This window comes from Vibrio sp. 10N.286.52.F8 (genome assembly GCF_041468745.1).
GTDB lineage: Bacteria > Pseudomonadota > Gammaproteobacteria > Enterobacterales > Vibrionaceae > Vibrio > Vibrio crassostreae_C.
Genome location: NZ_JBFRJF010000029.1, coordinates 1 through 43378, shown reverse-complemented (window position 1 = coordinate 43378; position 43378 = coordinate 1). Strand labels below are relative to the sequence as shown.

Below are 43378 nucleotides of genomic sequence, written 5' to 3'. Positions count from 1 at the left end.
TTTCCGCTAGAACATAAAACTAAACGGCCCGATGACTATTGCTATTGCCAACTGTGCCTTTACTGGATTTGTGGTAGAGCTTAAGTGCCAATAATGAACCCCACAGCAAAACTTGTCCCCATAGCAATGTCCATTGAGACGCCACTTCTTGCCAAGATGCACCCATCTGATTAAGTGCTAAGAAACCTTGGATAGCCGGTGTGCTTGGGAATAGCTGTGATAACAGAACTAACCATTCAGGCATCATTTCAACTGGCCAGATAAAACCTGAAGAGAAGATCAGTGGCATTGAACTGATTAACACTACAACCGTGACTAGCTCTCTTCGTGGTACTAACTCACCAATAAAAATCCCGATCAAACAGCTGGCCAGTAAGAAGGGCAGAAGTAAGGTTAAGATCTGTGTTGTTGAGGCGAGCTGGTTTATCCCATACATCGAAAAGCTAGCGCCGAAATAGTACATCGACAACAAGTAATAAATGCCGACTAAGGTACAACAGCGAGCAAGCATCAGTTTCGCTGGAGAGGTCTTACTCCAGTAGCCAAATGTCGATTGAGCGTTTTGGGTTGCACCCACTAAACCAGAAGCCATGGCTAAGGTTTGTTGCAGGATTAACACAAAGACGGCTGGAACTACGTAATCGATGTATCCCATGCGACTATTAAACGTTGGTTTCAGGTTCAAGCTGAATGCACTGTAGCCCTTGGCTGCCGATTCTAAAGGCACACCTTCGACTAACAAATGGCTGACCTTAACTTGCGCAGCTAACGTACCACCGGCCTTGGCAAGCCCTTCAACAATGGTTCCGTAGACCAAAAAGTAAGAAGCATCACCAGCGTAAGAAAGTGTCGGGCTCTTACCGAGCAACAAGTCTTTATAGAAATCTTCTGGAATGACAAGGAATCCGCCAATCTCTTGGTTAAGCACGGCTTGTTTCGCATCGGCGATGGTGGAGTCTCGACGGACCAATTCGATCTGAGAGGTGGCATCCACCATACGCTCTAATTGATAGCTGCTTTGACTCTTATCCAAGTTCACAACCGAAGCTTTCAGTTGTTGAGGAACTTGGTTCGCGTAAGGCAATGGATACAAGAAGGAATAGAAGACCACACCACCAAATACCGTAAGAAGCACGACAGGGTTGCGCAATACCGCTAAGAGCTCTTGCTTGAGCAGTTGAGTAAAGCTCATCGTTTTACTCCTTGTTGTGCTGATGCTTCTGGCTGTGTTGACGGCGTTGTTTTTGCAGATATAGCTGCTTTTGTAGATGGATCTGCTTGTGCAGTTAGAGTTGATTGCGCCAAGTGTTTCTTAATTAGCAACATTACCACGAAAGCAGGAACTGCGTACCACAACATAGAAGAGAGGCTGATCAAAGACTGTGCTGCGCTCACACCATAACTAGACTGCGCCGTTTGTACTTCGATGTAATGACTCACGGGCAATAAGCTTCTCCAAATTTGAGCAGCCGTGTTCATGTCTGTCACTGGAAAGGTAATGCCCATGAACGCGAAACTCGGTGCAGTAAAGGCACCTGCGAAACTCATCGCCCTTGCAGGATCAAGTGTTAAGAAGAAAAACAAACAACCCATGATGATACAACTGATCACTGTCAGTATTTGGGCAATGGTCAATGCTACAAAGCTGCCATTAAATGGCCAGTCTAAGAGAGCATAGAACCAAAAGCTAAACGCGATACCAAACATTAAAAATAAGACAGCATAAGGTATTAATGTTGAGGTTAGCGACTTCATAGGGGCGTTGGATAACCAAGCTTGAAGGCCACGTGCTCTAACGTTCGCCGTTAAAACTAATATCGTGCCGACCACAACCATGATCTGCCACAGTGCAGGAATAACTGCAGACACCAAGAACTGAGCATAACTGCTGTTCTTGTTAAACAGTGGCGTGATCTGGCTTTGCACTGTTACTGCTTGGCCTAATGCTGATTGGACTGTGGTATCACCGAGTGACAGTTGTTTAACCACTTCAAGTTGAGCGTTAAACGTACCTTGAGCTTGTAGCAGAGCCGAGTTCACTAATTTGCCGATCAAGATAAATTGGCTGTTGTAGAACACGGATACCTGCGGGTTTAAACCTAGGTAAATATCTCGGTCAAAGTGTTTAGGTATTACAACATAGCCGTAGATATCACGTTCGATCATCGCTTTTGCCGCTTCACTCGCTGAGCTGTATTTCTGAGTGACTTGCAGTGTTGGTGAAGCATCAACAAGGCGTGTGAACTGTTGCGAGATTTGACTGTGCTCAAGGTCGACAACTGCGACCGGTAAGTCACGAGCGATCCCTTGTGAAAAAATCAGCCAGATACTGGCAGCAAGCAGCAAAGGAATCCAAGTTAGGCAAGACAACAACCATTTGTCTTTGCGGACAATCGCCCACTGCCGAAGCAAGGTATTCTTCGCTCTATGATGCTCAGTTGATTGCGAGCCTCTAGATTGCGATCCAGTATATTGAGAGTTAGCAGACATAAGTCACCTAAAGCTCAACCACTAGGCTCATGCCCATACGCAGTGTTTCGCTCGTATCGACAGGGTGCGCTTCTACTTCAAAAGTACGTAAATCGAAGCCTTGTGCTGCGTCTGTTGAGCGCCAAGTTGCGAAATCACCCATTACGGCGATGTGAGTTACTTGGAAAGTTAATGATTTATCCAGAGCCGGTAGGTACGCCTCAAACTGGCTGCCTTTCTCGAAATGCTTAAGCATGTCTTCACGAACATTGAGCACAGCCCAAGCATCCTTGGTGTCGATAACAGTCACAACAGGGAAGCCTTGTGGTGCAAGTTCTCCACTGCTCAATAGAACCTGAGAGACTTCGCCATTAAACCAGCTGTGGATCTGTGTGTCTTTTGCGTAAGCTTCAACTTCCGCTACCGCACCCGCTGCCATTAACGCTTTTTGAGCGGCGGCCACTTTGGTTTCGTCACGCGCACCTTCTTGCGCTAATTGATACATTTGGAATGCAGCGCTTTCGGTGTACTTCGCCGCTTGCCACTGTGTTTTGGCTTCATCACGCTTCTGCTCGGCAACCACACCATCGTTGTAAAGGTTGTTTACACGTTGGTAGGTTTTGTCCATCAGATCGGCAGCTGCTTTGGCTTTCAACCATTGGTCTTTAGCCGCTTGGATCTGTTGAGTACGCGCGCCATTCTCTGCTTCTTGTGCTAATGCACCAGCGGCTTTCTGACCAGCTTTTGCTTGCTCTAGCTTCGCATCAATCTCAGGGCTTAGTAGAGAGAAGATCAATTCGCCTTTTTCAACCGAATCGCCTTTGCGCACGAATATTTCATCAATTCTGCCAGGTACTTTCGATGAGATGCTGTATTGCTGCACATCGATTTGACCTTGAAGCTTAACCGGCTGAGGTTGATAAGCTTGATAGAAACTGTATCCGACCCAGCCAATAACGCCGATACCAACTAAAGATAGAAGAAGGGGCTTAATAGGTTTCATGAATTATCCTTTTGACTGGCTAACGGTGTCTGTTTTTGAGTCGAAATCAGACGGAACAGAGGAGGTTAAGTAACTGGAGTAAGCATTCATTTCGCTGGTTAGCGCTAACAGCTTGTTGAGAGAGATTAGGTATTTGAAGCGAGCAGCAGATTGCTGGGTTTTAATGCTCGCAAGATAAAGCTCGGCATCAACCACTTCTAATGAGTTAGATAACCCTTGTGTGAAGGCTTTTTTACGAAGTAATAGGTTTTCCTGAGCTAAAGACAAGCTCGAGTTTAGGCCTTGAACCTCTTCAATGGCTTGGTTTGCTTCAAGGTAAGTCTTTTGTACCAACACGGTTAAGTCTTGCTTAGCTTGTGACTTAAGGAATTGAACCTGTGATACGGCACTGTGAGCCGCAGCGACTTTGTCGGAACGGCCAGAGGTATCAAGCAGTGGCACATTCACACCAATGCCAACCAACCAATCGGGTTTCATTTCACTGGCTAGAGAGTCATCTTCATACAGGCTGTAATCACCATAAAGGTAAACCTCTGGGTAGTATTTACCTTTCTCGGCTTTAATTAAGCTGCTTGCTTGTTTCTCTTTTGCATCAAGAATCTTAAGGCCGGGGTAGGTCATGAGTGTCTGGTCAATGAACACGTCCATATGAGGCAGGTTCTTATTGATAAACAGTTGTTCAGAGGGTTCTACACTTTCATTTTGACCAAGGATTTGGGTCAACGCCAATTGCGCAATTTTAAGATCGTTCTGAGCTTTCGTGCGCTCTACAATCGCTTTATCTAAAGAAGCATCGGCTTGTAGGCGTTCTACTCGGGCGATTTGTCCTTGCTGTTCAAGCTTGATGGCGAAATCACGATGCTGAGTTAAGCCTGCTTCAACGGCTTGACGCGTTCTCACCACGTCTTCCGCTAAGATCACCGAGAAGTAATACTTACTTAAGTCTTCGTAGCGAGCTTGTTTCTCCATCAACAGTTGGCTTTGCGCTTCTTCGCTTTTACCTTCAGCGGCATTTTGCGCAGCGGTTATTCGACCACCAGTGAAGATAGGCCACACAGCACGAATGGAAGAGCTAAAGATGTCTTGTTCGGTAATGGTAGAGGTGATGCCACCTAACTGAGCTAAGAAGGGAGCAAATGCTGGATTTACGCCGCTTAAGCTGTCACCGAACTGTTCACCATTAATCGTCACATCACTATCAAGGTGCGTGTAGTTAGCCCCTAAGGTAATAGAAGGTAGATTAAGGCTACTTGTTGAGTTCTGAAGGTGTTGATAACGTTCAACGTTGGCTTGTTGAGCCGCAAGTGAGTTGTTGTTTTCTTGCAATATTTGCCACGCTTCAGAAAAAGTGAGCGGAGCTGCATAGCCTGGCGAAGCCATAGTGCCGAGAAGCATACTGGCGATCGCAAGGTATCGGAATTTTGGTTTGGTCATCTGCATTAAATACCAATTAGAGTATTAACTCTAATGTTAACAGGGCGATAGTCATTTGTCTTGAATAGATTGTCTCATATGAATAGAAATTTTCATAACTCGTTAATCAAGTGTAAATAAGATTGAGTGACGTGAATATCAAAGATAAATGAAACTTAAAAAGCACGCATAAGCGTGCTCTTTAAGTTCAGTATAGAAGTGTTTTTACAAAATGAAGTGGCTTATTTAAAGCTAGGACAATGGTGATCGGCGCGCCATACCAATTGTCTTGAACCTTGCATTGTTTGTAATAAATCTCTCCCTGACATTTGCGGGAATGCTAACAATACCTTGAGATCGAGTGGGGAGGTGCCATCTTTCTCATAGGCTCTTACGTGAGTAAAAGTCGATTGTAAGTGTTTGAACAGCATAGTCTTAGTAAGACAAATTCCAAAGTTATCGCGTTTCATTGCCTTGTTTCCTTTTCAACAATGTTTATACGTTATGTTTGTTATCCTGTTTCTATTGGACGTTGCCACTGATCGATACTTCCTGCTCATCAATGTTTTATTATTGGGCGCTGATTTGATCAGGCGCCTCTTGATTGTCATGCTGGCCAGTAGTGTAAATAAGGATGTGTGAATGAGGTTAGATAGATAACCTGTTTGTTCAGCAACCGTAGCGGCGAGCGTGCAATTTTTAGTTATAGATACGTCCAGCGAGCGAAGGGTTGTTGCTATTTTGTTAATCGAAGTTTCGATTCAAAGCGCGGTCTGAAAATCATGACCTATGGCTTAGCAACAATAAACTTCTTCATATGCAACCATTATAATTGTATTTATTTTAAACAACCTAAAAAACACCTAAAAGCTTAGTGATCTAGCTCAATATTTATTCGTTTATTTTGGTTTTTAAGCTAATCAGTCCTAAAAATGAACGATTAATCGAGATGAACAACGTAAAGGATTATCAATTAACAATCTGCTCAATTATTTAGTTGAGTAGCAGTCACAAATTCACGTCCCTAGAAAGGTCATGCGATTAACTTGGTGTTAACATTGATCGTCTAACACTAGGGACGGTGGAATATGAAATGGAGCAGTATCAGTTTCCGTAAAAGGTTACTGATTATCATGACGGTCACTGGCCTCGTTGAACTTTTGATTCTTGCAGCGGCTGGTTTTTACTACATCAAACAATCTCAAGAACAAGAGATGGGTTTGAAAGCGTTAGGTGTTGCTGAATTTCTATCTGAATCGCCACTTGTCACCAGCATTATTCAAGAAAATGGAACGTTGGACCCTAATGGCGTTCCCTACGTTTTGTCTGAAGAAACCCAAGTTAAGTTTCGTAACCTTACTCAGCTCATTGGCGCGGCGTTTATCGTTGTCGGAGATGATAAAGGTATCCGTCTGATTCACCCTTATGATGACAGGCTCGGTAAACCAATGCGTGGTGGCGATAACCAAAAAGCATTGGTTTTGGGCGAGTCTTATGTGTCGACGGCCAAAGGGTCGCTTGGTTTCTCAGTTCGTGGTAAATCCGCGGTAAAAGACACCCAAGGTACCGTTATTGGTGTGGTGTCAGTTGGTTACTTATTGGATTCTTTGCAAGATCGAATCGAACCTTACTTAGCCTTTTTGATTGTGATGGCGTTGCTGGTGGTTGCGGTCAACGCTTTGATTTCGAGTTATGTGTCTCGTCGTTTTCAGCGCGCTATTTTAGGCTTTGAACCTGAAGAGATAGGCCGGTTGTATGTTGAGCTAGATGTAACCATGAGTACCGTGAAAGAGGGCATTCTGAGCATCGACAAGCACGGCATTTTGCGTTCTATTAATAAAAGTGCCTGCGATATTTTATCGATAGACAGGGATAAAGCACTCAATCAACAGCGCCTTTCTGACGTATTGCCAGGCAGTGATTTAGAACAACTGCTATCAACCGGCGACACCGACCACGATGTTGAGTTGTATTTAAACAATAAGCGAATCATTGCTAACCGAAGCCCGATTATAGTGGCAGGTGAGGTGGTCGGGGCGGTATCGAGTTTCCGATTACGAGATGAAATCAACGATTTAACAGACCAGCTCTCACAAACCAAAGAATATGCTGATCTACTGCGTTCACAAACCCACGAGCATCAAAACAAGCTTAACACTATTAGTGGCTTGATTCAGATGGGCGAGTTGGATTCTGTTCAACAATTGATTGGTCAAGAAACCGCTCATTACCAGAGCTTAATTGAGTTCTTAAGAGAGACGGTGAAAGACCCTCTTATTGCAGGCATGCTTTTAGGCAAAACAGAGCGAGCTCGAGAGATTGGGTTAGAGCTTAAAGTGGAAGAGGGATCAAGGCTTGAAGCTCTGCCTAGCTGGTTAAACGCGGATGACGTTGTCACAATTCTTGGCAACCTGATTGATAACGCCTTTGACGCCACCATGACGGCGATTAAGCAAGAGGGTCAAATTGCGCCAGCGCGTCGGGTTATTGAAGTTTCAATCAGTGATTTTGGTAATGAAATTATCGTAGAAGTAGAAGACAAAGGGTGCGGTTTGCCGAAAGAGTTGGCGACCAAAGCACTCACCGAAAAAGGCGTATCGAGCAAAGCGAAGCAAAATCGTGGTGTGGGTTTGTATCTGATAAAGCAGCTGGCAGACCGATATCAAGGGCAGCTTGAAATGGTCGACAACCAAGATTTTGGCACGCGAATGACGGTTTATTTGCCAAAAGAAGAACAATAATAATTAAGCACGAAGCGATCTTGTGAAGATCATCGTGACGGAAAAAACATGGTTAAAGGAAGAACATAAATGAACGCAATCACGAGAGTCATGGTCATTGAAGATGATATTGCGATTGCAGAGCTACACCATCGTTATTTAGAGCAGATGGGTGGCTTTGACGTGGTCGGCATTGCCACTACACAGTCTGAAGCGCTGATGCAACTGGACATCTTAAAACCGAATTTGGTGTTATTGGATGTGTATCTGCCGGACGGGTGTGGGCTCGATATTCTTAATCACGTAAGAGGGAGCAATCAAGGCTGCGACGTTATCTTGATTACTGCTGCTCGGGATGTCGATACGCTGCAGCAAGCAATGCGTGGTGGGGTGGTCGATTATCTATTGAAACCAGTAATGTTCCCTCGTTTGGAAGCGGCACTGAAAAAGTATCAATCTCAACAGCAAGAGTTTGAAAGTGTGTCGGATTTGAATCAAGGTTTGGTTGATAAGATGCTGCAAGCCAATGCCAAAGCGGACTCTGGAAAAGTATCCACCTTACCCAAAGGCATTGATGGCGTAACGTTGGATAAGATCAGAGCCATTTTTCAGCAAGCTGATGCCGTTAATATTACCGCCGATGAAGCCGGAGAACGAATTGGTGCTAGCCGAACTACCGCCAGACGCTATTTAGAATTTTTGATTACCACTGGTGAGTTAGTCGCAGACTTAAATTACGGTACCGTAGGTCGCCCGGAGCGCTGCTACAACAAAGCGCAAAGATAAACACGACACCATCAAAATAAATATAAAGCCAGTTGAATAAGCTGGTTTTACCTTTTTCTCCCTTTCCTATTGCTCACTCCACCGACCAGATACCGTTCTTTCTTGACTACACTGTTTGAGAATGCCGATTTGCTTCTCCCTCGGGTCAAATGAACGGAACTATCGATTAGAATTTGTTCGAAATGAGTCAATATTTAATCGATTGCTTTCACAGTGGTTGATGTAAATCAAATAGTCATAGACAATACTGTCCCGAATAGAGGTGATAGCTTTCACCCTCGTTTACCAAACGCATTCTCAAATTTAATAGGCGCTTACTATTGATGTAATAGTTAAGACCTATTATCTATTTTCGTATGTCGCTGATACCTTTGGCGAATACTAAAAACCTTGTTTTTATAGGAAAGATGATGGTAATACCTGAAAACAGCAGCATCGTTATTTTTGGTGCGTCGGGAGATCTAACTTACCGCAAGTTAATTCCTGCTCTATACCACCTGTATGCTAGCAATCAACTACCAGAATCCTTTGCGATTCTTGGAGTGAGCCGTACTGAGTACAGCGATGAGTCTTACCGTGAGAAGCTGAAGAAGTCTCTTCAGGAAATGGAAAAAACTGAACCAGAGACGCTGAATGCATTTATTGAACATCTGCATTACCAAGCGATCAATACTTCAGATGTAGACGACTATGCTCGTTTAGCACAACGTCTAGACAAGCTTGAGCAAGACTACCAATTCGAAAACCATAACACATTGTTCTACTTGGCAACCCCGCCAAGCCTATACGGTGTGATTCCAGCAAACCTTGCTGCGCATGACCTTAACGATGAATCGAACGGCTGGCGTCGTCTGATCATCGAAAAACCATTTGGTTACGACTTAGCATCAGCTCAAGCGTTGGATGAAGAGATCCATCATCACTTCCAAGAACACCAGATCTACCGTATCGACCATTACCTTGGTAAAGAGACGGTTCAAAACCTTCTAGTGCTTCGTTTCTCAAACGCGATGTTTGAACCACTGTGGAACCGTAACTTCATTGAATACGTTGAAATCACAGGTGCTGAGTTCCTTGGCGTTGAAGAGCGTGGCGGATACTACGACGGTTCTGGCGCAGTTCGCGACATGTTCCAAAACCACCTGCTGCAAGTGCTAGCGATGGTAGGTATGGAGCCGCCTGCACAAATTAACGCTGATTCTATTCGTGATGAAGTGGTTAAAGTGCTTCAGTGTCTGAAACCATTAGAAGAAGATGATCTGCGTAAAGACTTAGTATTAGGTCAGTACACAGCATCAGATGTTCGTGGTCAGCACCTACTAGGTTACCGTGAAGAGCATGGTGTAGCGGATGATTCTCGTACCGAGACTTACATCGGCTTGAAAGCTCACATCAATAACTGGCGTTGGAATGGTGTTCCTTTCTACGTACGTACAGGTAAACGCTTACCAACACGTGTGACTGAAATCGTGATTCACTTTAAGAACACGCCACACCCAGTATTTGGTCAAGATGCACCAGAGAACAAGCTGATTATCCGCATCCAACCGGATGAAGGTATTCAGATGAGCTTTGGTTTGAAAGAGCCAGGCGCAGGCTTCAAAGCAAAAGAAGTGAAAATGAACTTCTCTTACTCTGACTTGCCTGAAACTCAGATGCTGACGGCTTATGAGCGTCTTCTTCTTGATGCACTGAACGGTGATGCGACTCTGTTTGCACGTACCGATGCGGTAGAAGCATGTTGGAAGTACGTTCAACCAATCTTAGACTTCAAGCAAGATCCTCAAGCACTGTTTGGCTATGCTTGTGGTACTTGGGGCCCACAGGAAGCAGATGAACTTCTGCAACGTGATGGCCGCGCATGGCGTTTCCCATGCAAAAACTTAACAGACACGGATTACTGCGAACTATGATCAATCACAAGATCTTTGCAACGCCTGAACTGGTTGTTGAAAACCTAGCAAATGAAATGAAAGCATACAGCGAGCAGGGCAAACCTGTTCACATTTCACTGTCTGGTGGCAGCACGCCAAAAATGCTTTTCAAACTTTTAGCACAGGCGCCATACGCGGAAGGTATTCAATGGAATAACCTTCACTTCTGGTGGGGCGACGAACGTTGCGTTGTACCAGACGACGCTGAAAGCAATTTCGGTGAAGCAAACGCGATCTTATTTTCAAAACTAAAAGAGTTTACTCAAGTAAACCTTCCTGCTGAAAACATCCACCGCATCCGTGGTGAAGATGAACCAAAAGCAGAAGCAGAGCGTTTCGCAAAAGAGATGGCAGACGTAATCCCAACAGAAAACGGCACGCCTGTATTCGATTGGATTCTGCTTGGTGTTGGCGCAGACGGCCACACAGCTTCACTATTCCCAGGTGCAACCAACTACCAAGATGAGAACCTATCTGTATTAGCTTCTCACCCTGAGTCTGGTCAAATCCGTGTTTCTAAAACAGCGAAAGTTTTAGAAGCAGCAAAACGAATCAGCTACCTAGTACTGGGTGCAGGTAAAGTTGAGATCGTTAAAGAAATTCATACAACTCCTGCTTCAGAACTGCCTTACCCGGCAGCGAAAATCCAGTCTAAAACTGGCGAAACAGAGTGGTTCCTAGATTCAAATGCAGCAAGTGCTATCGCATAAGTGCGAATAGCCGCAAGGAGATAAAATAATGAAAGGTGATATCGGTGTAATTGGCCTAGCAGTAATGGGTCAGAACCTTATCCTAAACATGAACGACCACGGCTTCAAAGTTGTGGCTCATAACCGTACTGCTGCTAAAGTAGACGAGTTCCTAGAAGGCCCAGCTAAAGGTACTAACATTGTTGGTGCTTACTCTCTAGAAGAGCTAGTTGAGAAGCTAGAAGCGCCACGTAAAGTGATGCTTATGGTTCGTGCTGGTGACGTTGTAGACACGTTCATCGAAAATCTAATCCCACTGCTAGACGAAGGCGACATCATCATTGATGGTGGTAACACTAACTACCCAGACACTAACCGTCGAGTAGCGCATTGTCGTGAGAAAGGCATCCACTTCATCGGTACTGGTGTATCTGGTGGTGAAGAAGGTGCTCGTTTCGGTCCTTCAATCATGCCAGGTGGTGCGGCTGAAGCTTGGGAAGCGGTTAAGCCAATCTTCCAAGGTATCTCGGCAAAAACTGACGCTGGTGAGCCTTGCTGTGACTGGGTTGGTAACGACGGTGCTGGTCACTTCGTTAAGATGGTACACAACGGCATCGAATACGGTGACATGCAGCTTATCACTGAAGCATACCAGTTCATGAAAGATGGCCTAGGTATGTCTGCTGACGAGATGCAAGCAGTATTCGCTGACTGGAACAAGACTGAGCTAGACAGCTACCTAGTTGAAATCACTGCTGACATCCTTGGCTACAAAGATGAAGACGGTGAAGCGCTAGTTGAGAAGATCCTAGACACTGCAGGCCAAAAAGGTACGGGTAAGTGGACTGGTATCAACGCACTAGACCTAGGTATCCCACTAACACTGATCTCTGAGTCTGTATTCTCTCGTTGCCTGTCTGCTCTTAAAGACCAACGTGTTGAAGCTGAAGCTTTGTTTGAGAAGACAATCACTCCAGTTGAAGGCGACAAGCAAGAGTGGGTTGATGCACTACGTCAAGCTCTACTGGCTTCTAAGATCATCTCTTACGCTCAAGGTTTCATGCTAATGCGTGAAGCGTCGAACGAAAACGGCTGGGACCTAAACTACGGTAACGTAGCGCTAATGTGGCGTGGTGGTTGTATCATCCGTTCTGCATTCCTAGGCAACATACGTGATGCGTACGAAGCAAACCCAGACATCGCGTTCCTAGGTTCTGACGAGTACTTCAAAAACATCCTACAAGGCAGCCTAGTGGCATGGCGTAAAGTAGCAGCGAAATCTCTAGAGTCTGGTATCCCAATGCCATGTACGATTTCTGCGCTATCTTTCCTAGACGGTTACACAACTGCACGTCTACCAGCGAACCTGCTTCAAGCTCAACGTGACTACTTCGGTGCTCACACTTACGAGCGTACTGACCGTCCACGTGGTGAATTCTTCCACACAAACTGGACTGGTACAGGCGGCGATACTGCTTCTACAACTTACGACGTATAATCGTTAGTTAGAATCAGTTAAGAACCTTGTTGTTCTTATTAGCTGTAAACTAGAAAACAAAAGGATGCCAACTGGCATCCTTTTTTGTTGGTTCACGTTCTCTTACTTGGGCCTGAATAACAAAGGTGCCATAGTTTAAGCTGTCATTAAATGCGGCTGAGCATCGTCATTGTATTGCTCCCGAATTGCCATAAAGCCGTCTAGGTTTTGTTTAGGCGCTTCAACCCACTCTGGGTCAAACATTGAACCAGTGTTTGCTTCTATATAGGCCATCACCTCATTCAGTGACCAAGCGTGTTTATAGGCTCTTTTACTCATTAACGCATCGAATACGTCTGCCAGTTAATAGCGTATGCGCTATTGCTTAACTAAAGTGCTGTTAATGATGATCTGGACGTTAAATAACCATTTTAAAATTAAATGAAAAGATAAATAGGATAACGCACATGCTTTATGCCATCATAAAGACATAAACAAGGGCAATGGAAATAATGCCCAAATGATTGAGCTAGAAGCGGTCAGTGATGACGGTGTTCTAGAGTAAATTCAAGGCCTTTAGTTGCCTTGAAAAAGGTAATGTTATGACTGAAGAAGAAAGAATCGAACTGCAACAAAATAACCCGCTACACGGCTTAAAGCTTGAAACCATGATCACTGAATTAGTGGATCATTATGGTTGGGAAATTTTAGATGCGGCAATGCGTATGAACTGCTTTAACACTAAGCCTACAGTGGCAAGCGCAGTTAAATACCTGAAGAAAACCGAATGGGCTCGTGAGAAGGTTGAAAACTTCTACCTTTACCGTTTCAAGCGCATGCCTAAAGCATCGGACATCGAATACCAGATGCCTCCGCGTTCACGTACATTCCGCCATGGGCTAGAGCCTCGTGAGCCGATGGAACTAACGGTTGAGTCTATCCATGCCTCTCAAGCTAAAGCTGCGTCTGCATTTAAAGAGCGCCGTGGCGGTAACGGTCGTAATTTCCGTCGTTAACAAGAAGACGTCGCTAGAAAGAACCGTCGCTAAATAAGGCGTCGGCGATTAGCACGGCTAATTAGATAAGCGAAAAACACAAAAGGAGCCTATGAGCTCCTTTTTTAATTCGTTCGATTTAAACCGTAAATGGCTAAGCTTCGCGGTTCTTTCTTTGATTCTTCCAAAGATCGGTGACATAAACGATTGCACTGATAAGTAAGAATAGCGCTGACACAGAAAACAGAGCGGGCATTTTTAGGATCCACGCGAATGTGGCAGCAAGAAAAGCGACAAAGCAAATGAGTCGACTTGATGACATGACATGACCGAGTTTAATGTTCATAACGCCTCCTAATGAAGTCTCACTTTCGACAGGAGAATTATCCTATCTTTGGCAAAATAAAGGCTAAAAAACAGTCTAAATTGTTATCAAATTTACTAATTGAAGGACTCGTCTCACACATTTTGGCTTGGCTATTTTATAAGTAATAAAATAGCCAAATCGGTATGAGCAGGGTGGAGTCTTTTGGCTTTATCTTTTCAGTTGCAAGTCTTATTAAACCGAACGTCTAATTAGCATAGAAAAAGTAAGCGGTGATCAAAAAGCTCGCGATGATCACTGTGGTTCGAACATAGTGTTGAGGGATGCGGCGAGAGATTTTTGCTGAATAATAACCACCAACCAATGTACCCAATAATACAGCCATGCCAGACGGCCAATCAATCGAACCATTGACGATAAAAAATACGATCGCTGCGAGGGAAGCACACGCGGACACGAGCAGTTTGATGCCATTCATCACGTTGATGTTGGTGTAACCAGCCAGCGCCAAGTAGCTCAATGTCACAATGCCTAAGCCTGCATTAAAATAACCACCATAAACACACACGATCAAAAGCAATACAGCGGAAAAGAACGCCCCTGCGCTGGTGGCGTGCTTATGTTTAGCGGTTACTTTCTTTAGCCATTTGTTGAGAGTGCCACCAAAGGTAAAAAGCAGAGCGGCGAACAGTAATAACCAAGGTACGGATTGGGTAAATAGCGCTTCTGGCGTGTGTAGTAGTAAAAATGCACCAATGCCGCCGCCAATTACGCATAGCCCAACAACGAGCTTGAGTTGTTTGGTACCAGATTGAATTTCGTGGCGCAGTGCGTAAGCACCACTGATGTAACCAGCGCATGAAGCAAAGGTGTTGGTCGCGTTGGCTGCTATTGGTGGAACGCCAGCAAATAACAAAGCAGGGAAAGTGATGAAGCTGCCGCCACCCGCAATGGAGTTAAGCACACCGCCAACCACCCCTGATAAGAATAGAATCAACCAATCCATAGTTTTAGAATCCAATACGTTAACTAACTGGTTACCTTACTTGAATTTGTTATGAATATCAGCGCCATGTGTGTTGTAAAGATAGGTTTGTGAGTTTGCTACCATCTTTAACCGCTGGTTTTAATTGAGGCTTTAAATGAAAAAAGGAGCCAATGGCTCCTTTCGTTGAGGTTTAGTTGATTCGATAAAGCTTTACACTTCTACTGGCTTCGCTCTAAAACTCTTAAATAGTTTCACTAGAATCGGGCTAGACAGCACCAATACCGCCAGAATAGTGAAGGTCATCGTAATAGGGCGTTCCCATAAGAAGTTCAACTCACCATCGCTGATCATCAATGCTCGTCTTAAGTTCTCTTCCATCAAGCCGCCCAATATGAAGCCTAACAGTAATGGTGCCAATGGGAAGTTGGCTAGCCTTAATGCTATCGCAGCCATCGCTACCAGTAGCATCACAAATACGTCCATCGTGTTGAATGACACCAAGTACACGCCTGTGATTGAGAAGAAAATGATCATTGGCAGTAGTACCGTTCTTGGTACCGCTAGCAGTTTAGAGATATATGGGATCAACGGTAGGTTTAAGATAACCAGCACGATGTTGCCAAAGTACATCGAGATAATCACCGACCAAAATACGTCTGGGTGTTCAACGAACAAGCGAGGACCAGGCTGAATACCGTAGGCAATCAATGCACCAAGCATAATCGCAGTTGTACCAGAGCCCGGAATACCCAGCGTTAGTAGCGGAACGAATGAACCACTTGAAGCGGCGTTGTTTGCTGATTCAGGAGCAACAAGACCACGGATACTGCCTTTACCGAACTCTTTCTGCTTGTCTTTTGGCGCGAGGCTACGCTCCATACCGTAGCTTAGGAATGCCGCAATAGTGGCACCTGCGCCCGGTAGAACACCGGTAAAGAAACCGAGAATAGAAGATCGAATTGAAACTGGTGCCACTTCTTTGAACTCTTCTTTGGTGACCTTCATGCTACCAATATCCGACATCTTTTGGCTTTCTTCCGCGCTGGTGTCTTGCTCTGGTTTTAGAATACCCATCAAGGTTTCACCCAGTGCGAATGTTGCCATCGCTAATAATAGGAAGCTAAAGCCATCCATCAGATCCGTAAGGCCAAAAGTGAACCGTTCAACGCCAACACCTTTGTCGATACCTACAGTTGATAGCATCAAACCAAGAATAGTCATCATCCACGCTTTGATTACCTGACCTGGGCCTGCAAACGCCGCTACAGCGGACAAACCTAATAGCATCAACGCAAAGTAGTCTGAAGACTGGAAGCTCAGTGACACGCTTGCTAGAGCCGGTGCGGCAATCAAAAGCATGATTGCTGAAAGCGTACCGCCTGTGAAAGAAGAGTAAGCCGCGAGAGCAAGTGCTTTACCTGCTTGGCCTTTTTGAGCCATCGGGTAGCCGTCAAACGCGGTTACTACCGTTGAAGAACAACCCGGAGCATTGATTAAGATGGATGACGTCGAGCCACCAAATACAGCGCCGTAGTACACACCAGCCATCAAGATTAGGCCAGAAGAAGGATCTAGGCCGTATGTAATCGGGATCATCAACGCGATTGCTGAAATTGGACCGAGTCCCGGTAGCATTCCAATAAAGGTACCAACAAAACAGCCAACAATTACCATCATGATGTTCATTGGCATCACGGCGGTAGAAAGTCCTTGTAAAATTCCGTCTAACATAATGTTATCCCTACCAAAGAGTGAAGATTAAACCAGGCTCTAGGTAGATATCTAAGCCTTGAGTTAATAAAAGAAAGAACGCGATAACGAAAGGAAACGACGCGCCAAATAAGACAGCTTTGCGGCGCTCACCCAGTAGGTAAAAGCCTGCAAGTAAGAAGAAGCTGGTTGCTAAAACAAAGCCAAGATAAGTCAGTCCAACACCGTACAGAGCCATTAACACCAAGAAGCCAATAAGCAGTTTCCAGTTCAGCGGCGTAGTGTCGCATGTAACTTTTTTATCCGGCTGTCCGGTTATTAGCAGGATCAACGAAAGGCCAATGCCGATAAACGTTAGCAGGATAGGTAAGGTTCTTGCTGTGAAGGGTTCGTACTCGTCACCGGGGAACAAAGGAATCAGCGTGGTTTGGTAGCCATAGCATAAACATGCAAGCATAAAGAGCATGGCTCCGATGCGATCCTTCGAAAGCAAAGATTCCTTACTCAGAAATTTGGTTGGTAAGTCCGACATATCCAACTCCATTTGGGGTGGTATAAAAAGTAAAAAAGCCGTACATGAGCGAGTCAATGAAATGTCTGGGATCACTAACCAAAGGTAAGCGAATTACGGTACTGGTTTATCAGCCACTTGCGTTTACAACGAATCGGCAAGCGTTAGTAATACGTCTACGAATAAACAAAGGAGTTTGAAGTTAACTCATGCACGGCGAAACAAGGAAAGAGTAAGAGGGCACATAGGCCCTCTATGGTTGTTGGTTATTTCAAGAAACCAAGCTCTCGCATTAGGTCGCCCATCTGTTTTTCTTGATCTTCTAGGAAGGCGTAAAAATCTTTGTCAGCTTTGTAGTTGTCGATCCAACCGTTACGGTCACGAACCACTTGCCACTCATCGGTTTTGTACATTTTGCCAAGCGCTACATTCCACTCGTCGATTTTTGCTTGGCTTGTACCCGGTGCCGCAAAGAAACCACGCCAGTTAGCAAATACTGTCTCGTTGCCGTATTCAGTCAGTGTTGGGATGTTAGGCGCAGCGTCAAGACGCTTTGGAGCCGTCACAGCAAGCACTTTTACTTGGCCAGACTTAGACATCTCTAGTACTTCACCAAGGCCCGTTGAAAGCAGCTGTGTTTCGCCAGAAAGCAGTGCCGCCATCGCTTTACCGCCAGCATCGTAGGCAATGTAACGTACTTTCTTCGCATCAAAACCTTCGCCTTTGAACGCTGCCGCTACTACAAGGTGGTCCATGCTGCCACGAGCGGAACCGCCAGCAATCTTCACTTTACGTGGGTTGGTTTCGAATTCTTTAACGACGTCTTCCCAAGTGTTGTACTTAGAATCTGCAGACGCGACAATTGCACCGTAATCGGCAATGGTTGCTGCTACAGGAGTTAGGTCACGGAAAGATTGTGGGAAGATCCCCGTTAGTGAACGAACAACGATAGGCGTTGAGTTCACCATTAGCGTGTCTTCTTGGCGTTGAGCCGTTTCGATTAGGTGAGCAATCGCTTTACCGCCACCGCCACCAGATAGGTTTTGGAAAGAGACATTTTCTACGATGTCTGATTTCACCAATACATCACCCGTACCACGAGCTGTCATATCCCAACCGCCACCAGCGCCGCCAGGGATTAGGAAGTGGATTTTTTCTACGTCAGCAGCAAAAGTGTTGAAAGAAAAGGTTGCTGCGATTATAGAAGCCGCAAGAGTAGGTTTCAGTGCCTTGAACATGGTTCACGTTCCTTATGTAGGGGATCTCTTCAATGGAGAGAAACTTATGTTTTATTTCCAGCTACTAAACAGATGAGTAGGATATTGCTTAGTAGATGACGTTAAAGTTAACGGTGTGTTAACGAAATGTCTGTAATGCGGTGATATTGAGAATAAAGAACATTGGATTAATATTGTTCATAAAGTTCGCGGGGAGGTGGCTGTAGGATTCTTCTAGCAATAATAACTAGGTTTTTCTTGAGTTTATGTGAACAATTCTTTTGACTGTTGGTCGCTTTATACTGCTGTGTATCATTAAAGAGGGTACTTATTGCGACACAAAGAGTGATATGGAGAGGCGCTCTTTAATATATAGAATAATATGTTGCTAGGTGTGCAGTGCTACTGTAATAATATGATTATAGCTGGCACGTTACATTTCTGAGCTAGTGGTTATTCAAGGATCGAATAATGACAGACAAAAAAATTTCGTTACGATTTACTGTTGGAGGAATGTTTTTACTCGCGACATTTCTTACCGCTGTTGTTGCGGTTTCACTGCAATATTACTTCAGTAAAAAAATGGCGACTGAGAATACCCTATCAAAGTTGACGATGGTGTCCCAAGAGCTGAGTAACTATATCGGCGCGGTTGATTCTGACGCAGCCAATACGGCGCGTTTACTTTCTTCAGTGAAACGTTCTATAAGTAACAAAATATCGAAAGAAGAGTCGCGTAGTATTCTTTCAGAAGCAATTAAAGATAACCCTCTCTTTTATAGTATTTACATTGGCTCATCTAATGAAAACTTCTTCCAAATTATTAATCTAGAATCTGCCCCTGTCGTTAGAGAAAAAATCGGTGCACAACAAAAAGACCGTTGGGTTGTGGTTGAGATTCATAATATAGGGGAGGAGCGCGTCCGTACGACGAAATATTTTGACCAAGAGTTTACGCTAAGAAACTCAACTACGGAGCAGAGTAACTACCTTCCAACAACCAGGCCTTGGTATGTTTCTGCCAATGTTCAGTCGGTCGAAAAAACTCAGCCATATCTTTTCCAGCATTTACAAATTACCGGGCAAACTTATTCTTTAGCGTTTGATTCGAAAATCGAATCTGAAGTTCAACATGTGATTGGTATTGATATTGTGTTGTCTTCTTTAGCTAGCAAACTATCAGGTACGGCGCTTGGCTTAGCAGAAGACAGTAAGGTTGAGTCTTTCTTATATTCGAAATCGGGTAATATTATTGCGTCTAACCTCAAGGTTAACAATCAGGAATCAGAGTTTGATGTATCAACATTGATGCTATCGTCTGAGCAGCAAGCCTTGATTAACGATACCCCTCCGCTGTTAGTGTCTAATCAAAATGATTGGGGGCCGATGGACTTTTCAGTGGCGGGAAAACCAAACGGCTATGCGATAGACCTTCTTAAAATGATTGGTGAGATGACAGGGATCAGGTTTGAATTTGTTAATGGTTTCTCTTGGGGCGAGCTTGTCAGTAAGTTTCAAGAAGGAAGTATTGATGGCCTGCAATCGGTTCAACATTATAAAAATAATGGCATAGATGGCCTATACACGACTCCAATTTATGAATTGCCATTTTCTATCGTGACAAGGGTCGGCGCGAAGGTTGTCACTAATTATGCCGAGCTTGAGGGTAAAAAAGTTGCCATTTTATCTGGGTGGTCAATTATTCCTAAGTTGAGAGAGGATTTTCCGAACATTGATTTAGTTGAATTTGAAAACCTAGAGTCTGCATTTAATTCAATTGAAAGCGAAGAGAACTTTGCTTTCTTAGAAGCAGAACCCGTACTCTCGTTTGCATTAGATAGGTTTTTCCAGCCAGGCCTTGTTGTCAATGGGACTCTAGAAGATCTAAAACAGAACTACTCAAACCAATTCCATTTGGTGCTGCAGAGCAAGCATAAACAATTGCTCCCAATCATTGATCAAGCTATCAGTAAGTTAAGTGGTGAACAACTTGATGCCTTAGCGAAAAAGTGGCTGCATGATACCGGCTTTAATACGAATACGACGGTTCCTTATACTGAACTTTATGATTTGACTAAGGAAGCAACGGTTGAAGGCAGTATGGTAAGGGTAGAGTTGAATGGCGAGATCAAGCATCTCTATTTAAAGAAAATAGACACGGGCGAACACTACTCTGAGTATTTTGCGGTATTGATTCCCGAATCTGAAGTCTTCAGTACAGTCAATAAACGTCTAGCAACCTCTGTTGGTGTAACGGTGTTACTGATGAGTTTGACGTTGCCTATTGCTTGGGTTTTTGGTGCGCCGATAGTGCATCCAATTCGCCAATTAGAGGAAGAGACTCATAAGGTTAAGCTGCGTGATTATGACAACGTGACAATTCTTGATACTCGAATCAAAGAAGTGTGGGAATTATCTGTTGCTGTAAAAGAGATGGCTATGGAGATTAAACGACATGAACAGATGCAAGAGGCGTTTGTTGAGTCGTTTATCAAGCTCATCGCTCAAGCGATCGATGATAAGTCCGCTTATACGGCAGGGCATTGTAATCGTGTACCAGAACTCGGCTTGATGCTGGCTGACGCGGCGGAACAATCGCAGTCTGAGCACTTCAAAGACTTTGAGTTTAAAAATGATGACGAACGCCGTGAGTTTAGAATTGCGGCTTGGCTTCATGATTGTGGCAAGATCACGACACCGGAACACATCGTCGATAAAGGTACGAAGTTAGAAGCGAACTACAACCGAATCCACGAGGTGAGAACTCGATTTGAAGTACTTTGGCGTGATGCGGAAATCACCGCTTTGAGAAAACAACTTGATGGTACGCTATCAACGCAACTGATAGCCGATGAACTTACGGCAACGAAGCAGCAGCTACAAGATGACTTTGCCTTTATCGCTACGTCGAACGTTGGTGGTGAGTTCATGAGTGATGACAAAGTCACTCGTATTCGCTCGATTGCTGAGACGACCTGGACGCGTCACTTTGATGATCAACTTGGTCTATCACCGATAGAGGCAATGAATCGAGAGCCGAGTTCAAGTTTACCAGCCACAGAACCACTTTTGAGTGATAAGCCAGAGCACATAGTGAAAAGAGATAGGCCGTTAGAATTTGACCCGAAACATCAAATTAAAATGGATGTGCCTGAGCACTTATACAACCTAGGCGAAGTCTACAATCTGAGTATTGCACGCGGTACATTGACTGCTGAAGATAGATTTAAGATAAACGAGCACATGCTTGGCACGATTAAGATGCTTGAGAACCTGCCATTCCCGAAAGAGCTAAGTCGTGTTCCTCGCTACGCTTCAACTCACCATGAAACACTTAAAGGTACAGGGTATCCAAGGAAGCTGACTGGTGATGACCTCTCAATCCCAGAACGTATTCTGGTGATCTCTGATATTTTTGAGGCATTAACCGCTGCAGATAGGCCTTATAAGAAGGCTAAGCCAATCAGTGTTGCTGTCGACATCATGTATAAAATGGCATTGGACGAGCATCTCGATATCGAACTGTTTAGATTGTTCTTAACCAGCGGTACTCACCTGCGTTATGCAGAAGAGTATCTGAAGCCGGAACAAATTGATTTCGTTGATATCAGCAAATACCTAGATGTTACTCGTCAGATTGCTTGAGTAAAGGTGGCTTGTTAGAACGGGGTCTATGAATGAAAGGCGCACATGAGTGCGCCTTTTTTATATCTGTTTATCGGTGAGCTGGTGGATAGATACGAAGGGGGCTGCTTTTGACAAGTTTCGGCTATAAGTTGTCGACATATCGATTTCAAATGATTTTAGGGTAGATAGGGGGTTAGTGACTCTTACTCTGATTAAATCGATAAATAACAGATGGTTGAGTTGTTTGTAGTGTCCTTTTGGATTAGTTTTAATCGTCTATGAAAAATACTACCTTAGTCTAGATTGTCGACAATTGGCTTGATTGTCGACAATTCAATCGTGTATTTTATGTTCATGTTATGAAATTGTTGACAATTAAGGTTCAGCAATCAGAAGTGAGCAGCGTGAATATGAATACTGCGATAAAAGATCTCAGCTTAAATGCAAACACGAAAACACGTGTTAGCGATAAAGAGAACACTAAATCAGAAAATCTCACTGAGTATCTCGTTGAGGCGATTGTTAACGGTGAATTAGCACCGGGCAGTAAGATCTCGGAGCCTGAACTGGCTAAACGCTTTGAGGTAAGCCGAGGCCCATTACGTGAAGCGATAATGCGTGTTGAAGGGCTTGGCTTGATTGAACGCATTCCTCATGTAGGGGCTCGAGTTATTACTTTTTCGGCAGACAAACTACTCGAGTTGTACGCGGTGCGAGAGGCATTGGAAGGCATGGCGGCTCGCTTAGCAGCAAGACATATCACACAAGAAGAGCTTGTCGGGCTTGAAGGATTATTGTCGACACACTCAAAATACATCGATGAAGTCGAAGGTTCTTCTTACTTTCATCAACATGGGGATTTCGATTTCCATTACCGCATTATTAAAGCGAGTCGTAACAGCAAACTGATTTCGCTGCTGTGTGATGAGCTTTATCACCTATTACGCATGTACCGCTATCAATCGCCTAGGGCTCAGTCTCGGCCCAAAGAGGCGCTCGATGAACACAAATACATCCTACAAGCGATTCGCAACCGTGATGAAGAGCTAGCAGAAATGCTAATGCGAAGACACATCTCGGGAAGCCGATTACTTATAGAGCAACAAATTCAATCCAAAGATCTTGATTAATTGGCGACTGGTATTTGCTAGCGGTTCTTCGCTGGCGAGAGCTAAACATCAGTAGTCATAAAGATTAGAAATTAACAATTAACAGGGAGCGTCATTATGAAGTTATCAGCAGGAGCTAAGTTCCGACAAGCTGTGCAAGACAACGACCCATTGCAGATCGTCGGCACGGTCAATCCGTACTGCGCGATGATGGCAAAGAACTTGGGGCATCAGGCGATCTATTTGTCTGGCGGAGGCATCGCCAATGCGTCTTATGGGTTGCCTGATTTAGGCATCACCACATTGAACGATGTGTTGGTAGATGTTGAACGTATTACCAACGCGTGTGATCTGCCATTGCTGGTGGATATCGATACGGGATTTGGTGGCGCATTCAATATTGCACGTACGATTCGCGCTATGGAGAAGGCAGGCGCAGCAGCAATCCATATGGAAGACCAAGTGGCCCAGAAACGCTGTGGTCATCGACCAAATAAAGCGATTGTAAGTCAGCAAGAGATGGTCGATAGAGTCAAAGCGGCAACCGATGCTAGAACCGATGAAAGCTTTGTGATTATGGCACGTACGGATGCATTGGCGGTTGAAGGCATTGATAGCGCAATTGAGCGAGCGATAGCTTGTGTTGAAGCGGGCGCAGACATGATCTTCCCTGAGGCGATGAATCAACTCGATCAATACGTGAAGTTCTCGGCAGCGCTGAAATCAGCAACGGGCAAGCACGTGCCTATTCTTGCGAACATCACTGAATTTGGCCAAACACCACTCTACAGCTGTAACGAGTTAGCCCAATCAAGTGTCGACATGGTGCTTTATCCATTGAGTGCGTTCCGTGCGATGAACAAAGCGGCGGAGAATGTTTACAAACACTTGTTAGTTGAAGGTAATCAAGAAGCTTTGTTGGATTCAATGCAAACCCGTAAAGAGCTTTACGAACACCTGAATTACCACGACTACGAGAACAAGCTTGATCAGTTGTTTTCAAGCGAAGGGTAAACCGGTTTCAATTAATCAAAAATCAACTTAATCCAATAACGTGAAATGGTTAGTCGCCATATCCAGTACCGATGATAAAGATCATCGGATACATAAACAGGCAGCACCAAAGAGTGCAGGCGACTAACACAGAAAAGGAGTTCACCATGTCTGTATCTTTGAGTGATAAAGCAGCTGTCGATAAGGCTTCAACAGAAAATCTACAACAAAGCGAAAAAACAGCAAGCAACTCAGCCAGCGCACCGGCAATCGGTGGTGCTGGTCTACGTGGTCAAAGTGCAGGGTCGACTGCGCTATGTACGGTAGGAAAATCAGGAACGGGTTTAACTTACCGTGGCTATGACATTACCGATCTTGCTAACCACGCTCAGTTTGAAGAAGTGGCACATCTGCTATTGAGAGGCCATTTGCCCAATGAAAAAGAGCTAGACGATTACAAAACATTGTTGGTTGGTTTACGTGGTTTACCTCAACCTTTGAAAGCATTGTTGGAGCTTATTCCTGCAGACGCTCACCCAATGGATGTGATGAGAACGGGTTGTTCGATGCTAGGTAATCTAGAGCAAGAATCTGATTTTTCAGAACAATTGCCTGCGACTGAACGAATGCTCGCGCTTTTCCCTGCGATTATTTGTTACTGGTATCGCTTTAGCCATGATGGCGTGCGCATTGATACGGAAGATCAAAGCGAAGCATGTTTGGGTGGCTATTTCTTGAAGATGTTGACTGACAAAACGCCTAGTGAACTTCATAAGAAGGTGATGCACTGCTCGCTAACCCTTTACGCGGAACATGAGTTTAATGCCTCTACCTTTGCCGCTCGTGTTTGTGCGTCAACACTGTCGGATATTCATTCGTGCGTTACAGCAGCAATTGGCACACTAAGAGGCCCGCTGCATGGTGGTGCGAATGAAGCGGCAATGGAAATGATCCAAGATTGGCAAACCGCCGATGAAGCCGAAACCAACATCATGCAGATGCTTGCTAACAAAGACAAAATAATGGGCTTCGGTCATGCTATTTATCGTGAAAGCGATCCTCGAAATGCCTTAATCAAGCGTTGGTCAAAAGAGCTTGCTCAAGAGGTGGGAGATGAACAGCTTTACGCCGTTTCAGAGCGTGTTGAAGCAGTCATGAAGCGTGAGAAAGGCTTGTTCTGTAATGCGGATTTCTTCCATGCCTCTGCCTATCACTTCATGGACATCCCAACCAAACTGTTCACGCCAATCTTTGTGATGAGTCGCCTTACAGGCTGGACAGCACACGTGTTCGAGCAAAGAGAAAATAATCGCATCATTCGCCCAAGTGCAGACTACACCGGGCCAGAGCATCAAGACTGGCTGCCAATCCATTTACGTTAGTTCTCTATATCGAGCCGACTTATATCTCGAGGTGACTTTTATCTTCATGTGATAAGACCTCGAGAACCAACGAATAGAATTTAACAGATAATGGTGGATGTATGTCTGATGTGAAATTTGAACCAAAGCAGTACCGTAAGCCTTTACCCGGTACCCATTTAGAATATTTCGACGCTCGTGAAGCGGTAGATGCGATATCTCCGAGCAGCTATAAAACCTTGCCTTATACGTCGAGAGTGCTGGCGGAACAATTGGTAAGACGTTGTGATCCAGCTGCACTTGAAGATAGCTTAAAACAGATCATCGAGCGTAAGAGCGACTTAGATTTTCCTTGGTATCCAGCACGTGTCGTGTGTCATGACATTTTGGGTCAAACCGCTTTAGTAGATTTAGCTGGCTTACGAGATGCGATTGCTGACCAAGGTGGAGACCCTGCCAAGGTTAATCCAGTGGTCGAAACTCAACTGATTGTTGATCACTCTTTAGCCGTGGAACATGCAGGTTTTGATAGCGAAGCCTTTGATAAAAACCGAGCGATTGAAGAGCGAAGAAACGAAGACCGTTTTCACTTTATCGAATGGTGTAAAACCGCGTTTAAAAACGTGAGTGTGATTCCCGCAGGTAACGGGATCATGCACCAGATTAACTTGGAGAAAATGTCTCCAGTTATTCAATCTAAAGAAGGCGTCGCGTTTCCTGATACCTGTGTCGGCACAGACAGCCATACTCCTCATGTCGATGCTCTGGGCGTTATTGCGATTGGTGTGGGCGGCTTGGAAGCTGAGACAGTGATGCTCGGTCGTCCGTCAATGATGCGTTTGCCTGATATTGTCGGCGTTAAACTAACGGGTCAACGACAAGAAGGGATCACCGCAACGGATATTGTGCTTGCGATTACTGAGTTCCTTCGCAATGAGAGAGTGGTCTCAAGCTATTTGGAATTCTTCGGTGAAGGGGCTCGTGCTCTGACTATTGGTGACCGCGCAACGATATCTAACATGACGCCAGAATATGGTGCGACAGCGGGTATGTTCTATATCGATGAGCAGACTATTCAATACCTGAAACTCACTGGTCGAGAGCCTGAGCAGGTTGAACTAGTTGAACGCTACGCCAAGCAAACTGGGCTATGGGCTGACGATCTCGATTCTGCTCAATATGAGCGTGTACTTGAGTTTGATTTATCGAAGGTTGAGCGCAATCTTGCAGGGCCGTCTAACCCTCATCGCCGTTTGCCAACCAGAGAGCTGGCTGAACAAGGTATCAGTCAAACATCTTGGAAAGAGCAGCATGCTAAGCAGTACAGGGATGATCAGATGCCTGATGGTGCCGTAATCATCGCAGCGATTACCTCTTGTACTAACACCAGTAATCCAAGAAATGTGGTCGCCGCAGCATTGGTGGCTAAGAAAGCCAATCAGCTTGGATTAGTTCGTAAACCGTGGGTGAAAACGTCATTTGCTCCAGGTTCTAAAGTTGCCAAGCTCTATCTCGAGTCGGCGGGTTTGCTTCCTGAGCTGGAACAATTAGGTTTCGGTATCGTCGGTTATGCGTGCACAACCTGTAATGGAATGAGTGGTGCGTTGGATCCTAAAATTCAACAAGAGATCATCGACCGCGACCTGTACTCAACCGCTGTGTTGTCAGGGAATCGAAATTTCGATGGTCGAATCCATCCCTATGCAAAACAAGCGTTTTTAGCCTCACCGCCATTAGTGGTTGCTTATGCCTTGGCGGGTACGATTCGCTTTGATATCGAGAAAGACAGCTTAGGCACTGACAACTATGGTAAGCCAATCTACTTAAGCGATTTATGGCCGAGTGATGCAGAGATCGATGCTGTTGTCGGTGTGCATGTTAAGCCTCAGCAATTCCAACAAATCTACGTAAAAATGTTCCAGCCAGACGAGGAGCAGGTGACTACTGAACCGCTTTATGACTGGCGACCTCAAAGTACCTATATCCGAAGACCACCTTATTGGGAAGGGGCTCTTGCGGGGGAACGAAGCCTTTCAGGGATGAGACCTTTAGCGATTCTGGGGGACAACATCACCACAGATCACTTATCCCCTTCAAATGCGATTCTCGCTTCGAGCGCGGCGGGGGAATACCTCACCAAAATGGAAGTGCCGGAAGAGGACTTTAACTCTTATGCGACCCATCGAGGTGATCACTTAACCGCGCAACGAGCAACATTCGCCAACCCTAAGCTGTATAACGAAATGGTGAAGGACGTTGGAGAAGTCGTGCAAGGTTCATTGGCAAGAGTTGAACCTGAAGGTCAAGTTACGCGAATGTGGGAAGCGATTGAAACCTACATGAATCGTAAACAACCTTTGATTGTCGTGGCGGGTGCCGATTATGGACAAGGTTCATCACGTGACTGGGCAGCCAAAGGTGTGCGTCTAGCGGGTGTTGAAGTGATTGTTGCTGAAGGGTTTGAACGAATTCACAGAACCAACTTGGTTGGCATGGGCGTGTTGCCTCTGCAATTCAAAGCGGGGACCAATCGCAATACCTTAGAATTGGACGGTACCGAGCTTTACGACGTGTACGGCGACATTGAAGCAGGTTCAGACTTGGCTTTAGTGATCACTCGTAAAAGCGGTGAAAAGCTTGATGTGCCAGTAACCTGTCGATTAGATACCGCAGATGAAGTGAATGTGTATAGCGCTGGTGGTGTGTTGCAGCGTTTTGCCAAAGACTTTCTTTCACAGTAGGAGCTAGTTATGAACATCAAACAGATAAAAGTACCTGCTACCTACATGCGGGGCGGAACAAGCAAAGGCGTTTTTTTCAACTTAAGTGACTTACCTGAAGCTGCGCAAGTTGCCGGAGAAGCTCGAGACGCATTACTTCTGCGCGTGATTGGTAGTCCAGATCCTTATGGCAAACAAACCGATGGTATGGGTGGTGCAACATCCAGTACCAGTAAAACCGTGATTGTTTCGAAAAGTAGTAAAGCCGATCACGATGTTGACTACCTATTCGGCCAAGTTGCCATTGATAAGCCGTTTGTGGACTGGAGTGGTAACTGCGGCAATCTGTCTGCTGCAGTGGGCCCATTTGCTATTCATAGTGGCCTAGTCGACTCGAATCGTATTCCAGAAAACGGTGTGGTCGAGGTGCGAGTATGGCAAGTGAACATAGAGAAAACCATTATTGTTTATGTACCTATCGCTGGTGGCGAAGTTCAAGAGTTAGGTGATTTTGAACTCGACGGTGTGACTTTCCCCGCCGCTGAGATCCAAGTTGATTTTCTAGACCCAGCCGATGCGAGTGGTTCAATGTTTCCGACAGGGAATGTTGTCGATTTTTTAGATGTTCCAGATCTGGGTTGCATCAAAGCGACATACATTAATGCTGGGATACCCACCATTTTTGTTGATGCTGAATCGGTTGGCTACCAAGGCACAGAGCTTCAATCGGATATTAACAGTGATACCAAAGCCTTGGCTCTGTTTGAATCCATACGAGCACATGGTGCAGTAGCAATGGGTCTTATTGATTCTTTAGAACAAGCTGAATCACGTCAACATACACCTAAAGTCGCGTTTGTTGCTAAGCCTCAAGCGTACCAAGCTTCCAGTGGTAAATCGGTTGCTGTCGAAGATACTGACCTTCTGGTGCGTGCTTTGTCTATGGGGCAACTGCACCATGCCATGATGGGTACGGCTGCGGTTGCTATTGCTTCAGCGGCAAGTGTTCCTGGCACCTTAGTGAACTTGGCAGCCGGTGAGGGTTCCCGAGATTTTGTGACTTTTGGTCATCCATCAGGAACCTTAAAAGTGGGTGCTAAAGCGATACAAGGCGAAAGTGGGTGGAGAATTGAGAGGGCGATTATGAGTCGTAGTGCCCGAGTGATCATGGAAGGTGCCATTCGTGTGCCTTTTCCCAAGTAAAGCGATTGTCGTGAACGGTTAAATGTTCACGAATACAACGCTGAGAAAAGAGTGCACCCAAGTGAAACTGTTAAAAGCTAGTCGCTTGGACTAATGGATAAATCATGGAGGAGGCACTATGTCTGCTACGAATCGAATGACTAGAAAAACAGATTACATCACCGAGTATCAATGGGCGAGGGAAGACCCAAATTCGTTTTGGGAAACACAATCACAAGCGATAGATTGGTTTGAACCACCAAAAACGATATTACAAACTGACGATAACGGAATTGAGCGTTGGTTTCCTGATGGGGTGATGAACACCTGCTGGCTCGCGCTGGATTATCATTGTGAAAATGGGCGAGGTGACAATACCGCACTGATTTACGACTCTCCAGTTACAGGAACTCAATCCTCGTACACTTACAATCAATTGCGTAACCAAGTGGCTAAAGTCGCTGGTATGTTAGCCACGCAAGGCGTTACCAAAGGTGATCGTGTGGTGATCTACATGCCAATGATTCCTGAAGCGGCGATGGCAATGTTGGCCTGTGCACGACTAGGTGCGGTGCATTCGGTGGTGTTTGGTGGTTTTGCCCCTCATGAGCTTGCCGTTCGAATTGAAGATGCCGAGCCCAAGGTGTTGATTACTGCATCCTGCGGTGTCGAGATAAATAAAGTCCTGCCATATAAGCCGATGGTCGATCGCGCGATCATGGACAGCCGATGGAAGCCTGAGAAAGTGGTGGTATTCCAAAGAGAGCAGTCTCTAGCCGAATTGAACAACGAACGCGATGTACTTTGGCAACAAGCGGTTAACGATGCTTTGCCTCACGTGTGTGTGCCCGTTCTAGCAACTGACCCACTATATATCTTGTATACATCAGGAACGACGGGTAAGCCAAAAGGCGTGGTGCGCGATAATGGTGGTCATGCGGTCGCAATGAAATACTCGATGAGCACTATCTACGATATGCCGCAAGATGGCGTGTTTTGGGCTGCTTCTGATGTCGGATGGGTAGTGGGGCATTCCTATATTGTGTATGCGCCATTGATTCATGGCTGTACGACCATTTTGTTTGAAGGCAAGCCAGTCAGAACGCCAGATCCCGGCGCATTCTGGCGTGTGTGTGAAGAATACAACGTCGATGTGTTATTTTCTGCGCCAACGGCATTTAGAGCTATCAAGAAAGAAGATCCTGAAGGCGAGTTACTCACCAAGTATGACTTATCATCGCTCAAGTCGATTTTTATGGCGGGAGAGCGTTTGGACCCGCCAACATTGGATTGGGTTGAGTCTCATACCAATAAACCGGTTATTGACCACTGGTGGCAAACCGAAACGGGTTGGGCTATTTCTGCCAATCCGACAGGGCTGGAATCTTTGCCAGTGAAAGCAGGTTCTTCAACTAAGCCTGTGCCCGGTTACCAAGTCGAGATTCTTAATGAATTGGGTGAAACGGCACAGCCAAATCAGCAAGGCTTTGTTGCACTCAAACGTCCACTACCACCCGGTTGTCTGCCAACGGTTTGGCGTAATCATGATCGATTTGAATCTGGCTATCTGAGCCAATTCCCAGGCTATTATGTTTCTGGGGACGGTGGCTATCTCGATGAAGATGGGTATCTATTTATTATGGGCCGTATCGACGATGTGATAAACGTAGCGGGACACCGTCTGTCGACTGGAGAAATGGAAGAGATCGTGGGTGGTCACCCAGCCATTGCAGAATGTGCGGTAGTCGGGATTCACGATGACTTGAAAGGACAACTTCCTTTAGGTCTAGTTGTGTTAAAAGATGGCGTAAAAGTCGATGGCATTGAGTTGCAAAGGGAATTGGTTGGCAAGGTTCGTAATGAGATCGGCGCGGTAGCTTGTTTTAAGCAAGCCTTGGTTGTTGAGAGGTTACCTAAGACGCGCTCAGGTAAGATCTTACGTAGAACGATCCGGCAGATCGCAGAAGGTGAACAATATGTGGTGCCTTCAACTATTGACGACCCTACCAGCTTAACTGAAATTGCTGAAAAGCTCGGCAAATAGACGTCGCAGTTTAGGTAATCTCACCTTCGGCTTGTTGATTTATACATAATCCGGCGTGATGGTTTACCTAAACTCTACTTTATTCATCCGCTTATCCATTGCGTTTACTATGACCTCATTATGAATCCCACATATTGAGGTCTTTTTATGCGAGCTTACTTTTTGTTGATTGCTTTATTGGTCAGTGGTGCTGCTAGTGCCAGTATTTCAAAGGATGAAGCGAGTAGAGCGTTGTTAGAACCTTTGAGTCATCCCAAGGTATTTAAATGTGTATCAAAGACTGGCGTCGATCTCTATCAAGCGGTTTTTGATATTGGTGTGGGATATGAAGCCGACCCTATTAACTCGAAGATGATCGTTAATTCAAGGAAAGGCCGCTACGAATATCAAATCTTAGGCGCAGTAAGGTCTGAAAGAGCTGGTGAAATTGTCGTGTTAACTCGCCATGTGGGAGACGGTGTTAAAGTTGCGGCTATGATTGATGACGAAAATGGCAAGATACTGGGGATCGGCGATAAAAATCATTATCGAGATTGTGGTGTTAGGCCACCACCTAGCGTAGCAAACATGCAAAACTTTTGGTCTAAAGGCTAAGAGAGATATGTGAAAGACAAGAATTATTGAGAAAGCTCGATTGAGGCGACCTTATTGGTCGCCTTTTTTGTTTGTCAGGCTAAGGCGAGCTCAAAGATATATATCAATAAGCACTTATGCGATGGTTGAATGATACATAACTGAACATGATGTATCGTCTAAACGTGGCTTTATTTATTTCATTAACGGTTCTGCTTAAGATGGCTCTACTCCAAACGAAGAACTAAGCGAGACTCCTATGAAATTCACTAAACCTTTTCTTTTAGCGACACTGATTGTGACTCTTTCTGGTTGCGCATCACCAGCAATGGATAACGAAAATGAGAATGCCGCACGTAATCGTGGTGCGGTAGGTGGTGCTTTATTAGGAGCAACAGCCGGCGCTCTAACTGGAGATGCGAGTTTAGCCGTTAAGGGCGCTGCATTAGGTGGTGTGACTGGTGGTGTTGCGGGTTCAATGAAAGATACGGACGATGCAAGAAACGCACAACGAACCCAAGTTACTGCTGATGGTCTAGCGCAAGACAATCGCACTGATGCAGAAAAGCGAGTTGCGGAAGTAGAGGCGGAAATTAAGCTTATTGAACTGGAACAACAGCTTGCTGATCTCAAAGAAGAGAAAGAAGATAACGGTGCATAAAGCTGAAGCTACAGCAAAAGCCACAGCAAAAACCATAGCTTCGATATTCGTTTAATTCAAAATCATTCAAACAGAATGGCCACGTAATGTGGCCGTTTTTGTATCTAAAATACACACTTCAAACAATGAATTAATTCAATAACTTGTATAGATACTCACGCCAAGTAAACTAGACTCAGTTTAGATATTAATTTGGTTTGAGAAGCGCAATAGTCATGAATGTCACCTTAAGGGCCGCAAAGCACGCGGATTTAGAACAACTTAACGAGTTAATGTTCGATCTCCACCATCACCACCACCTTGCTAGCCCAGAGCACTTTAAAACGGCAGAAGATATTGAGCAGGAAAAAAGCATTGCACGATACTTGGATGACCCTGAATGTTTGGTTTATGTGGCATTAAAAGGAGAGCTCATTGTTGGCTTTATCTCTGGGCATTTTTGTGAGCTTATCTCAACGGTCAGCAAACCAGTGCCGATGGGAAGTGTCGATGAACTGTTTGTCTTGCCTGATTATCGAAAAGAATCGATTGCTGAAAAGTTGTTTAACAAAGTTGAAAGTACTTTTGATGATTATGGGGTTGAACAAGTCTTTGTAGAAGTTTGGGACTTTAACTCGCCTGCCAAGGACTTCTATCAAAAAATGGGGTTCACACCTCACATTCAATGGATGAGGAAGGCTTTGCACAAAACGTAGACAGCGATTTTGTGTGGCTTTGATTACAATAGTTCAACTGCAACAGCAGTCTTCAATATTCTTCTATTATTTTTTAGGTAAACTCGTTGGTTATTCGATATTTATTAGTTTTCATACTATCTCTTTTGAGTACTACTTCCGCTTGGGCAAACGACACTTTGCCCGATCATATCGCGGGCGCCTTGTGTGTAGTACGTGCTGATAACCAAATCGTGTTGGTTGATGAGTTGATCACCGGTCAATTGTCTCTACCGGGAGGCACTGTTGTTTCAGGTGAGCCGCCAGCCGTCGCGGCGCAACGTGAAACGTGGGAAGAGGCTGGTTTGTCGGTAACGGTCGGTGATGTGCTAGGTTATACCGACAGTGCCGTCGTGTTTGATTGTATTTCTGACTCTGAAGTGATCAGTTACAAGGCTCGAAATGAGTTAGGTGGCTTTGAGCTGCCGATTTGGTTTGCTCCTCATTATGGCGTGGAAGTCAGCCGAGCGATGTTACTTCCTCCTACTGAATTGCAAGATCACCAATACCGCTACCCAGAACAGTGGTCTGAGATTAACGAGCTGTTTTTATCTGCGACAGATCAACCGGTGACGTATGTGACTGAGCTGGTGGGCGCGGCACCCAAAGTCCATCAAGTTGAATTAAATTGGATTGTGTCACTTCAAAACACGTTCGATAAGATGCCAAGCGTATTTGCGAATACTGTGCTTTTGACTGACTTGTTGGCCAAGCCATGGGTCTTCATTGTGATATTGCCGTTAATTGCTTGGTACTTTGGCCGTAACTTCGCGTTGAAGTTTGGCTTCACTTTGATCTCGGTGACACTACTTACTTTAATCGCGCACCAAGGTTTTGGTTTTCCACGTCCACACGCTTACTTGCCAACATTGAAACTGGTGATGAGCAGTGGGTATAGTTTTCCAAGTCTGTTGGCTGCCTTGTGGGTCAGTTTAACCTTGTTAGTCTTTTGGAAACTAAAGCGCCTCTTGGAGCAAAAAGCCATTCTGGTAGTGCTCGCTGGCCTGCTGTGGATCATGCTATTTAAGTCTTATTCAGGTAGTGCGTTTTTTAGTGATGTATTAATGGGTGGCGTATTAGGCGCTTTAACGACGTGGCATATCGTGAGATTAGACGCGAAACCGGATGTTGATATTAGCGCCTTATTGAGTTCTAAAGGTGTTTGGTGGGCATTGTGCTTACTGTCGATTGTTCTGACGGTGATATGGCCACTGCCAACATTCTCATTCTGGGTGGCGATTTTGATGACGATTGCATGCCTAGTGACGTTAACAGACTCGAAACCTTTGGTTGGTCAGTTCTCATTCAAGATCGTTCTTGGAGTGATGGCGATGTTGTTAGCGGGAAATCTGCTGATTAGCTGGGCTGGAAGCTTTGTCTCTTTCAGCGGTATTGCTTCATTTATTGTTGAAACGTTACGTTTCCCAATCTTGATTCTGTTTGGTGTGGTGGCATTTCGTCTGCCATGGAAAAGAGAGTAAGCGACTCGACTAACACAAAATCAAAAAGGCTGTGCAGTGCACAGCCTTTGTCATTTCTGAAACAAGCAAAAAGTAATTCTTATTAGAACCTGTTGAGCGTTTATGAGTTGAAGATAAACTTCTCAATCGCGACCGCTACACCATGGTCGTCGTTGCTAGCTGTGATGTGATCCGCCAGTTTCTTGGTTTCTTCCATTGCGTTTTCCATTGCAATGCCAAGGCCTGCGTATTCAAGCATATGGTGATCGTTTTCAGCATCACCCATGCAGATGACTTCTTCCGCTTTAATGCCTAAGTGTTTCGCTATCGCTTCAATACCGACACCCTTGTTTGATTTCGGGTTTAGGAACTCTAAGAAGAATGGTGCACTTTGTACGATAGTAAACTGAGTCTTAAGCTCTTGTGGCAACTTACCGATGATTTCAGTCAGCTTGCTTGGTTCAGCGACAATCATAGTTTTGATGATTTCGTGGTCATCTTCTAGTTGAGAAAAGTCGAACTCGGTTATATCTAAGCAATTAATACGCGCTTCAATACCAGTGTACTCATTGTTCTCAGGTGTGATTAAGCCGTGGATCTTGCTGAAAGCATGGACATAACCACCAAGCTGTTCAGCGAGGGCAGCAATCTCTTTTGCGGCTTTACCGTTGCTGATCTCACTGTGAATGATCTCTTTTGTCGATACGTTCTGAACCATAGAGCCGTTGTAGAAGAGTACAAAGTCATCTTCGCCGTCAATCGAAAGCTCATCTAATTTGCTTTGCATGCCTTCTAAAGGGCGACCAGAAGCGAGAACTACTTTCACACCTGCAGCTCGTGCTTTGGCGATTGCGTCTTTGTTCTCTTGAGAAATCACTTTTTCACTGTTGAGTAGTGTGCCATCCATATCAAGAGCAATCAGTTTGTACATGTTGTTCCTTACTAAAAAATTAAAAGCTAACGAAATCTATGGGCGAAAGGATAAGGGAACTTGAAAGTTCAGGCTAGGGCTTTGATCAACTCATTTATCAGTACTCATTTGTTTGACCAAAAGGGGGAAGTGCTTTAAGGTCTGCGGTTGATTAATTTCATCAAATGATTGAGCTGAGGGAAAGTTGTACAAGATTAATGAAATGTTTGAAACCATTCAGGGTGAGGGCGTGTTTACTGGCGTTCCCGCTGTTTTTGTTCGTCTGCAAATTTGCCCAGTGGGCTGTTCTTGGTGTGATACCAAGCAGACCTGGGAAGCGTTGCCAGAAGAGGAAACCAGCCTTGGCGATATTATGGTTAAGACAGAAGATTCACCTACTTGGTCAGCAATCGATGCTCAAGGAATCGTGAATGAATATATCAAGCAAGGTTACACTGCTAAGCACATTGTGATTACTGGTGGTGAGCCATGCATTTATGATCTTGTTCCTCTTACTGAAGCGTTTGAGCAGCACGGTTGTCGCTGTCAGATTGAGACTAGCGGAACATCAGAAGTTAAAGCCACACCGGAAACTTGGGTTACGGTGTCACCGAAAGTGGCGATGAAAGCGAAACTGGAAATCTTAGATAGCGCCTTGCAACGTGCTAACGAAATTAAGCATCCAGTAGGTACAAGCAAAGACATCGAACAACTTGACGGTTTATTGGAGCGAGCAGCAGTTCCTAACGACACTGTTATCGCTCTGCAACCAATCAGCCAAAAAGACCGCGCTACTCAGCTTTGTATTGATACCTGCATTGAGCGCAATTGGCGCTTATCAATACAAACTCACAAATATTTGAGCATCGCATAGGTTGTATTTTTACTGGGCAAGATAAGTCGCTAGTAGAAGGTTCTCGTAAGGATTTAAGATGAAAAAAGCAGTGGTAGTATTCAGTGGTGGTCAAGACTCAACAACGTGTCTTGTTCAAGCATTAAAAAAGTATGATGAAGTTCATGCGATTACGTTTGATTATGGTCAGCGCCATAGACTCGAGATTGAAGTTGCTGAGTCATTGTCGAAAGAGCTTGGTGTGAAAGCGCACAAAGTGATGGATGTGACTCTGTTGAATGAACTGGCTATCAGCTCTTTGACTCGTGACGATATTCCTGTGTCTCATGAGCTGCAAGAGAATGGGCTGCCGAATTCATTCGTTCCTGGTCGTAATATTCTATTTCTGACTCTAGCGGGTATTTACGCTTACCAAATCGGTGCAAATACCGTAATCACGGGCGTGTGTGAAACTGATTTCTCAGGCTACCCTGATTGTCGTAATGACTTTGTGAAAGCGATGAACTCTGCGCTTGTACAAGGTATGGACAAGCCGCTTGATATTAAAACACCGTTAATGTGGCTCAACAAAGCTGAAACATGGGCGTTGGCCGACCAGTACTCAGCACTTGAGCTTGTTCGAAATAAAACACTGACTTGTTACAATGGCATTGTCGGGGATGGTTGTGGCGATTGCCCAGCGTGTGAACTGCGTAAAGTTGGCCTTAACGATTACCTAGGTGATCGTGAAGGTATTATGGCTGAGTTGGTTCGCAAACAGACTGAGAATAAATAACCTCAGGTCAATCAATTGGTTCGTTGTAAGCATCAATGATGCAGTTTCGGCCGTTGCTTTTGGCTTGATAGAGTGCTTGGTCGAGCACTGAATACAAGTCATCAAAGTCACTTAATGCGTTTGAGGTTGCTAGATAAGCAAAACTCGCGGTCACATTAAGTGACTTTTTGCTTTCTGATAAAAAGACAGTGCTTGAAATGGCGTAGTGCAACTCTTCAACGCGTTCTCGTACCTCTGCTGGTGGGGTATCGGTTAATATGATGACAAATTCTTCACCCCCTAAGCGACCAAACAATTCACCATTCACTAAGTGTTTTCTAATTTGATCACTAATATGGACCAGTGCCCGATCACCAGTAGGGTGCCCATGCTCATCATTAATCTTCTTAAACTTATCTAGATCGAGCAGCACGAGCACATGCTGTTTGTCCGTCCCTTTACAGCGTTTCACTCTTTTGATTCTTCGAATTATCTCAGTTCGGCTATATGCTTTCGTTAAGCCATCAATTGCTGCTTTTGCGCGAACCGTTTTGTTTATCAATACCGTGAAGCTTGCAGCGCAAAGCAACAGAATAACAACGATGTTGTACATCCATCTTTGATGTTCCATTTTTTCAATTTGAACGCGGTCGAGTTTCGTCTGATGTGTCAGGAAAGAGCTTTCTAGTTCTTGTTCATATTTGGCGTGCGTCAGGCCGAGCGCTTCGAGTGCGAGTCGATTGTCGATATCTCTAGCTTCCATTTGTATTGAAGAGTATCGCTGGTAGAAATAGAAAGCTTGTTGGTAATCGCTGAGTGATTGATGAATATCAGAAAGCTGAAGAAGTGACTGCGCGATGTATTTATGCCTTGTGACTTGTTCAGCTAATTCTAGCGCTTGTTGAGCATAGTTGAGTGCTTCCGTTGGCAGTTTCTGTTCTTCGAACATATCGCTGATCGCCAAGTAAGCATTGATGCGAATGACATCATTGCTCAGTTCGCTCGAAGCTGAAAGAGACTCAATTAGGTAGGTTCTCGCCACATCATAGTTTTTCGTTTGAGTGTACGCTTTTCCTAAGCCAAGACTTGTGAGTGCAATACCGTAGCTATGCGACGTTGAGCTCAGCAGTGTTCTTGCTGTCTGAAAGTGGTGAATTGCTAGTTCACTTTGCTCTTGGTTAAGGTAGAGATCCGCAAGGCTGTGATGCACTTGTGCTTTCATTAAATCTGAAGCGTTTACTCTGAGAATGAGAGCTTGCTCTAGATACTCCGCCGATTTTTCATATTGCTTTAATTCTTTGAGCAAGTTACCCACATCGTTGTAAACCCCTGAAATATCATGCCCTTGTGGAAACACGTTTATTAGTGATAGGTAGGTGTCTAGTGCAGCTTGATAGTCACTGCGGAAATGATGATTGTTCGCGATGACTCGATAAGTCCCGAATTTTGGTAATACAGGGTCAGCGATGTCATGTAAATCTGACTGAAGGGCAGAGCAGTAATAGTTCGCTTGATGGTATTTAGCTTGCTCGTTAAGCGATCGGCATAGCTGGTACTTTAGTAAGGCTTTACCAGTTAAATCACTGCGAGATTGCATTTTCGCCAAAAGTGTTAGAAAGCCTTGTTGTGCTTGTTCATATTGGCCTTTGCCGTCTTTCCTCAGAGCAGAAATAAACGCTGTTTCTATCGCTTGGTAGTCATTGTCGTTTGAAGCGATTCCGTAGAACGGCTGATCTCGGTGGCTCATGTATTGATACAGAAGAGACGCAAGGTAAAGCTTATCTCCATAAACCGTTGAGCCGATGTAGCGTGTTTGCAGCATGTTTAATGCGCGCTCAGGAGAGTGGTTTAAAGTAGAGAGATAAAGCGCGTTCCAATCAGCATTTGGAGTAGAGCTTAGATTGGAGGTATAGACTGGTGAATTGTGGTCACGATCTGATGTTGATACTTGGCTATAAGAACAAAAGCTAATGAATAGTAGAAAGGTAACAAAAACGAAGTGATTCACAAGAGACGATCAATCAGATAAAGAACGATATTCTATTATTAGTTTGATGTTGCTTCAAATTTTGAATGGTGCGACTACGTGGTTATGCGAGGTAGGTCTCTAATTTATTGATACTAATCAGAGGTATATCGGTCGCGCGAATCGTGCGACCGATATCGGAAATTAGATGTATAATTTCGCTAGGTCAGAAGGCTCAAGTTCTTTGCCTTCTAATGTTGCATTCCAGTTAGTACCAACAAGAACGCCGTCTTCAGCAAGAGTCAGTAACCAATCTTCTACAAAGATATCTAGTGGAATTTCTAATACTTCGAAGTCAGCCCACTCTTCAACGTTGTGAGTTTGAGCATCTTCTTTTGAAGACCAGAATGGCATCACTTCGCTGTTTTCGAATTCACTTGAGTCACATGCTAGCCAACCTTCTTCGTTGCGAAGGCCCCATACCAGTTTAGTTTCTTGTGTTTCAGAAACGAAAAGTTCTAGATTTGCTTGAGTATCAGCTGTTAGTTTGCTCATGGATTAATTCTCTATGTTGATAACGTGGCAAGATTAACATTATAGACGGCTTAGGTATATGCTATTCAAGGAATTATCACCATACTGAAACGTTAACTTAAGATAACGTTTCAGTATGGTAAAAGCTGGGTACGCCTACTTTTTAATTTTGGTGAAGATGTGCCATTCTTCTTTGATATTACCCTTAAATCCAATAACGGAAGCAACAACTTTTCGATGTAGTGCGTGATTGATTTGGGTGTCATCACTGCTGAATTCAGAATCACCATGACCTACGATGCTGACTCTAGATGGCTGAATACCGTTGCTAATTAGCGCTCGTCTTACATGTGATGCACGTTCTTTCGAAAGCTTTAGGTTATGTTCCGCGTTACCTACTTTGCTGGCATAACCTTGCAATTCAATGCTGGTACTTTCGTAGCGCTTTAAAAATGCCGCCATTTGGCGTATCTGCCCTAGAAAGACAGGGTTTATTTCCGTTGAATTATTAGCGAAGAGTATATGCAGCTCTTTCTTTTCCGATGACTCGAAATATGATCCACAACCGTCGTTATCGATCTCGGCACCAATTTGTGTATCGGGACATAAATCTCGCGCGTTTATTACACCGTCATTGTCATCATCTTGAAGATCGTAAATTTGAGTGACCGGCGGTAGAGCGCGATATTCGAATTCATCTTCGTTGTTTTCAGCTAAAGCATTGGCAGATACAACCATGAAGCAAAGCGATAATACTGTGTTGGTAAGCTTCATTAATATTCCACCTTTTCATTCCATTCTTCTGGGATCTCAACTCGTAAACCGATGAGTAGGTTACCAGTTGCGTTCATTACGCGATATTTTGCGTATTGCTCGTCATACTTAGCATCTAAATAGCCTTTACGAGCTTCGAATAATTCATTCTCAGTGTTAAGTAAGTCGAGAAGGGTACGTTTACCGATACGGTATTGTTTCTCATATGAGATTACCGTGTCTGATGCCGAGTCTACGTGGTCAGATAGGAACTCTTTTTGCTGAACCGTTAAATCAAGTGCGCTCCATGATAGACGTAGACTCTCTTCTACATTGCGGTAAGTACTTTCGCGAAGGTCCTTGGCTTTGTTGAGTTGGTAGGCTGCACTTTCTGTGCGGTCTTGATCCGAACCACCATTGTAAAGGTTGTATCTTAAACGAACCATGGCAGAAAACTCATCGCTGCTGCCTTCTGTACCACCGGCGTCATCACGCCAAGTTTGAGCGGCTTCAAAAGAAACAGTCGGGTAGTTGGTACTCTTAGATTGTTTGTATTGGAACTTCGCTGAGTCAACATCGGCTTGTGCAATCTTAATGACTGGATGCTGGTTAAACGCTTTTGCCAACGCACCATCAACGGTATAAGGAATTGCACCCGCATCTGCGCGAGGGAAAGTTAACCCTAAAGGAGATTGACCAACAAGTCTTTTAAACTGAGTATGCGTATCAAAAAGGTTGTTTTGAGCAGCAAGCAAATTCCCGTGCGCTTTCGCAATACGAGCTTCAACTTGTGACATATCTGCGGTTGAACCAATACCTGATTCCACGCGCTTACGAATATCGTTATATATCTCTTTGTGCGTCGCTAAGTTACTTTCTGAAAGAGAAAGCACTTCATAGGCTTTCACTGCATCAAGATAAACCTTTGTTACTTCTAAAGCGATGTCTTGCGCGTTAGATAGTAGTTGATAGCGCACGGACTCTGCATCAGCCGCAGTACGGTCAATATCATTGGATGTATTAGCGCCATCCCATATTAACTGGGTCAAGGTGATTGTTGCTTCTTTTCTAGTCAGATCGGTAGTGCCAGGGTTGGTTGCAAGATCTGTATGTTCATAACCAATCCCACCATCTAGGTCTATACTTGGTCGATAAGCACCACCAGAAGCGTCGTTAAGATAACGCTTACTGATATATTCGTTATAAGCACTTTTGATTTCAGGGTTGCTTTCTAATGTAAACGCAACGGCTTGCTCTAAGGTTTGTGCTGTTGTCGGCAAACTTAGCGCTATAGCTAACCCTAATGTTGTCGTTTGAATGTAATTCAATTTCCATCTCTCCAAATTGGACTGCATCTAAACCTACGCTTTTTAATGTGCTAGATACGAAATTTAGATGAACCGCCAAAAAAATAACGTTCGCTCGAGAAGCTACCGTAAATGGTTGTAAAGTTGTTAACAGTTTGCTGTGCGTTTTATGATGATTTTGAGAACGTCAATTTTACGTTTTTAGCTCTGTTATTTTTCGCAAACACAATAACTTATATTGATAGTGTGAGCACTTTCATTATTGTGTGATGTGATCAGCGTCATTACCTTGTCACTCGGTATGTTAAATGCACGATTCATAACTAGGAATTATGTGATGTTAAATGTTATATTTAGGCTAATATTATAAATAAGATGTCACAAAGTTGACGTGACAAGCGAAAATGGTTTTTAGGGGTTGATATGGACATTACAGCATTGAATTTGACCGGTGCTCTTGCATTGGGTCAGCGCATTGTTATTTCAGTTGATGGCACGGTTAGAGTACTCGAAGAGGGAGAGCCTCTACAGGCTGGAGATGTAACTCTTGAATCTCAAAATGGACCTAATGAACCTCAGGTATCAGTTAAGCGTTTTTCACCTGAAGACGGTGAAGTTGAACTAGACCAGGATATCGCAAATATTTTTGCCGCATTAGAAGAAGGTGAAGACCCTACTGAGTTAGGAGATGAGTTCGCTACCGCTGCTGGTCAAAATGGTTCTAGCTTGGCAACTAGTGGGACTGTAGAGCGAGACGGTGAAGAAACGATCCCAGCAACCGAATTTATAACAACGGGATTTGAAGCGCTGGGCATGTCGCGAACTCAAAGCCTGAGCCTTCTAGAGCAATTCCGTTTCGCACAACAAGAGCCAATCTTTGTAGACCTTTCTTTTAGCGCGCTTGAAGATGCACTAAGTGCATCTGTTCCAGAAGATACTTTGTTAAGCGGCCAGTTAACTGCGACCGATGCAAATAATGACCTTCTTACCTTCTCAGTTGAATCGGGCCCTTCTAACGGTAGCCTTACCCTAAATGAAGATGGCTCTTGGCAATACACTCCAGATACAAACTATAACGGCCCAGATAGCTTCCAAGTTATCGTGACGGATGAAACTGGTCTGACAGACACGTTAACTGTCACAATTGATGTTACGCCAGTGAATGATGCGCCAGTAGCAGAGCCTAAGGACCGTTCCTTATTAGAGGACCAGGTTATTAGCGGTAGCATCAATGCTACGGATGTAGATCAACCTGTAGGTGAACCACTAGTGTTTACTACGGACACCTTAGTTGAAGGTCTAACTTTAAACGAAGACGGTAGTTATGAATTCGATGCGTCTTCTTATGGTTATCTATCCGAAGGTGAAGAACTAAAGATTGAAGTACCAGTCACAGTAACTGATGACCAAGGTGCAACTGATACAACAACGTTAATTATCACAGTCACAGGCACTAATGACCTTCCAATCGCAAACGCCGACACTAGTGCAGTGGAAGAAAACAGCACCGTAACCGTTGATGTACTGGCTAACGACACCGATTTAGACGATGGTGCTCAGTTCACTTTAGACAGTGTGAGCTCGGACAAAGGTCTGGTGACTATCGTTAATAACAAACTTG

35 protein-coding genes and 1 pseudogene are annotated in these 43378 nt (G+C 44.5%); 20 read left to right on the top strand and 16 right to left on the bottom strand.

All coding sequences use genetic code 11. The features are described from left to right. Positions 1–19: 19 nt before the first annotated feature. From AB4133_RS14820 to AB4133_RS14800, 5 genes are all read right to left on the bottom strand, one after another. Complete coding sequence (locus AB4133_RS14820) at positions 20–1192, bottom strand: ABC transporter permease (protein WP_065583585.1); 1173 nt, start codon at positions 1190–1192, stop codon at positions 20–22. Further along, on the bottom strand, positions 1189–2490 hold the full coding sequence (locus tag AB4133_RS14815) for an ABC transporter permease (protein WP_017059720.1): 1302 nt from the start codon (positions 2488–2490) through the stop codon (positions 1189–1191). The genes AB4133_RS14820 and AB4133_RS14815 overlap by 4 nt, the downstream gene beginning before the upstream one ends. A gap of 7 nt (positions 2491–2497) precedes the next feature. Then, on the bottom strand, positions 2498–3472 hold the full coding sequence (locus AB4133_RS14810; RefSeq protein WP_017070946.1) for an HlyD family secretion protein: 975 nt from the start codon (positions 3470–3472) through the stop codon (positions 2498–2500). Between the two features lie 3 nt (positions 3473–3475). After that, a complete protein-coding gene (locus AB4133_RS14805; protein WP_017059718.1) occupies positions 3476–4912 on the bottom strand; it encodes a TolC family protein in 1437 nt (478 codons plus the stop codon). 215 nt (positions 4913–5127) lie between these two features. After that, entirely contained in the window at positions 5128–5355 is a 228-nt protein-coding gene (locus AB4133_RS14800; protein WP_009846577.1) for a hypothetical protein, read from the bottom strand. Positions 5356–5973: 618 nt separating this feature from the next. Here AB4133_RS14800 and AB4133_RS14795 point away from each other — a divergent pair. The 5 genes from AB4133_RS14795 to gnd all read left to right on the top strand — a co-directional run bounded on the left by AB4133_RS14795 (position 5974) and on the right by gnd (position 12512). Continuing rightward, complete coding sequence (locus AB4133_RS14795) at positions 5974–7626, top strand: sensor histidine kinase (RefSeq protein ID WP_032546322.1); 1653 nt, start codon at positions 5974–5976, stop codon at positions 7624–7626. Positions 7627–7695: 69 nt separating this feature from the next. Beyond that, positions 7696–8391 (top strand): response regulator, encoded by a 696-nt coding sequence (locus tag AB4133_RS14790; RefSeq protein ID WP_017069356.1) that lies wholly within the window; start codon positions 7696–7698, stop codon positions 8389–8391. Between the two features lie 410 nt (positions 8392–8801). After that, a complete protein-coding gene (gene zwf / locus AB4133_RS14785; protein ID WP_372224891.1) occupies positions 8802–10304 on the top strand; it encodes a glucose-6-phosphate dehydrogenase in 1503 nt (500 codons plus the stop codon). Continuing rightward, positions 10301–11035, top strand: coding sequence for a 6-phosphogluconolactonase (gene pgl / locus AB4133_RS14780; protein WP_372155235.1), 735 nt, complete (start codon positions 10301–10303; stop codon positions 11033–11035). The genes zwf and pgl overlap by 4 nt, the downstream gene beginning before the upstream one ends. 28 nt (positions 11036–11063) lie before the next feature. Beyond that, complete coding sequence (gene gnd, locus AB4133_RS14775; protein WP_017059712.1) at positions 11064–12512, top strand: decarboxylating NADP(+)-dependent phosphogluconate dehydrogenase; 1449 nt, start codon at positions 11064–11066, stop codon at positions 12510–12512. Positions 12513–12647: 135 nt separating this feature from the next. Here the strand turns inward: gnd and AB4133_RS14770 are convergent. Next, positions 12648–12854: pseudogene (locus AB4133_RS14770) on the bottom strand (metal-dependent phosphohydrolase); the annotation flags it as partial. A gap of 239 nt (positions 12855–13093) precedes the next feature. On the opposite strand from AB4133_RS14770, the gene AB4133_RS14765 reads away from it, so the two are divergent. Beyond that, positions 13094–13507: a VF530 family DNA-binding protein gene (locus AB4133_RS14765; RefSeq protein WP_010438513.1), complete on the top strand. Its 414-nt coding sequence runs from the start codon at positions 13094–13096 to the stop codon at positions 13505–13507. Between the two features lie 133 nt (positions 13508–13640). Here the strand turns inward: AB4133_RS14765 and AB4133_RS14760 are convergent, their stop codons facing one another. The 5 genes from AB4133_RS14760 to AB4133_RS14740 form a co-directional block, all read right to left on the bottom strand. Beyond that, positions 13641–13832 (bottom strand): hypothetical protein, encoded by a 192-nt coding sequence (locus AB4133_RS14760; RefSeq protein WP_017066914.1) that lies wholly within the window; start codon positions 13830–13832, stop codon positions 13641–13643. A 226-nt stretch (positions 13833–14058) separates the two neighbouring features. Continuing rightward, positions 14059–14817: a sulfite exporter TauE/SafE family protein gene (locus tag AB4133_RS14755; RefSeq protein WP_102333369.1), complete on the bottom strand. Its 759-nt coding sequence runs from the start codon at positions 14815–14817 to the stop codon at positions 14059–14061. Positions 14818–15009: 192 nt separating this feature from the next. Next, a complete protein-coding gene (locus AB4133_RS14750; protein WP_012603793.1) occupies positions 15010–16530 on the bottom strand; it encodes a tripartite tricarboxylate transporter permease in 1521 nt (506 codons plus the stop codon). A gap of 10 nt (positions 16531–16540) precedes the next feature. After that, on the bottom strand, positions 16541–17041 hold the full coding sequence (locus tag AB4133_RS14745) for a tripartite tricarboxylate transporter TctB family protein (RefSeq protein ID WP_004733594.1): 501 nt from the start codon (positions 17039–17041) through the stop codon (positions 16541–16543). A 245-nt stretch (positions 17042–17286) separates the two neighbouring features. Beyond that, positions 17287–18258 (bottom strand): tripartite tricarboxylate transporter substrate binding protein, encoded by a 972-nt coding sequence (locus tag AB4133_RS14740; protein ID WP_004733595.1) that lies wholly within the window; start codon positions 18256–18258, stop codon positions 17287–17289. 450 nt (positions 18259–18708) lie between these two features. Between AB4133_RS14740 and AB4133_RS14735 the strand changes: the two genes are divergently transcribed. The 11 genes from AB4133_RS14735 (at position 18709) to AB4133_RS14685 (ending at position 34701) form a co-directional block, all read left to right on the top strand. Next, positions 18709–21882 (top strand): HD domain-containing phosphohydrolase, encoded by a 3174-nt coding sequence (locus tag AB4133_RS14735; RefSeq protein ID WP_372136873.1) that lies wholly within the window; start codon positions 18709–18711, stop codon positions 21880–21882. A gap of 392 nt (positions 21883–22274) precedes the next feature. Then, a complete protein-coding gene (locus AB4133_RS14730) occupies positions 22275–22994 on the top strand; it encodes a GntR family transcriptional regulator (RefSeq protein WP_029236525.1) in 720 nt (239 codons plus the stop codon). 96 nt (positions 22995–23090) lie between these two features. Continuing rightward, entirely contained in the window at positions 23091–23987 is an 897-nt protein-coding gene (gene prpB, locus AB4133_RS14725) for a methylisocitrate lyase (protein ID WP_017062292.1), read from the top strand. A 146-nt stretch (positions 23988–24133) separates the two neighbouring features. Beyond that, positions 24134–25348, top strand: a complete 1215-nt coding sequence (gene prpC / locus AB4133_RS14720) for a 2-methylcitrate synthase (RefSeq protein ID WP_372224888.1) — start codon at positions 24134–24136, stop codon at positions 25346–25348. A gap of 101 nt (positions 25349–25449) precedes the next feature. Next, the gene (acnD, locus tag AB4133_RS14715; RefSeq protein WP_372224886.1) at positions 25450–28068 is read left to right on the top strand and encodes a Fe/S-dependent 2-methylisocitrate dehydratase AcnD; all 2619 of its coding nucleotides are present in this window, start codon (positions 25450–25452) and stop codon (positions 28066–28068) included. 9 nt (positions 28069–28077) lie between these two features. Next, positions 28078–29250 (top strand): 2-methylaconitate cis-trans isomerase PrpF, encoded by a 1173-nt coding sequence (gene prpF, locus AB4133_RS14710; protein ID WP_372224884.1) that lies wholly within the window; start codon positions 28078–28080, stop codon positions 29248–29250. Positions 29251–29368: 118 nt separating this feature from the next. Next, positions 29369–31273, top strand: coding sequence for a propionyl-CoA synthetase (locus AB4133_RS14705; RefSeq protein ID WP_372224882.1), 1905 nt, complete (start codon positions 29369–29371; stop codon positions 31271–31273). Positions 31274–31420: 147 nt separating this feature from the next. Continuing rightward, positions 31421–31867: a hypothetical protein gene (locus AB4133_RS14700; protein ID WP_050648228.1), complete on the top strand. Its 447-nt coding sequence runs from the start codon at positions 31421–31423 to the stop codon at positions 31865–31867. 238 nt (positions 31868–32105) lie between these two features. Next, positions 32106–32507: a glycine zipper domain-containing protein gene (locus tag AB4133_RS14695; RefSeq protein ID WP_017062298.1), complete on the top strand. Its 402-nt coding sequence runs from the start codon at positions 32106–32108 to the stop codon at positions 32505–32507. A gap of 215 nt (positions 32508–32722) precedes the next feature. Continuing rightward, positions 32723–33202 (top strand): N-acetyltransferase family protein, encoded by a 480-nt coding sequence (locus AB4133_RS14690; RefSeq protein WP_372224880.1) that lies wholly within the window; start codon positions 32723–32725, stop codon positions 33200–33202. A gap of 86 nt (positions 33203–33288) precedes the next feature. Further along, a complete protein-coding gene (locus tag AB4133_RS14685; protein WP_029235162.1) occupies positions 33289–34701 on the top strand; it encodes an NUDIX domain-containing protein in 1413 nt (470 codons plus the stop codon). A 100-nt stretch (positions 34702–34801) separates the two neighbouring features. Here AB4133_RS14685 and AB4133_RS14680 read toward each other — a convergent pair whose 3' ends face one another. Next, complete coding sequence (locus AB4133_RS14680; protein ID WP_017062301.1) at positions 34802–35611, bottom strand: Cof-type HAD-IIB family hydrolase; 810 nt, start codon at positions 35609–35611, stop codon at positions 34802–34804. A gap of 184 nt (positions 35612–35795) precedes the next feature. On the opposite strand from AB4133_RS14680, the gene queE reads away from it, so the two are divergent. Next, positions 35796–36464: a 7-carboxy-7-deazaguanine synthase QueE gene (gene queE / locus AB4133_RS14675; RefSeq protein WP_372224878.1), complete on the top strand. Its 669-nt coding sequence runs from the start codon at positions 35796–35798 to the stop codon at positions 36462–36464. A gap of 58 nt (positions 36465–36522) precedes the next feature. After that, positions 36523–37218, top strand: a complete 696-nt coding sequence (gene queC, locus AB4133_RS14670) for a 7-cyano-7-deazaguanine synthase QueC (RefSeq protein ID WP_136974304.1) — start codon at positions 36523–36525, stop codon at positions 37216–37218. 7 nt (positions 37219–37225) lie between these two features. Here the strand turns inward: queC and AB4133_RS14665 are convergent, their stop codons facing one another. The 4 genes from AB4133_RS14665 to AB4133_RS14650 all read right to left on the bottom strand — a co-directional run bounded on the left by AB4133_RS14665 (position 37226) and on the right by AB4133_RS14650 (position 41778). Further along, positions 37226–39205: a diguanylate cyclase gene (locus AB4133_RS14665; RefSeq protein WP_136974303.1), complete on the bottom strand. Its 1980-nt coding sequence runs from the start codon at positions 39203–39205 to the stop codon at positions 37226–37228. Between the two features lie 162 nt (positions 39206–39367). Next, positions 39368–39718 carry a DUF2750 domain-containing protein gene (locus AB4133_RS14660; RefSeq protein ID WP_017062305.1) on the bottom strand — a complete coding sequence of 117 codons (351 nt, stop codon included), beginning with the start codon at positions 39716–39718 and terminating at the stop codon, positions 39368–39370. A 135-nt stretch (positions 39719–39853) separates the two neighbouring features. After that, on the bottom strand, positions 39854–40471 hold the full coding sequence (locus AB4133_RS14655; RefSeq protein ID WP_372224876.1) for an OmpA family protein: 618 nt from the start codon (positions 40469–40471) through the stop codon (positions 39854–39856). Beyond that, positions 40471–41778, bottom strand: a complete 1308-nt coding sequence (locus AB4133_RS14650; RefSeq protein WP_372148349.1) for a TolC family outer membrane protein — start codon at positions 41776–41778, stop codon at positions 40471–40473. Before AB4133_RS14650 ends, AB4133_RS14655 begins: the two co-directional genes overlap by 1 nt. Positions 41779–42180: 402 nt before the next feature. Between AB4133_RS14650 and AB4133_RS14645 the strand changes: the two genes are divergently transcribed. Continuing rightward, on the top strand, positions 42181–43378 hold a 1198-nt coding region (locus AB4133_RS14645; RefSeq protein WP_372224874.1), incomplete at its 3' end, for an Ig-like domain-containing protein.

Excerpts from the sequence above, each read along its gene's own strand:
- AB4133_RS14660 (WP_017062305.1), bottom strand. The coding sequence starts at position 39,718 with ATGAGCAAACTAACAGCTGATACTCAAGCAAATCTAGAACTTTTCGTT.
- AB4133_RS14805 (WP_017059718.1), bottom strand. The coding sequence starts at position 4,912 with ATGCAGATGACCAAACCAAAATTCCGATACCTTGCGATCGCCAGTATG.
- AB4133_RS14820 (WP_065583585.1), bottom strand. The coding sequence starts at position 1,192 with ATGAGCTTTACTCAACTGCTCAAGCAAGAGCTCTTAGCGGTATTGCGC.
- AB4133_RS14730 (WP_029236525.1), top strand. The coding sequence starts at position 22,275 with ATGAATACTGCGATAAAAGATCTCAGCTTAAATGCAAACACGAAAACA.
- AB4133_RS14705 (WP_372224882.1), top strand. The coding sequence starts at position 29,369 with ATGTCTGCTACGAATCGAATGACTAGAAAAACAGATTACATCACCGAG.
- acnD (WP_372224886.1), top strand. The coding sequence starts at position 25,450 with ATGTCTGATGTGAAATTTGAACCAAAGCAGTACCGTAAGCCTTTACCC.
- AB4133_RS14745 (WP_004733594.1), bottom strand. The coding sequence starts at position 17,041 with ATGTCGGACTTACCAACCAAATTTCTGAGTAAGGAATCTTTGCTTTCG.
- AB4133_RS14810 (WP_017070946.1), bottom strand. The coding sequence starts at position 3,472 with ATGAAACCTATTAAGCCCCTTCTTCTATCTTTAGTTGGTATCGGCGTT.
- AB4133_RS14680 (WP_017062301.1), bottom strand. The coding sequence starts at position 35,611 with ATGTACAAACTGATTGCTCTTGATATGGATGGCACACTACTCAACAGT.
- AB4133_RS14735 (WP_372136873.1), top strand. The coding sequence starts at position 18,709 with ATGACAGACAAAAAAATTTCGTTACGATTTACTGTTGGAGGAATGTTT.
- AB4133_RS14695 (WP_017062298.1), top strand. The coding sequence starts at position 32,106 with ATGAAATTCACTAAACCTTTTCTTTTAGCGACACTGATTGTGACTCTT.
- AB4133_RS14700 (WP_050648228.1), top strand. The coding sequence starts at position 31,421 with ATGCGAGCTTACTTTTTGTTGATTGCTTTATTGGTCAGTGGTGCTGCT.
- AB4133_RS14795 (WP_032546322.1), top strand. The coding sequence starts at position 5,974 with ATGAAATGGAGCAGTATCAGTTTCCGTAAAAGGTTACTGATTATCATG.
- AB4133_RS14740 (WP_004733595.1), bottom strand. The coding sequence starts at position 18,258 with ATGTTCAAGGCACTGAAACCTACTCTTGCGGCTTCTATAATCGCAGCA.
- AB4133_RS14755 (WP_102333369.1), bottom strand. The coding sequence starts at position 14,817 with ATGGATTGGTTGATTCTATTCTTATCAGGGGTGGTTGGCGGTGTGCTT.
- AB4133_RS14690 (WP_372224880.1), top strand. The coding sequence starts at position 32,723 with ATGAATGTCACCTTAAGGGCCGCAAAGCACGCGGATTTAGAACAACTT.
- AB4133_RS14800 (WP_009846577.1), bottom strand. The coding sequence starts at position 5,355 with ATGAAACGCGATAACTTTGGAATTTGTCTTACTAAGACTATGCTGTTC.
- AB4133_RS14765 (WP_010438513.1), top strand. The coding sequence starts at position 13,094 with ATGACTGAAGAAGAAAGAATCGAACTGCAACAAAATAACCCGCTACAC.
- prpC (WP_372224888.1), top strand. The coding sequence starts at position 24,134 with ATGTCTGTATCTTTGAGTGATAAAGCAGCTGTCGATAAGGCTTCAACA.
- pgl (WP_372155235.1), top strand. The coding sequence starts at position 10,301 with ATGATCAATCACAAGATCTTTGCAACGCCTGAACTGGTTGTTGAAAAC.
- AB4133_RS14760 (WP_017066914.1), bottom strand. The coding sequence starts at position 13,832 with ATGAACATTAAACTCGGTCATGTCATGTCATCAAGTCGACTCATTTGC.
- prpF (WP_372224884.1), top strand. The coding sequence starts at position 28,078 with ATGAACATCAAACAGATAAAAGTACCTGCTACCTACATGCGGGGCGGA.
- AB4133_RS14790 (WP_017069356.1), top strand. The coding sequence starts at position 7,696 with ATGAACGCAATCACGAGAGTCATGGTCATTGAAGATGATATTGCGATT.
- AB4133_RS14750 (WP_012603793.1), bottom strand. The coding sequence starts at position 16,530 with ATGTTAGACGGAATTTTACAAGGACTTTCTACCGCCGTGATGCCAATG.
- zwf (WP_372224891.1), top strand. The coding sequence starts at position 8,802 with ATGGTAATACCTGAAAACAGCAGCATCGTTATTTTTGGTGCGTCGGGA.
- queC (WP_136974304.1), top strand. The coding sequence starts at position 36,523 with ATGAAAAAAGCAGTGGTAGTATTCAGTGGTGGTCAAGACTCAACAACG.
- AB4133_RS14655 (WP_372224876.1), bottom strand. The coding sequence starts at position 40,471 with ATGAAGCTTACCAACACAGTATTATCGCTTTGCTTCATGGTTGTATCT.
- gnd (WP_017059712.1), top strand. The coding sequence starts at position 11,064 with ATGAAAGGTGATATCGGTGTAATTGGCCTAGCAGTAATGGGTCAGAAC.
- prpB (WP_017062292.1), top strand. The coding sequence starts at position 23,091 with ATGAAGTTATCAGCAGGAGCTAAGTTCCGACAAGCTGTGCAAGACAAC.
- AB4133_RS14815 (WP_017059720.1), bottom strand. The coding sequence starts at position 2,490 with ATGTCTGCTAACTCTCAATATACTGGATCGCAATCTAGAGGCTCGCAA.